This window comes from Bacillus sp. AMCV2 (assembly GCF_056033925.1).
Genome location: NZ_JBVYIB010000002.1, coordinates 2,897,772 through 2,955,442, shown reverse-complemented (window position 1 = coordinate 2,955,442; position 57,671 = coordinate 2,897,772). Strand labels below are relative to the sequence as shown.

Genomic DNA, 57,671 nt, shown 5'->3' with positions numbered 1-57,671 from the left:
CAGACGGCTCAGCATTATTGATGTAGAAAATGGCGGACAGCCTTTATCATATGAAGATGAAACATATTGGATTATCTTTAACGGAGAAATCTATAACTATATTGAACTGAGAGAAGAACTTGAAGCAAAGGGGTACACATTCAACACGGATTCGGACACAGAGGTTCTTCTTGCGACTTACCGTCACTATAAAGAAGAAGCGGCGTCCAAACTGCGCGGTATGTTTGCCTTTCTGATTTGGAATAAAAACGATCATGTGCTTTATGGGGCAAGAGATCCATTCGGCATTAAACCGTTGTACTACACAACGATCAATGATCAGGTTTATTTTGCCTCAGAGAGAAAAAGTTTAATGGTTGCTCAGAATGATATTGAAATAGATAAAGAGGCATTGCAGCAGTACATGTCTTTCCAATTTGTTCCTGAACCAAGCACGCTTGATGCCCATGTGAAAAAAGTAGAGCCGGGTTCACAGTTCACAATCCGCCCGGACGGCGATATCACATTCAAAACGTATTTCAAAGCGAACTTCAAGCCGGTTCAGACTGAAGAAGACAAGCTTGTGAAAGAAGTCCGAGACGCGATCTATGACTCTGTAAACGTTCATATGAGAAGTGACGTTCCTGTCGGTTCATTCCTGTCTGGCGGGATTGATTCTTCCTTTATTGTGTCTGTTGCGAAGGAATTTCATCCAAGCTTAAAAACATTCTCTGTCGGCTTTGAACAGCAGGGCTTCAGTGAGGTTGATGTAGCGAAAGAAACGGCAGCGGCGCTGGGCATTGAAAATATCAGCAAAGTCATTTCGCCTGATGAATACATGAATGAGCTTCCGAAGATCGTTTGGCATTTTGATGACCCGCTTGCTGATCCGGCAGCGATTCCGTTGTACTTTGTTGCAAAAGAAGCGAAAAAACATGTTACGGTTGCTTTATCAGGTGAAGGAGCGGATGAGCTCTTCGGCGGATATAACATTTACCGTGAGCCGCTTTCGCTTAAACCGTTTGAACGGATTCCGTCCGGCCTGAAAAAGATGCTTCTGCACGTTGCTGCCGTTATGCCTGAAGGTATGAGAGGAAAGAGCCTGCTTGAGCGCGGCTGTACTCCGCTTCAAGATCGTTATATCGGTAACGCGAAAATCTTTGAAGAGTCGGTCAAAAAGCAGCTGTTGAAGCATTATAATCCGAACCTTTCATATCGCGATGTGACGAAGACTTACTTTACAGAAAGCAGCTCGTACAGCGATATCAACAAAATGCAGTATGTCGATATCCACACTTGGATGCGCGGCGACATTTTGTTAAAGGCGGATAAAATGACGATGGCGAATTCTTTGGAACTGCGTGTGCCGTTCTTGGATAAAGTCGTATTCGACGTCGCTTCAAAAATTCCTGATGAGCTGAAAACGAAGAACGGCACGACGAAGTATCTTCTTCGCAAAGCCGCTGAAGGAATTGTGCCTGAGCACGTATTAAACCGCAAAAAGCTTGGTTTCCCTGTACCGATCCGTCATTGGCTGAAAAACGAAATGAACGAATGGGTGCGGAATATTATTCAGGAAAGCCAAACGGATGCTTATATCCATAAGGATTATGTCCTTCAGCTTCTTGAAGACCATTGTGCGGACAAGGCTGATAACAGCCGTAAAATCTGGACTGTACTGATCTTTATGATCTGGCACAGCATCAATATTGAAAAACGGTATATGCCTGAAGAGCTGAGCCATCAGCCTAAAGAAGTCATCTTTGTGTAACAGACAACAAGGCTTTCGAGTAGTCGAAAGCCTTGTTGTTATCCTTTTATTTCTCAATCATCATTGATTTACCCGATCTATACGGAATATTCAGAAAAATGATTTAATGATATTTTTTTTCTAGGGGAGAAGAAAGCATGCAAAAACAAAAACAAGAGCTGCACCGCGGACTCGAAGAAAGGCATATTTCTTTAATGTCTTTAGGAGCTGCTATAGGAGTAGGGTTGTTCCTCGGCTCCGCATCAGCTATTCAATTAGCAGGGCCTGGTATTTTGGTAGCGTATGCCGCAAGCGGCCTGGTCATGTTTTTTATTATGAGAGCGCTTGGGGAAATGGCCATTCAAAAACCGGTCGCAGGCTCCTTCAGCAGGTATGCGCGTGATTATTTGGGACCGCTTGCAGGCTATTTAACAGGGTGGAACTACTGGTTTTTATGGGTTGTCACCTGTATGGCCGAAATTACTGCTGTCGGCATCTATATGGGGTTCTGGTTTCCGGACGTGCCAAACTGGATTTGGGCATTATCGGCGCTGGTCATTATGACGGGTGTTAATTTCCTGGCTGTCAAAGCTTACGGTGAGCTGGAATTTTGGTTCGCATTGATTAAAATTGTTGCGATCTTATCCATGATTGCTGTCGGTTTATTGATGATTATTGCAGGAGTCGGCAATGGGGGCATTGCCACCGGAATCAGCAATTTGTGGAACAACGGAGGATTTTTCCCTCATGGTTTAAAAGGGGTTCTATTGTCTCTTCAAATGGTCATGTTCGCCTATTTAGGGATTGAAATGATCGGGGTGACGGCTGGCGAAGTAAAAAACCCGCAAAAATCGTTAGCCAAAGCAATCGATACAGTATTTTGGCGGATTTTGATTTTTTATGTAGGCGCTTTATTTGTCATTATGTCTATTTATCCGTGGCAGGAAATTGGCTCTCAAGGAAGTCCATTTGTTCTCACATTTCAAAAAGTGGGCATTCCATCGGCAGCAGGTATCATTAACTTTGTCGTGTTGACTGCCGCGCTGTCTTCATGCAACAGCGGTATTTTCAGCACAGGACGGATGCTGTTTAACTTGGCGGAACAGAAAGAGGCGCCACAAGCATATGGTCAGCTGACGAAAGGCGGCATCCCGGGTAAAGCTGTTCTGGCTTCTGCGGGCGCTTTATTAGTCGGAGTGCTGTTAAACTATGTTGTCCCTGCGAAGGTATTTACTTGGGTTACAAGTATTGCGACGTTCGGAGCGATTTGGACGTGGGCAATCATTTTGCTTTCTCAAATAAAATACAGGAAAAGTTTGAAGCCGGAAGAAAAGAAACAATTAAAGTACAAAATGCCTTTATTTCCGTTTACGTCTTATGTGTCATTGGCATTTCTAGTATTCGTCGTCATTCTTATGGCTTACAGCCCTGATACAAGAGTAGCCGTGATTATCGGGCCGATATGGTTTCTCATCTTGCTGGCTGTGTACTATGGAAAAGGGTTTCATAAAAAAAATGCAGCTTCTGCCAGCGAACGAAATATCAGCTGACAAAAAGAGCTCCCAGTGGGCTCTTTTTTTGTGTGCTCATAGAAAATAGAGAACAGGAAAGAATAGGTATGTGTTTTTGCAGAGGCTGTTTACAGTTTTGTGATAAGATAAAAGTCATACGTTTCATGCTATATGTGAACGTTTTATGGAAAAATCGAAACCCGAACTGTTATGATGTCCGGGTTAACGATGGTTATTGCTTTCAAATATAATTTGAAAAATGGTAAAGTAAGACGAAGCAGGTCTTATGTTTGTTGAAGAAATTTATAATATTGGCCCTTTTCTACATATTCTGACCGTATTCTTTGCATATCTTTTCGGTCTTCTTCCGTCAAAGGGCGGATAACTTTTGCAGGGCGGCCAAAGGCGAGATGGCCAGGCGGAATGATTTTTCCGGGCGGGACAAGACTGCCGGCACCAATAAAAGCGCCTTCGCCAATTTCGGCTCCGTCTAAAATGATTGAGCCCATGCCGATTAAGGCGTTCTTGCGGATAACAGCGCTATGAAGTGTAACCTGATGGCCTATCGTGGCGTCATCTTCAATGAGTAGCGTCTTGTTCGGGCTTTGATGGAGGCAGCTTAAATCTTGGATATTGACTCTGTTTCCGATTCTGGTCGGCGCAACATCTCCCCTTATGACAACAGAAAACCAAATGCTGGACTGTTCTCCGATAACGACATCACCGGTAATTGTTGCATTATCAGCTATAAAGGCTGTTGGGTGGATATCTGGCTTGTGTTCCTTATAAGGGTAGATCATAAGTTTCATCCTTCTTTCTCTATTTAAATTTCGTATGAGGTGAAGAGCATGTGGACCTGGAAAGCAGACAGACCTGTTGCAGTGATTGTCATCATTCACGGGGCAAGTGAATATCACGGACGATATAAATGGCTGATTGAAATGTGGCGGTCTTCGGGTTATCACGTAGTCATGGGCGATTTGCCTGGACAGGGAACAACGACAAGAGCGAGAGGGCATATTCGCTCGTTTCAAGAATACATTGATGAAGTAGATGCTTGGATAGATAAAGCGCGAACCTTTGATCTGCCGGTTTTTCTTCTAGGTCACAGCATGGGCGGTCTGGTCGCGATTGAATGGGTTAAACAGCAAAGAAATCCCCGGATTACGGGAATTATTTTATCATCACCGTGTCTCGGACTGCAAATTAAAGTCAATAAAGCGCTTGATCTTGCATCAAAAGGCCTGAATGTCATCGCTCCGTCACTTAAGGTTGATTCGGGATTATCAATTGATATGGCGACGCGCAATGAGGACGTCATCGAGGCTGACCAAAATGATTCGTTATACGTCAGGAAAGTTTCTGTCAGATGGTACAGAGAGCTTTTAAAGACAATTGAATCGGCAATGGTGCCGACAGAGGCATTTTTGAAAGTTCCGCTTCTTGTGATGCAAGCCGGTGATGACAAGCTTGTTGACAAAACGATGGTCATCAAGTGGTTTAATGGTGTTGCTTCTCATAATAAAGCATACAGAGAGTGGGAAGGGCTTTACCATGAGATCTTCAATGAACCCGAGAGAGAAGATGTCTTTAAAGCAGCAAGAGCGTTTACTGATCAATATATTTGAACTAGTAGGGGGTGCATGTGTTGACAGTACCGGAACATCCTTTTGGATTGATGGCAAAGGTATATCGAGATATTTTTCCGCTCGTTCATCAAGAGCTGGACATATGGAAACAAAAATCAGAATCGATTCATAACAGTGAATTGAAAGCACAGGCAACCGCAAGTATTCGGGACAAAACGTTTCACTGTGAAGGCGGCGGCATACTGGCCTTATTGTCAGGCAGCCAAAAGCAGAAATGTGTCGAGTTTATCATCGCGTATCAAACGATTAGTGATTATTTGGACAATCTGTGTGACCGCAGCACCTCGCTGGACCCGCAGGATTTTCGGATGCTCCATGCCTCAATGCAGGACGCACTGACAGTGGGGGCGGAACTGCAAAACTATTATCAATTCAGGGAAGAACAGGATGACAGCGGATATCTGCACGAACTGGTCAAAACGTGCCAGCGTGTCCTTGGTTCCATTGAGCACTATGACATGATTAAACCGTATCTGCTTGAACTGTGCGGCTATTATTGCGATTTGCAGGTGCATAAGCACGTTATTGAGCATGAGCGTGTTCCGCGGCTTGAAAAGTGGTTTACTCAATATGAATCAGAGCTGCCTGAGATGGAATGGTATGAATTTTCAGCCTGTGCAGGCTCAACGTTAGGCATTTTCTGTCTGGTTGCGTATTCGTTCCAGCCTGATTTCACAGAAAGCACCGCTAAAAAAATCCGCGACAGTTATTTTCCTTACATACAGGGTCTTCATATTCTTCTTGATTATTTGATTGATCAAGAGGAGGACTTGCTGGAAGGAGACTTGAATTTCTGCTCATATTATCAGTCTCATGAAGAGATGATGAATCGGCTTGAACACTTTATCCATAAAGCCGACGAGCATTTACAAGGCATTCCGCATGAAAACTTCCATCGTTTAATCAATCGCGGCTTGCTTGGTGTTTATTTGTCAGATGATAAAGTGGCAGGCCAAAAGGAAATGGGCCGGCTCGCAAAGAAGCTGATCAAAGCCAGCGGAAAAACCTCCCTTTTCTTTTATATCAACGGCAGAGCCTACCGGAAATTTCAAAAAATGTCCTGGATGAAAAACTCAAAGAAAAAAGCTCAAATCATTTGCTGATCTGAGCTTTTTTTTCGATGGCGACAATAAATGGCGGGTCATTTTGCTGATTGATAAATCCGTATGTTAATACACGGGCTGATTGCTGGTCCAAGTCCCGGCAAAACTCAAGCACGTCGTTTTTTTCAGCTTTGCCTTCCGGATGGCCATGATAGACGACGAGAACAATCAGACCTTCGTCTTTCAAGATGCTGAGAAGCTGTTCAATTGCTTTGATCGTGGAACTTCCGTTTGTCGTAATTGATTTGTCCCCGCCCGGCAAATAGCCGAGGTTAAATACCGCGGCCGCCACTTTTCCATGTGCTTCCAGCGGAAGGGATTCAGCGATTTTATCATGGCTTTTGTGAAATAACGTTGTTCGCGCTTGATACATGTCACCGAGCCGTTCCTTTGTATTGGCCACGGCTGATTCTTGGATGTCGAATGCGTACACATGACCGTTTTCACCAACAAGCTCCGCTAAAAACTGTGTATCATGTCCGTTGCCCATTGTCGCATCTACGACAATATCTCCTTCTCCCGCGGCCATTTTCAGCAGTTCTTTGCTGTAAGGAAGAATTTTCTTCAAAATCATAGCGCTGATTCCTCCTCAAGCCGCTGAAAGAACTTTCCTTGATAGCTGCCTCGATTTTCTAGCTCTTTATTAATAGCGCCAAGCACTTCCCATTTGTTGACGCTCCACATTGGCCCGATCATCAACTCAATCGGTCCGTCACCTGTAATGCGGTGGACGATCATTTCCGGCGGAATGATCTCAAGCTGATCGCAGACGAGCTGCACATAATCATCTTGAGAAAGAAATTCCAGCTTTCCCTTTTCATATTGCTTGACCATCGGCGTGCCTTTCAGTAGGTGAAGCAGATGGATTTTAATGCCCTGGACGTCCAAATCTGCGACGGCCTTTGCCGTTTCCATCATCATGTCCCGGTCTTCCAAAGGCAGCCCGTTGATAATATGCGAGCAGACACGTATGCCGTGTTTTCTTAATTTATTGACGCCTTCCACATAGCAGTTAAAATCATGTGCGCGGTTGATCAGAAGTGCAGTCCGTTCATGAACTGTTTGAAGCCCAAGCTCCACCCACAAATAGGTGCGTTCATTCAGCTCTGCCAGGTAATCAACGACATCATCAGGCAGACAGTCAGGGCGTGTGGCGATCGAAATGCCGACCACATCATCAAGCGCTAGCACTGATTCGAATTTTTCGCGAAGCACTTCAACCGGCGCATGCGTGTTGGTGAAAGCCTGAAAATAAGCGATGTATTTGCCGTCCTTCCATTTTTCGTGCATGCGGTTTTTGATGTCGTGGAATTGCGTAATTAAATCATCGGCCCGGTTTCCGGCAAAATCGCCGGAGCCTGCTGCGCTGCAAAACGTACAGCCTCCGTGGGCTACGGTGCCATCCCGATTTGGACAGTCAAAACCGCCGTCAAGCGCTACTTTAAACACCTTATGGCCGAAATGTTCTCTGAGATGATAATTCAATGTATGATAGCGTTTTTCCGTATTTGAATAAGGAAAAGGATTGTTCTGCATTACAATTCATGTGCCTCCTTGCGTACGATTGCATCCTAAAATTGTAGCACGCATTTCACAAGAGAACAAATGAATATCGACCATAAATTACTTTATTGAACAAAGTCAGATGAGGCTACAATATGAATGATGGATGAATTCCATTACCAAGAGGAGGGGTTACTGTGGCAACAAGACAATCAGTAGATGAACATCTCCAGCAATGTATGCAGGCCTATGATTATGCTGAAGAACAGCTGAAAATCGCTTCTAAACAAGAGCATTATAACGATCAAGAATATAGTGATGCACAAATGCAGCTAGAAGATGCGGTAAATGCCTTGAATAAACTATGGCTGTCGTCAAATGATCAGCAGAGAGAACAGCTGTACAGAATGAGACTTCAGCTTCAATCTTTGCAAAATAATATGATCCTGCAGCACCCTCTTGATGTGTAGGAAACGGACCCTTTTAAAAGGGTCCGTTTTTTTGTAAAAAAAGGATTGACTTTGTGAGTCAAAGTATTTATTGTATTAAGTGTACTAATTGAAGTAATACACTGTAGACACTAATATAAAATCATTTATATATTGACATTAAGGGAGGCAGTTATGAAACATAAAAAACGAAACAAACGTAACGTGCCAATGCTGATAGCGGCATCTGTGATCGCTTGTTCTTTTTTTCTTGTTCTTGTGATGATCGGTTTTGAATGGCAAAAAAGTCTAATTGATCATTTTTATCTATAAAAGGTTCAGATCGTATAGAAAGTAGGGAAGTAAATGATTCAAATCGATCCAAGAAGCTCAACACCCATTTACGAACAAATTATTCAGCAAATGAAAGAGCTTTGTTTGAAAGGGATCATGAAGCCTGGTGATAAGCTTCCTTCTGTCAGAGAATTGGCAACGATCATTATTGCGAATCCGAACACTGTCAGCAAAGCGTATAAAGAGCTTGAGCGAGAAGGGATTATTGAGACGCTGCGGGGCAGAGGGACCTATATATCGGAGAATGCAAAAACGACACTGGTTGAAGGGAAGATGACGATGATTAAAGAGCAACTCAAACAGCTCATCATCGATGCACACTATGCAGGGGTTGAGCTGGAAAAACTGCACGAATGGATAAAGGAAATCAGCGCTGATGTGAAGGGAGGCAAAAAAAATGATTGAACTACGGCAGCTGTCAAAAGCGATTGACGGCAATCAAGTATTAAAAGATGTTTCATTAACAATCGAAAAAGGAGAAATCTTTGGATTGCTTGGACGCAATGGATCAGGGAAAACAACGATGCTTCGCTTAATCCAGCAAATCATTTTCGCTGACAGCGGAACGATTTTATTTGACGGCGTAGAAATCAAAAAGCACCCGAAGGTCAAACAAAATATCATCTACATGCCTGTTCAAAATCCTTTTTACGACAAGTATACATACAAGCAGCTTGTCGATATCCTGAGAAGAATATATCCGAAATTTGATGTCACGTACGCGAATGAACTGATGAACAGATACGAAATTCCAGAAACGAAAAAATACCGTGAGCTGTCGACAGGCTTGAAAAAACAGCTGTCGCTCGTTCTGTCGTTTGCGGCGAGACCGGCGCTGATCCTCCTGGATGAACCGACGGACGGTATTGATGCGGTAACTAGACATGATGTGCTGCAGCTGATGGTCGATGAAGTGGCAGAGCGTGATACGAGCATCCTGATTACGTCCCACCGGCTTGAAGACATAGAGCGGATGTGCAACCGAATTGGTTTTCTTGAAGATAACAGCCTGACCAACGTCATGGATCTTGATGAGTTAAAAGAAGAATACATTAAAATTCAAATGGCTTTCGATACAGATGTCAATTTGGCCATCAGAGAGCAAAACATTCCGATGCTCGATCAGGCCGGCGTGTTTTACACAGTGCTGATTCCGAAAAGCGATGAGGAGAAAAAGAGCTTTTTGAGAGAGCTGAAGCCAAAAGTGTGGAATGAGCTTCCTGTCAACCTGGAAGAAGTGTTCATTGCGAAGTTTGGAGGGAAGCGGAGATGGTAGACCGAGGTCTCCTCTATCGAGAGTGGAAGCAGAATCAAGTGGTGATTTTGCTAAGTATTGCGTTTTTAGTGCTGGCAAATCCGCTTTCTATCGTTAATACGTATTTGTCTTATCAAGGATGTCTTGATCGCCAAGACCCGCAATATTGTGATTTTATTGTGAATTATTCCATAAGCAATCTGATAGATCTCAACTGGGTGCCGGGTGTCATTTTGGCGGTCTGCTTCCTAGGAATGGAACGTTCGAAAGGCACGATGGATTTTATATTAAGCCTTCCATATAACAGAAGCCAAATTTTTCAGACAAAATTTTGGTTAGGCGGTTTTGTGATTGTGCTGTCACAATTGATTGGCTTTTTACTTGCATGGCTGCTAATTCTTGTCTATAACCCTGAACACGTCTACTTTTTTGAGCACAGCAGCATTGGAGTAATCGTGATAAGTTTTATGGCTTTTTCACTGGTGATGGCCGCCGGAGCGTTAACTGGAAATGCTTTTGCCCAACTGTTAACCGCGTTTTCTGCAGCTATATTGCCGTATTTAATTATTGCATTGCCGGTTGGAAACCTAGAAGTTGTTTTTGGTGTGAATATATGGGAAATATTCCCTTACCCTGAGAGTTATTTCTCTCTGGCAAGCAATTTATCGAACCTAGTACCGATTAGTTACGTTGTAAATGAATGGCTGATTAACAGTAAATATCTTTTATTGATTCCAGCCGTAATGAGCATGCTATTTTACTTGATTGGCTTTATAAGCTTCAAAAAGCTTCCAAGTGAACGGAACGGACACTTTTTCTTATGGAACAAATTAGATCGTCCGGTGCAAATTCTGGTTATGGCTTTCGGCATCCTTGGATTTGGTTTATTTGGATACTATACCGGACATTCCATTATTGGTTATATTTTGGGTATGATCATTGGGGCAGTGGCTGGATTCTTTGTGAGCTACTTCTCTATTTATAAGAAAACAAAAGTGTAAGAAATGCCTTAGGTTTGGAGGGAAGTGAGTTGCCGGATTCCGGACTGCTTTACAAAGAGTGGCGGCAGAATAAAGTCGCCTTAGTTATCACTATTTTGGTTTTTATATTGGGTAATCCATTATCAATTTTAAATATGTATCTCATCTATCAAGGCTGTGTCACTGGAAAAGAAAATTGGGTCGGCCCCTGCGTATTCAGCGTTGATTATTTAAACAGCTCATTTATCTCATTGTTTTGGATTTGGGGAGTCGTTTTGGCGGTCAGCCAGCTAGGGATTGAACGAAGCAAGGGCTACTTTGACTTTACATTAAGCCTTCCTTATACACGAGGGCAGATATTTAACGCGAAGTTCTTTACTGGCGGAATGGTGATTGTGATCCCGCAGCTCATAGGTTATGTTTTATCTGTTTTACTGATTTTGTTTTTGAAGCCTGATCAGGCCGTTTATTTTCACAATTACAGCTTGGGAATGATTATTGTTAGCATGCTGGCTTATTCTTTGGTTATGGCCGGAGGAGCTTTGACAGGCAATAGTTTCGCACAGCTTCTAGTCTCATTTACCGTAGCCATTTCGCCATTTTTGCTCATCAGCCTGCCTGCGATCAACCTGGAGATCCTTTTTGGCGGATCAATAGATTTTATCCATGGTCCAGTACCTAAATGGGTGCAGTATTTCATTCCGATAATTTATGTAGACTCGAAATGGGCTGAGAATTCACCATATTATTTAGTCATTCCGGCTATCATGACTATCATTTTTTACATTATCGGCTATATTAGCTTTGTCAAACTGTCTAATGAAAGAAACGGATATTTCTTCTTATGGAAGCCGCTTAACCGCCCGGTGCAGATCATCGTTATTATCATAGGAATCATGGGCTTCGGCTATTTTGGATTTACGGCAAGCGAGAGCTTTGCAGGTTATCTCATTGGCATGGGTACAGGTGCGGTAATCGGGTTCTTGATCAGTTATTTTGCGATTTATAAAAAAATGAAACTTTTGTAAGGGAGAGAGAACATATGATTGATGTTCAGCATATCGACCATTCTTTCACGATCGGAAAAAAGGGCCGTGAGAATGAAGTTCCAGTATTGAAGGATGTTTCATTACGTGTGGCGAAAGGTGAGATCGCCTGTATTGTCGGGCGAAGCGGCTCAGGGAAATCAACGCTTTTGAATTTGATTTCCGGCTACATATCGCCGACAAAAGGGCGGATTGTCATTAATGGCACTGATGTTACGGGGTTTAATGAAAAGGAATGGGCGCAATTTCGGCTTGACCATTTCGGGTTTATTTTTCAAAGCTTTCAGCTCATTCCGGGCTTAACAACGTATGAGAATGTGGAAATGCCGCTGGCGTTAAAAGGGATCAAGCCCTCTGAGCGGAAGCAAAAGGTGCAGGACATGCTGAAACGCGTCGGTCTGGAAAACCATGCCGCTCATTATCCGAATGAACTGTCAGGCGGCCAGCAGCAGCGTGTCAGTATTGCTCGAGCGTTGATTTTAAATCCTTCGATTATCTTAGCGGATGAGCCGACGGGAAGCCTTGATTCAGAAACGGAACATGAAGTGCTGGAATTGATCCAGCAGCTGAATCGTGAGCGTGGCATTACATTTGTGATCATTACTCACGATGATGAAGTCGCTTCTATCGGACATTCAAAATTTCAGCTTCATGATGGTGTGCTAAAAGGAGGAATTACCGTTGAGGTTTAAGGATCAGGTTCATTTTATCAGAAGAAATATGAAGAAAAACAGACTTCGCGTCTTTATGACGATTCTTGCGACAACAATGGCGTGTGCGTTTTTGGTTGTGCTGTCGTCCGTTGGATTTGGGATTCAAAAGACAATTACAGATATGACAATGAGCCAGCAGATTGTAACGAAAGTCAGTGTAATGGGCAAGGAAGGAGACAAGCCTATTAAAAAAGCTGATTTAGAGAAGTATGATCACGTAAGGTCAGTTGTAGAAAGAACGCAAGTGTATGAACCAAACAAAGCTACTTTAGGCAATCGTACAAATGAAAGCTCAAATCTCATTTTTACTAATATGAATGATGAATTAAAGGCCAATATGGAATTGGAAAAGGGAAGAGTCGCAAAGTCGGAAAATGAAATCGTAGTAGGATACGACTTTGCAAAGAGATTATTAACGAAAAAAGAATCGGAAGAATATAACAAAAAAATCGAGGAAGCAAAAGGAAATCCAGAAGATATAAAAGAACCAAAGGGCTATACGAAAGATATTCTGAACAAAACAATTGAACTAAGTGTATCGAAGACAGATCCTAAAACAGGGGATGTTACAAAAACAAAAACATATGACTTTAAAATTGTCGGTATTACAAAAAAACCATCTCAAGACTGGATGGAGGACTCAAACATTTTTATCAGTGATCAATTCAAAAAAGATTTTTCGGAATTCTTAGATTTCAAAGGCGGAAATGTTGAAACGAACATTGGCGTTTTTGCTGATAAGTTTGAGAATGTGGAACAGCTGACAAATGATCTAACCGATGACGGGTACTATGTCACATCAGTGACTACCGAACTTGAGGGAGCCAATACCTTCTTCATGGTCTTCAAAATCGGACTGATCTTTGTCGGATGTATCGCAGTTATCATTTCAGCGATCGGCATTTTTAACACGATGACGATGGCGGTGACAGAGAGAACGCAAGAGATCGGCATTATGAAAGCGATTGGGGCGAGCCCGTCAATCATTCGCCGAATGTTCTTGATGGAAAGCGCGTATATCGGAATTTTAGGCTGTGTGATTGGGATTATCATTTCTTACGGCGTGAGCTACCTTGTCAACCTGGCCGTTCCGATGATTCTTGCGGCCACAAGCGGAAGCGATGCGGGCGACTTGAATTACACATTCTCCTACATCCCGGCGAGTCTTGTGATCATTGCCGTTGTGATTTGCGGAGGGGTCGCAGTCATTTCCGGAATGAACCCGGCGAGAAAAGCAACAAAAACCAACGTGCTGACAGCGTTGAGAAGAGAACTATAATGCGAACGAGCCGGCTGAGACAGCCGGCTTTTTCTATAGCGCATGCTGGCGTTTTGCTATACACTTGATAAAAAAGGAAAAAGTGCGGTGAGTCGATTGTTTAAACTTTTGCTGATTGAAGATGATGAATCGCTGTTTCATGAAATCAAGGATCGTTTAACGGGATGGTCCTATGATGTATACGGCATTCAGGATTTCAGTCAGGTGCTGCAGGAATTTGCGGCGGTTAATCCTGATTGTGTCATTATTGATGTACAGCTGCCTAAATTTGACGGCTTTCATTGGTGCCGGCTGATCCGCTCCCGGTCAAATGTTCCGATTCTCTTTTTATCCTCCCGGGATCATCCTGCTGATATGGTGATGTCCATGCAGCTCGGGGCAGATGACTTTATTCAAAAGCCATTTCATTTTGATGTGCTGATCGCGAAAATCCAAGCGATGTTCCGGCGTGTGCACCATTATAATACGGAGCCGAATACGATTAAAACGTGGTGCGGCGCTGCTGTAGACGCGGAGCAGAACCTCGTCAGCAATGACAAAGGATCTGTTGAACTGACCAAAAATGAAATGTTCATTCTAAAACAATTAATAGAGCAAAAAAACAAGATCGTCAGCCGGGAAGAGCTGATCAGAAGCTTGTGGAACGATGAGCGTTTTGTTAGTGATAATACGCTGACCGTCAATGTCAATCGCCTGCGAAAAAAACTGGACGTCCTGCAGCTTGGTGCATATATCGAGACAAAGGTGGGCCAGGGCTACATCGCGAAGGAAGAGGACAAGTTCTATGATTAAAGCATTCCTTATCGAAAGGCGGAGCTGGATTGCCGCGTTTTTGTTTCAGCAGGCTTTGATGCTGTTCATTGCTTTTGTCGATCCTTCCATATCGTTCGGGAATGTACTTTATATGGTGTATTTGTGCATCTTGTTTTTTATCATATTCCTTTGGTTCCGCTATCGGAAAGAAACAGCGTTTTATAAAAGCTTGAAAACATGGGAGAACAATCTCGATGTGACAGCCATAAATGAACCGGAAACGCCGTTTGAAGCAATGGTTGAAAGAAGCATTGCCGGGCAAACAGAACACTTGAAGCAGACCGCAGCACGGCATCGCTTAGCATTGGAAAATGAAAAAGATGAGCTAATGGCATGGATCCATGAGGTCAAAACCCCATTAACAGCGATGCATTTAATCATTGATAGAATGGAAGAAAAAGCACTGAAATCCCAGCTGTCATATGAATGGCTGCGTATTCACCTGCTTCTTGATCAGCAGCTTCATCAAAAACGCATTTCATTTATTGAAAACGATCTGTCAGTAGAATTCATTCAGCTTCAGCCTTTGATCTTTAAAGAAATCAAAGATTTACAATCGTGGTGTATCCAAAAAGGGATCGGTTTTGACATACAGCTCGATGCCAAAGAAGTGCTGAGCGATGCAAAATGGCTGGCGTTTATCATCAGGCAGCTGCTGACAAACGCGGTGAAATACAGCGAAGCCTCTGAAATCGAGATCAAAAGCTTTCAAAAAGGGGAACAGACGCAGCTCCAAGTGAAAGATTGTGGCAGGGGCATTGATCCAAAAGATGTACCGCGTATTTTTGATAAAGGGTTTACATCCACAACGGATCACCATGATCAAGCGTCAACTGGCATGGGGCTGTACTTGGCAAAAAAAGCAGCGGCGCCGTTATTGATCCTTATTGATGTTGAGTCGGAGTTTGGTGCGGGGACAGTTTTTACATTAACCTTTCCAATACGGAATCAATTTGAACATGTCATAAGCGTGTGACGAAAATGTCACATGCTTTTCTTTTTTGTTCGCCGTATCGAAGGAAAAGCCCGGCATTCCTTTTTATAATGAGATTATCCAATATAAAGGAGACTGCATAAATGGTGATTTTAGAAGCGAATAAAATTCGAAAAAGTTATGGAAACAAGCTGAATAAACAGGAAGTGCTGAAGGGCATCGATATTCACATTGAAAAGGGTGAATTCGTCAGTATTATGGGTGCTTCCGGGTCGGGAAAAACCACTTTGCTCAACGTTCTTTCCTCAATCGATCAGGTCAGTCACGGAACCATTCATATTAATGGAAATGACATGACGGCTATGAAGGAAAAGCAGCTGGCTGAATTTAGAAAACAGCATTTAGGCTTTATCTTTCAGGATTACAATTTGTTAGACACATTGACAGTGAAAGAGAATATCCTTCTGCCTTTATCGATCACGAAACTATCAAAAAAGGAAGCCAATCGCAAGTTTGAGGAAGTTGCAAAGGAACTGGGAATATATGAATTGCGGGATAAGTACCCGAATGAAATTTCCGGCGGCCAGAAGCAGAGAACATCCGCCGGAAGAGCGTTTATTCATGACCCGAGCATTATTTTCGCTGATGAACCGACCGGCGCGCTTGATTCGAAATCGGCCTCTGATCTATTAAATAAGCTGAGCCAGCTCAATCAAAAACGAAACGCCACGATTATTATGGTTACCCATGATCCCGTCGCTGCCAGCTACTGCGGCAGAGTCATTTTTATTAAGGACGGGCAAATGTATACACAGCTGAATAAAGGGGGCCAGGACAGGCAGACGTTTTTCCAGGATATTATGAAAACGCAAGGCGTGTTAGGCGGGGTGCAGCATGAACATTAATCAGCTCATCCTGCGAAATTTGAAAAAGAATCTTCGGAATTACTATCTGTATGTGTTTGCGCTCATCTTTAGCGTGGCGCTTTATTTCGCCTTTGTCACGCTGCAGTATGATCCAGCAATTAACGAAGTGAAGGCTTCGATCAAGGGAGCAGCGGCTATTAAAACCGCTTCGATTTTGCTTGTGGCTGTTGTGGCGATCTTCATTTTATATGCCAATACGATTTTTATTAAGAGACGGAGTAAAGAAATCGGGTTGTTTCAATTAATTGGAATGACGAAGCATAAAATTTTTCGCATCTTAAGTGCAGAAAATGTCATGCTGTATTTCGGTTCATTAGCGATCGGGGTAGCGGCCGGGTTTTCGATATCGAAGCTGGTCTTGATGATTCTGTTCAAAATTGTCGATGTCAAAGCGGATGCGAAACTGCATTTTTCTGAGCAGGCCTTGGTCCAAACGGTCATTGTGTTCTGCGGCATTTACCTTTTGATCATGATCATGAATTATACGTTTATCAAAAAACAGAGTATTTTATCTTTGTTTAAAGTAACGTCCTCCACTGAAGACAAAGTGAAGAAAATATCATTTTTCCAAATGCTGATCGGCGCTTTAGGCATCGTGTTGATTTTGACAGGATACTATGTGTCTTCTGAGCTGTTTGGCGGAAAATTTAAGACCATTAATGAACTGTTTGTTGCGATGAGCTTCATTCTGGGGAGCGTCATTATCGGGACGTTTTTGTTTTATAAAGGATCAGTTACGTTTATCTCGAATATCATTCGAAAAAGCAAGGGCGGCTACTTAAATATTTCTGAGGTCCTGTCACTGTCATCGATCATGTTCAGAATGAAATCGAATGCGCTGCTGCTGACGATTATTACAACCGTTTCAGCGCTCGCCATCGGGCTGTTATCTCTTGCTTACATCTCGTATTACTCATCGGAAAAGACCGCTGAACAAAATGTAGCGGCTGATTTTTCATTCATGAATGAGAAAGATGCCAAGTTATTTGAAAACAGATTGAGGGAAAGCAACATCTCGTTTGTAAAAAAGGCAACACCTGTCCTGCAAGCAAATGTTGACATTGCAAATATTATGGATGGAACTCCGAAAGAGATGCAGGGCGACCCCAGCAATATGCAGCTTGCTGTTGTTAGCGACAAAGATGTAAAAGGAGTCGATGTGGCGGCTGGAGAAGCCGTTTTCTCAGGATACACCGACTTGCTGCAAAAAATAATGGTTTTCAAGGACTCTGGTGTTATTAAAGTAAAAAGCAAACATGAGACGCAGCCATTAAAATATAAAGGATTAAGAGAAGAGTTTCTTGTATCCTACACGTTTACAAGCGGGGGCATGCCCGCTGTCATTGTGGATGACAGCCTGTTTAAACAGCTGAACAAGGATAAGGACCCCCGCATTCAGCTGGCGCAATCTACATTTATCGGCGTCAATGTGAAACATGACGATCAAATGGAAAAAGCAAATGAGCTTTTTCAACAGGTGAACAAGAAAAACGAGCATTTATCAAGACTGGATACAAGCGCTGCGCAAAAATCACTGTTTGGTATTGTGATGTTCATCGTCGGCTTCTTAGGGTTAACGTTCCTGATTACATCAGGTTGTATCCTTTATTTTAAACAAATGGGTGAAAGTGAAGATGAAAAACCGAGCTATACGATTTTAAGAAAACTCGGTTTTACGCAGGGCGACCTGATAAAGGGGATACGCATCAAACAAATGTACAACTTCGGCATTCCGCTTGTTGTCGGCCTCTTCCACAGTTACTTTGCCGTCCAATCCGGCTGGTTCTTATTCGGATCAGAGGTATGGGCGCCTATGATTATGGTGATGGTGTTATATACTGCGCTCTACTCCATTTTTGGTTTTCTGTCAGTTCTTTATTATAAGAAGGTCATTAAATCGTCGTTGTGAAACAGAAAAAGCTCCAGACATTCTGGAGCTTTTTGTTTATCGTTTAGGCGCCCGATAACCGGCGGCTTCAGCTTCTTCAACTGAGCAAAACATTTCAGCCGGATCGGTTGTCCTGTCATAGTATGTACTGCCTGGCGTGTGGTAGATGCCGTTTTTGCTTCCTTTGATATTACAGCCTTCTGCTTTGTCAGCTGTTTTGGTTTCATCACTTTTACTCGTATTGTTTGAAGAACTTCCAGTGTCTTCATGAGAACTGGCGGTTTGGCTTTCCGTCTCTTTTAATTGATTTTCAAGTTTTGTTTTATCTTGTCGGAGTGTTTCGTTTTCAGCCTTTGCCGTTTTTGCATCTTCTTTGAGCTGCTTTTGATTTTCTTGAAGCTCTTTAATTTCAGCTTTTAATGATTTCTGAGTCTTTTTTAGATCGCTATTTTCGTTTTTAAGCTTCTCAAGCTTGTCGTGATCTTCTTTGTTGTCTTTTAATTTCTTTGCTTCAGAGCTGACAGATTTATATTCTTTCTCAAGTTCTTCGTGCTCTTTTGTGAGGTTTTTATATTCGGCGTTTAGCGCTGAATATTTTTTCTCGGCATTTGCTGCGGCAGTGTCAGGTTCTGCCAATGCTGCCCCGGTAAAGAGCAGCACAAGGCCTCCAATGAAAAGCGGCCAAAAAAGTCTCTTGGAGAAACGTTTTTCCTTTTTCAGTACATATCTGACAAGGTGATATAATCCATAGCCCAGTGAAATGAGACATGCCAGAAAACCTAAGAATGCTAATACCATTTCCATAATATGACCCCTTTTTCTATTTATTTTACATTTTTCAAACAATATTTGTTAGATTTTTTCACGCTCATCAGTTGAAAAATGTGAGAGAGACAGATAGAATGAATGTGCTATGATAACTGGATTCGTACGGAGCCGTTTTAGGTTTCGTTTTTTTCATGAGCTTTTTTAGGTAAGAAAGGGGGATGAGTATGCCGCGTGCTCTTAAAATTTTAGTCATTGGAATGTTTATCAATGTGACGGGTGCTTCTTTTTTATGGCCGCTGAATACGATTTATATCCATAATCATTTAGGAAAGTCGTTAACAGTAGCCGGACTTGTCCTGATGCTGAATTCCGGCGCAAGTGTGGCTGGTAATTTATGCGGAGGTTTTTTGTTTGATAAAATCGGTGGTTTTAAATCGATTATGCTTGGGATAGCCATTACGTTAGCAAGCCTGATGGGTCTTGTCTTTTTTCATGATTGGCCAGCCTATATTGTGCTGCTGACGATTGTGGGCTTTGGCTCCGGTGTTGTTTTTCCGGCCAGCTACGCAATGGCGGGATCGGTATGGCCTGAAGGGGGAAGGAAGGCATTTAATGCGATATATGTCGCGCAAAACGCGGGTGTGGCCGTCGGTTCAGCGCTTGGCGGTGTCGTGGCATCTTTCTCGTTTTCATATGTATTTTTGGCGAATGCCGCGCTGTATCTGGTCTTTTTCTTTATTGTATATTTCGGATTTCGAAATATTCAGACGGGAGATGCGTCCCAAACGTCTGTGCTTGATTACGATGCTGTGAACAGCAAAGCAAAATTTGCCGCACTGATCATTTTAAGCGGAGGCTATGTACTCGGATGGCTGGCTTATTCTCAATGGTCAACCACAATTGCTTCGTACACACAAAGCATTGGAATATCTCTTTCCTTATACAGCGTGCTATGGACAGTTAACGGAATTCTCATTGTGCTCGGCCAGCCGCTCGTCAGTTTTGTGGTGAAAAAATGGGCCGAGTCGCTAAAAGCGCAAATGGTCATCGGCTTTATCATTTTTATTGTGTCTTTCAGCATGCTGCTGACTGCAAAGCAATTTCCGATGTTTCTCGCTGCGATGGTGATCCTGACGATCGGAGAAATGCTTGTTTGGCCTGCTGTGCCGACAATTGCCAATCAGCTTGCCCCTAAAGGGAAAGAAGGCTTTTATCAAGGCTTTGTCAACAGTGCGGCGACAGGCGGCAGAATGATTGGTCCCCTGTTCGGAGGAGTGCTTGTCGATCATTACGGCATTAAGGCCCTTGTTTTATCTCTGTTGGTATTGCTGCTGATCAGTATTGCCACAACGCTTCTATATGACAAACGGCTAAAATCAGCTAAAGAAACAAATAAGCAGGCATCAATTTCTTCATAATAAAAGATCCCGCCGAATGAGCGGGATCTTTTTACATAATCGGAAGCACTTTAACGGCATCCTTTACATTTGAATATGTTTTCAGCGACGAAAAATTGGCATCCAGTTTATTCATTTTCATAGCCAATTCAGGCTTAATGCCGGTAATGATTAACTCAGTTCCGGTCAATTTCAGCAAATGGCTCAGCTTGAAAATTTGGTCGGCCGTTTGTTCGTTCACTTGGGCCAATCCGGATAAATCAATGATCAAATAATCATCTTTGGATGTTGATAAGATATTCGTCAATGTGCAAACAATGGAATTAAATCGCTCCTCTGTCAGGTTTCCGACTAGCGGAAGAGCTGAAATGCCATTGCGAATCGGGACAATAGGAGTTGAAAGTGCAGTAATTTCCGTGAGGGAATCCTCGAGAAGCTTTTCATACTCTTTTTGCTTGGTGATGTCTTTCTGAATTCCGACAAAATACGTTTTATCCTCTATAACCATTGGATCAATATTTAATTCATTCCAGAACATCGTTCCGTCTTTTTTGTAGTTTTGAATCTGAACGGTGACCGGTTCTTTATTTTGTAAAGCGGTTCTGATGTTCTCCACTTCTGCAGGATCTGTGTGTTTCCCCTGTAAGAAGCGGCAGTTCTTTCCTAAAATTTCCTCGGTCTCGTAGCCGGTCATTTGAACAAAGCCTTGATTTACGTAGACAATAGGATTATCTTCAAGTGCGGGATCTGTAATTACCACACCGACTCGCACGTGATCAAGCGCTTTTTTGATGACTTCCAGCTGTCCTGGTATCCCAAATGATTGAAAACTAGCCATATAAATCCCCCTTAGGCCGTCAGCTTGCTATGCGAAAGCCTGATATTCCCCTTTTTAAAAATGAATTCTACAGTAACCGTAGCACAACACATGTTCTGATTCAAGCAAGTGCAGTTTGTTGTTTGTCATTAGGGCTTGTCCTCGTATACACTAAAAATAAGAACAGAATTTGAACATATGAACGGAAAGGTTTTCTACATGCTAAATAGGTGACTAGGTAAATGTCACTGGGTGAAAAATGAATCCAATGCATCAAGCTTACCGATCATGTGTTCACATATAATGGAAGAAACAAGCTTTTTACAGATTTGCCGGTATGTAGATATCGAAAATCATCGGAATCGTTTAAGGGGGCTGGATGGCCTGAAGTCGCTTTACGAAATAAGGGCTTTAGGAAGGTGATGATGAAGATGCTGCATCAGGTACTTATTGCTTGTGTAATTGGAGGAATCATGGGGATTCTCGGTCATGTGAAAAAGAGAGGCAGACTGGAGAAGCCCAGAATGACGAAGCGGTTTATCTACCTTGGATTTTTGGAAGATTGGTTTATCGGAATGACAGCTTCCATTTTACTTGTATTATCCGCTGACCCCGATTCAGGAATTCAACTTGTCATCTTATCCATTATCTCAGGCTACGGCGGTGAAGCTGTTCTCAGAAGTTTTGACTTTGTGAGAGAACTGAACAGCGGCGGCGAGCCGGCCGAGTCCAAACGTCAAACTAAAACTCCACCCGAATAATTGTCCTCAATCTTCGCCCGTTCAGGGTACATTCCCATTGTATACAAACCTGCTTGCACTTATGAACAGAATTCTATAAAATACAGTTAGATTACGGTTGCGATAAGAACAATGAAGAGGAGCAGTAAGAAACAGATATTGTTGCAGAGAGTTGACGGCTGGTGAAAGTCAATCAAGTTTGTTTCCGAACTCACCTCAGAGTTGCAGCGGTGAAAAGCCGCTGACGCATAACTGCGTTAAAAGTATCAAGTGAGTGCGGCGTATGCCGCGCTAACGAGGGTGGTACCGCGGGAAAACGAAAGTCTCTCGTCCCTTTTAGGGATGAGGGAGTTTTTTTTAGTTTGGGAATATTCTGAATAATCCTCTCCTTCCCGTCAATACTTGAACCATACACGCCGTATTCAATCAGAAGGAGGTTTTTACTTTGAGTTTTCAGCACAAAGAGATAGAAAAGAAATGGCAAACATATTGGCTTGAAAACAAGACATTTGCCACTCTTGATAATAATGAAAAACAAAAATTTTACGCGCTGGACATGTTTCCTTATCCGTCTGGAGCTGGGTTGCACGTCGGCCATCCTGAAGGATACACAGCTACGGATATTCTGTCCCGCATGAAGCGCATGCAGGGCTATGATGTCCTTCATCCAATGGGCTGGGACGCATTCGGCCTGCCAGCTGAACAATACGCGCTTGACACAGGGAACGACCCCGCTGTGTTTACGAAGCAGAATATTGATAACTTCCGCCGCCAAATTCAAGCGCTTGGCTTCTCATATGACTGGGATCGCGAAATCAATACGACTGACCCTGAATACTATAAATGGACGCAATGGATTTTCTTAAAGCTATACGAAAAAGGCCTTGCTTACGTTGACGAAGTGCCTGTAAACTGGTGCCCTGCGCTCGGTACGGTTCTTGCCAACGAAGAAGTCATTGACGGCAAGAGCGAACGCGGCGGCCATCCGGTAGAGAGACGCCCAATGAAGCAGTGGATGCTGAAAATCACCGCTTATGCGGACAGGCTCCTTGAGGACTTGGAAGAGCTTGATTGGCCGGAAAGCATTAAAGATATGCAGCGCAACTGGATCGGCCGTTCGGAAGGCGCTCACGTTCATTTTGCTATAGATGGACATGATGAATCCTTTACGGTGTTTACAACAAGACCAGATACGCTGTTTGGCGCTACATACACTGTCCTTGCCCCGGAACATGCATTGGTGGAAAACATCACAACGGCTGAGCAAAAAGAAGCTGTTGAAGCTTATATCAAAGAAATTCAATCAAAGAGTGACCTTGAACGCACAGATCTTGCGAAAACAAAGACAGGCGTATTCACAGGAGCGTATGCGATCAATCCTGTAAACGGAGAAAAACTGCCGATTTGGATTGCGGATTATGTTCTTGCATCATACGGAACAGGTGCTGTCATGGCAGTTCCTGGCCACGATGAGCGTGATTTTGAATTCGCCAAAACATTCGGCCTTCCGGTGAAGGAAGTCGTAAAAGGCGGGAACGTTGAGGAAGCAGCTTATACTGGCGACGGCGAGCACGTGAACTCTGATTTCCTGAACGGCCTTCACAAACAGGAAGCGATTGAGAAAGTGATTGCTTGGCTGGAAGAAACAAAAAACGGTGAGAAGAAAGTGACGTACCGTCTTCGTGACTGGCTCTTCAGCCGCCAGCGTTATTGGGGCGAGCCGATTCCGGTCATTCATTGGGAAGACGGAACGTCAACAGCTGTCCCTGAAGAGGAGCTGCCGCTGATTTTGCCGAAAACGGATGAAATCAAACCGAGCGGAACGGGCGAATCACCGCTTGCGAACATTAAAGAGTGGGTGGAAGTCACAGACCCTGAGACAGGGAAAAAAGGAAGAAGAGAAACGAATACAATGCCGCAATGGGCGGGAAGCTGCTGGTATTTCTTGCGCTATATTGATCCGCACAATCCGGATCAGCTAGCATCACCAGAAAAATTGGAAAAATGGCTTCCGATCGATATGTATATCGGCGGTGCAGAGCATGCCGTGCTTCACCTTCTGTATGCCCGCTTCTGGCATAAGTTCCTTTATGATATCGGCGTAGTGCCGACGAAAGAACCGTTCCAAAAGCTGTACAACCAAGGAATGATTCTCGGCGAAAATAACGAAAAAATGAGTAAATCTAAAGGGAACGTTGTCAACCCTGACGAAATCGTGTCCTCTCACGGTGCTGATACGCTGAGATTGTACGAAATGTTCATGGGACCTCTTGATGCTTCAATCGCCTGGTCTGAATCAGGATTAGACGGTGCGCGCCGTTTCCTTGACCGTGTATGGCGCCTATTTATTGAAGACAGCGGTGAGCTTAATGGCAAAATCGTTGAAGGCGCGGGTGAAACATTGGAGCGCGTCTATCATGAAACGGTTATGAAAGTCACAGACCATTATGAAGGCCTTCGTTTCAACACGGGTATTTCCCAGCTGATGGTCTTTATTAATGAAGCTTATAAAGCATCAGAACTGCCGAAAGAATATATGGAAGGCTTCGTGAAGCTTCTTTCTCCTATCGCGCCACACTTAGCGGAAGAGCTTTGGGAGAAGCTTGGCCATTCCGGCACAATTGCCTACGAAGCTTGGCCTGTATATGATGAAACAAAACTTGTGGATGATGAAGTTGAAATCGTTGTTCAGCTGAACGGAAAAGTAAAAGCGAAATTACAGGTTCCTGCCGATGCAACGAAAGAACAGCTGGAACAGCTTGCTCAAGCAGATGAAAAGGTCAAAGAGCAGCTTGAAGGCAAAACGATTCGGAAAATCATCGCGGTGCCTGGGAAGCTTGTCAATATTGTGGCAAACTAAGCCTAGAAAAAATCCCCTTTGCCAAAAGGGGATTTTTTTCATCAGTCTCAGAATAGCAATCGTTCAGCTGACTTTGATATACTGAACATGATCACTGTGAATAGGAGTGTTTTCTTTGGAAATAAAAGAAATCAGCACAGCCGCTTTGAAAGAAAAAATTGAGGCGGACGAAGAATTATATTTAATTGATGTCAGAGAAGATGAAGAGGTAGCGGAAGGCATGATCCCGCAAGCCGTTCATATTCGCATGGGGGATATTCCTGAAAAAATGGAAACCCTTGATAAAGACAAAGAGTACGTATTTATCTGCCGCTCAGGAATGCGCAGCATGAACGTCTGCAAGTACCTGGATGAGCAAGGCTTTAAAACAGTCAATGTTGAAGGCGGCATGATGGCCTGGGAAGGCGAAACAAAACCAAAAAACTAGGGGAGAGCGGTCCCCTAGTTTTTATTTGTATTCCGGAAGCCAATCGCCGTGTGCTGCAAATAAATCGTCACACATGGAGATGATGTCCTTCATGGAAAGCTCCGCGCTTGTATGCGGATCAAGCATTGCAGCTTGGTAAACCGCTTCTTTTTTTTGTGTGACAGCCGCTTCGATTGTCATCAGCTGTGTATTAATATTCGTCCGGTTTAAGGCTGCAAGCTGCTCAGGCAGTTCTCCGGCGAAGCACGGTGTAATTTTTTTTCTGTCGGCGACGCATGTCACTTCCACAACCGCTTTTGAAGGAAGGTTGGGAATCAGCCCTGTATTCAAGACGTTTCCTCCGAAGGTGAATGGTTCGTTTGTTTCCATTGCTTCTATAATTCTTGAACCATATTCCTTTGAGCGTTCGTGCGTAAGGTTTTTATTGTTGACGATATCATCCCGCATTTTCTCCCAATTTTCAATTTGCTTGACGCACCTTCTCGGATATTCGTCGAGCGGGATTTGCAGCTCGCTGATCAGTTCAGGGTAATTCCGTTTAATAAAGTATGGGTGATACTCTGCGTTATGTTCGGACGATTCCGTGACATAATAGCCGAACTTATCCATTAATTCAAACCGCACCATATCATGATGCTTTGTTTTTTGTTTTTCTTTCGCTCTCCTTTTGATTTCTGGATATAAATCTGTGCCGTCTTTTTTGACTTCCAAAAGCCAAGCCATATGATTAATGCCTGCGATGCGTTCCTCAATTCCGTCATGCTCCATTCCAAGAGCTTTAAATAAATCCTTCGTGCACACTTGAACACTGTGGCAGAGCCCGATTGTTTTGATATTGGTATAGCGGAGCATGGCGCCTGTAAGGGTGGCCATTGGATTTGTATAGTTTAAGAACCATGCGTCAGGGCACATTTCCTCCATATCTTTTGCGATATCAAATAAGACCGGGATTGTTCTGAGAGATCTGAATATCCCGCCGATGCCGACTGTATCGGCGATCGTCTGGCGCAGCCCATACCGTTTAGGAATCTCGAAATCGATGACTGTGCTCGGTTTGTATCTTCCAACCTGAATCGCATTGATGACATAGCCTGCGTTTTGCAAGGCGAGTTTTCTGTCATCATAGCTGTTGATGGCCACACTTGGGTTATAACGGTCTCTTAGATTTTCGAGCATGAGCTGGGATTCCTGCAGGCGTTTGGGATCAATGTCGTAAAGAGCGAACTCAAATCCATTCAGTGCCTCTGTTAACAGGCAGTCTCCCAAAACATTTTTGGCGAAAATCGTGCTCCCTGCACCGATAAATGTAATCTTTTTCATATTGCTTCCTCCTTTAATGTTAACCCTTTACCGCTCCGGAAGACAGGCCGGCAATAAAGTATTTTTGCAGCGCCAAAAACAGAACAACCATCGGCAGCATTGCCATCAGTGCCGCTGCGGCAACTAAATGAAGGTTGTTTGCGTTTTCTCCGAAAAAACCTGCCATGGCTACTGTTAATGTCTGAACCTTTTGATCTTGTAAAAAGAAAATGGCAAATTGATAGTCGTTCCAAATAAAGACACAAGAAATAATACAGATGGTCGCAGTGATCGGCTTCAGCAGAGGAAACACAATCGTAAAAAAGATTTTCAGCATGCCTGCGCCGTCAATTCTTGCGGCTTCTTCAAGCTCTTTTGGAATGGTCGATCGGATAAAGCCTGAATACAAGAATACGGTTAACGGCATGTAAGCCGCTGTATTAATGAAAATGGCGATTGCGTGTGTATTGACCATTCCGGCGTCCACAACCATTCGATACAAAGGAACCATGGACGTTAACGGAGGGATGATCATAATGGAAATCAGCAAGGCAAAAACGGCTTTATTCAGTTTCGTTTCCCGCCGGGCAAGCGGGTAGGCGGCAAGTGAGCCGAATATAATTAATAACAAGGCAGAAGAACCTGTGATGATCATGGTGTTTATAAAAGAGTTTCCTAGCGAAGCGCGCTCCCACGCCTCTGAAAAATTATGAAAGGAGATGTCGGCTGGAAATATCCATTTCGAACTGTAGTCTCCTTTTGCTTTCAATGAAGTGGTCAGCAGGATATAAAAAGGAATAAAATGCGCACAGGCCACAATGGCTGCAAGAAGCGTAATGATCCGCATGCTTTTTGTACGGGCGGCTCTCATGACATTTCCGTCTCCTTTCTTTTAAAGTACGCAAGCGCGCAAAAGCTGATGATCAAAATGACAAATGCCATAAATATGCCTTGCGTTGCGGCATAGCCGGCATCCTGCCGTTTGAAATACAAATCATACATAAATGTGGACATGGATTGTGACGCATTTCCGGGGCCGCCAGCGGTGAGTGCAATGATGACGTCAAACAGCTTTAAGCCTCCGATAATGTTGATGACCATATTAATGGTAATGGAGGGCATTAACAGCGGCAGCGTGATGGTGAAAAACTGCTGGCCTTGTTTCGCGCCATCCATTTGCGCCGCTTCATAGTAGTCTTTCGGAATGCTTTGCAGACCGGCTAAGTAGACAACCATAGCGATTCCGACATATTGATAGGTGTTAATCATGACAATGATCCATGGATTGAGCGAGGGACTGGCGAGCGCATTAATAGGGCTGATGCCGAAGACCCCGAGCAAATCGTTAAGTGCGCCTCCGTCATAGGAGAAGAAAAAGTACCAAATGTAGCCCATAATGAGCGGGCTGATCATCACCGGCAAATACACAATTGTTCTTGTTACCGCTTTCGTTTTAATGCTTTGATTTAAGAGCAGAGCGTACAGAAGCCCGACCACATTTTGAAAAAAGGTGCTGCCAAGCCCGTAAAGCAGAGTGTTTTTTAAGATATGCCAAGTATCAGGATCAGAAAACAGCCTTTCATATTGCGCGAATCCAACCCATTGGTAAACTTGTGAAAAGCCGTTCCAGTTTGTAAAGGTAATCAATGTGCCTTTCACAAACGGATAAATCATAAAGACCAGAACGGAGAGCAAAGCAGGAATGTACATCCACCAAAGTGAGGACTGTTTTTTTGGCTTAACCTGTTTCACATGAACGTCCCTTGCGATCTCACTCATTGTTTTCAGCTCCCTGTGTTTCCGATTGCTCCCTGAGTCGTTTATATTCTCTTCCCAGCTTCTGCGAAATGTCTTGAGGCGCCAAAATGTCAGCCGCCAGCTCCTGTCCGACCGTGCCCAGGACATCCCACATTCCGTTTGGCAAGTATAAACGGTCGAAGTAAGGCTCGACTTTGACATCTTGATAATGCTCATAATCGTTTGCGTAGAAAATATCAGCTTTCACATTGGTCAGCCCTGAAGGAAGCGATGTGGCTTCAGCCATTTGTTTGGCATTGGCCGGGCGGGCCATAAATGCGATAAATTCTTTTGCCTCTTTTAATTGAGGCGAATCTTTCCATGCTGCAAGGGTGTAGCGTTCACCGCCGATCCATATCGGGTTATCACCGGGATGTATGGCGGGTGTCGGGATAATGCCGACCTTGACGTTCGGATTGATCTGGGCAACGTCTTGGCCGAGTGTGCCGCCTTGCATTGTAAAGGCGATTTTGTTTTGGGCCATTAATTCAATGAGCTGTGATTTTTTTGCCGTGACGGCGTCGATGTTAATCAATTTTTCTTTCTGCATTTGTTTGAGGATTTTTGATAAGTAAGTGAATTTATTCCATTTAAAAGAACCGTTGATGAGCTGTTTTTTTTCATTATGGGCAGGGTCTGTGATGAGAAGAGGTGTAGCGAATTGGTCGTAATATTGAGCGAATGAGCTTTTGTCATAGCCGGCAAACCAGAAGGGAACAATGCTTCCCTTGCTCTTTTCTTTAATCGTTCTCAGTGCTTTGATAAAGTCATCCATGGTTTCCGGCGGAGCAATGCCGTAACGGTCTAAAATATTGCGGTTATACGCCAGACCGTCTTTTGCCTGATTGATCGGATAGGCATACACCTTTCCGCTTTTATTTTTGAGGATGCTGTTTAAATTGGGATCAAGATCTTGAGTCCATTCCATATCCCGGAGATCCGCTGTATATTCACCGTACCTGATTTTCCCCCAGCCATGTGTATCGAATAGATCTGGCAAATCATTGGCCGCCATTCTGACACGTATCATATTTTCATAGTCATTGCCTGGGAAATGAAGGCTGACATGAATGTCACTGTGTTCCTTTTCGAATGCTGCCGCTAGTTTTCTGAACGTATCTCTTTCACTGTCGGTTGACATTGTAGAATAAATGGTTAACGTCTTTTTTGCGGTATCTGCTGAGCTTTTCTCTGCTGAACACCCGGGCAGAACAAGCAGAATAAGAGAGAGAAATAAAACAAAAGTGTGTTTCATCTTTTCCTCCTTATCATCGTGATGAATCTTTGCTTATGTCACCTCCTTTGCTGTACATCCGCAGCTTTGTCTTACGATTAATGTTGTAGGCAGGGTGACATGTTGGGGAAGCGTTCGGCCATTGAGACGGTCAAGCAGCAGTTTTACGCCTGTCCGGCCCATTTCCTCTGTGTATACCTTCACCGTCGTTAAAGGCGTGCTGGCAAATTCAGCTTCCTCAATGCCGTTAAAGCTGACGATTGCGGTATCCCGCGGCACTTGCAGTCCGGCTTCCTGCAGCGCTTTTAATGCGCCGATCGCCATAGAATCGCTGGCAATAAAGAATGCTTCCGGCAGATGGCCTTGATCGATTGCTTTCTTCATCAGGCGATAGCCCTCACGCATGCTGTATTCTCCGATCAGCACATGCTCAGGCTGGGGGGCGGCTGACTCCAAAAAAGCGGTCAGGCGTTTGTCTTCAATCGTTCTGCGAATGCTTTGGCCGTCCTTCAGCGTATGCTCTTTTTCTTGTCCGCCAATGTAGCCTAACCGTTTGTAGCCTAAGTCGAAAAGGTGATCAATCGCCTGGCGTGAAGCCGATTCAAAATCGATTCCAATCGAATCGTATGCTTGCGGATCTGGTGAATGATTGATAAATACGGCATGCTCCAGCCTTCCGCTGATATGCTTAACCGCTTCATCATGAACACGGCCGATGACAATGACACCATCCAATTCCCGAAGAATATGTTCCTGAAAGGAGCCGAGATGAATCGAATTTGTAATAAAAATTTCCTGTTCAAAGCATTCCTTTTCAATGCCTTTCCGAATGGAAGAAAAATAAGGGTCCTGCCTTTCCTGATCAGGGGACAGACAGCTCAGCACACCGATCAGCGGCTGGGCCAGCTGTTTTTGCCCGCGGGATTTTCGGCGTTTGGCAACGGTTTGATAACCAAGCTCTTCAGCGATGTTGACGACTCTTTGTCTCGTTTCGCCCGCAACAGAAAGCGACTCATCTTCATTTAAAATTCTGGACACAGTTGCGCTGGAAACATTAGCTTTCAATGCGATATCTTTAATACGAACCATGGGTATCCCTCTCATCTATATTTAGTAAAATATTAACTCATCTGTTTTTGATAAATTGATACTATCATATAAAAGTAAGCGGTTACAACAATTGTTTTCGGAATATTTCGTTATATTTACTAAAAATTTAGTAAATGATGTGATTTATGTTGGAAAAATAAAGGGGAACCCAGATCTGTCTCGTAAATGTGAAGTAAGCGAATAAGGAAGGGTGATGGGATGAGAGCCGAAAGAAGAAAGCAACTGTTTCGATTGCTTGGTGATTTGCCTGATCGGAGGCCAATCAGTGTTGAGACATTACGTATTGAAGAAAGAGAAGAAAATATTGTTGAAACGCTCCTGCTCGATTTAAATGGACATGAAAAGGTGCCCGCTTATTTTGTGAAGCCGAAGAAAACAGAAGGACCGTGCCCAGCCGTATTGTTTCAGCATTCGCATGGGGGCCAGTATGATAGGGGGAAAAGTGAGCTGATTGAGGGAGCGGATTATTTGAAAATGCCTTCTTTTTCTGATGAGCTTACTTCACTCGGATACGGCGTTCTTGCGATTGATCATTGGGGATTTGGAGATCGGCGGGGAAAAGCGGAAAGCGAGATATTTAAAGAAATGCTTCTCACCGGAAAAGTGATGTGGGGGATGATGATTTATGACAGTTTAAGTGCGTTAGACTATATGCAGTCACGCTCTGATGTTCAGCCTGACAGGATCGGAACCATCGGCATGTCTATGGGAGGTTTGCTGGCGTGGTGGACAGCGGCGCTCGATGACCGGATTAAGGTGTGTGTGGATTTGTGCAGCCAGGTGGATCATCACGTGCTGATCAAAACACAGAATCTTGACAGGCACGGCTTTTATTATTACGTCCCATCGCTTGCAAAGCATTTTTCCGCATCGGAGATCCAAAGCCTGATCGCACCGCGCCCGCACCTTAGTCTTGTTGGTGTACACGATCGGTTAACGCCGGCCGAGGGCGTGGACAAAATCGAAAAAGAATTGACAGCTGTCTATGCTGGACAGGGAGCTGCTGATTGCTACCGAGTGGTCCGTTCTGCTTCGGGACATTTCGAAACAGCAGTCATGAGGCATGAAGCTGTCCAGTTTTTGCAAAAGTGGCTGTGACTGTTATAAGAAATCGAAAAAGACCGTTTGTGTGAAAACGGTCTTTTTGTTTCCTTTTAACCAACTGCCATAAATCGATGCTTTCTTCTATTGACAGAAACAGGAGAGAATAATATATTTTAATTGTTAACCTTTAAATACAATAGGTTAACAATTAAAATGAGAAGCACTGCACGTTCTTCAGTTATCAGTGAAAGGGCGAGAAATGATGCAAGAAGAAACTTTTTATAGTGTCAGAATGAGGGCTTCTATGAATGGATCTCATGAAGACGGCGGAAAGCATATATCCGGCGGAGAACGGCTTATTCCTTTCCATGAGATGAAGCATACAGTCAATGCTTTATTAGAAAAAGGGTTATCCCATTCAAGAGGAAAACCTGATTTTATGCAAATTCAATTTGAAGAGGTATATGAATCGATAAAAACCATTCAGCCATTGCCTGTGCATACGAATGAAGTGAGCTGCCCGGAAGAAGGACAAAAGCTGGCCCGATTGTTATTGGAAAAAGAAGGCGTTTCACGAGATGTGATTGAAAAAGCATATGAACAAATCCCTGAATGGTCAGATGTCAGGGGTGCGGTGTTGTTTGATATTCATACAGGAAAGCGAATGGATCAAACAAAAGAAAAAGGGGTGCGGGTCTCCAGAATGGATTGGCCGGACGCTAATTTTGAAAAATGGGCGCTTCACTGTCACGTGCCAGCTCATTCAAGAATAAAAGAGGCCCTTGCGCTCGCTTCAAAGGTAAGCCGGCACCCGGCAGCCATTGCAGAATTATGCTGGTCGGACGATCCGGATTACATAACAGGCTATGTTGCGGGTAAGAAAATGGGCTATCAGCGTATTACAGCAATGAAAGAATACGGGTCTGAAGAGGGCTGCCGAGTTTTTTTTATTGATGGATCCAATGATGTAAACACGTACATACATGATCTGGAGAAGCAGCCTATTTTAATAGAGTGGGAGGAAGATCATGACTCATGATTTGATAGAAAAAAGTAAAAAGCACCTTTGGCTGCCATTTACCCAAATGAAAGATTATGATGAAAACCCCTTAATCATCGAAAGCGGGACTGGAATCAAAGTCAAAGACATAAATGGCAAGGAATACTATGACGGTTTTTCATCAGTTTGGCTTAATGTCCACGGACACCGCAAAAAAGAACTAGATAATGCCATAAAAAAACAGCTCGGAAAAATTGCGCACTCCACGTTATTGGGCATGACCAACGTTCCAGCAACCCAGCTTGCCGAAACATTAATCGATATCAGCCCAAAAAAGCTCACGCGGGTCTTTTATTCAGACAGCGGTGCAGAAGCGATGGAAATAGCCCTAAAAATGGCGTTTCAGTATTGGAAGAACATCGGGAAGCCCGAGAAACAAAAATTTATCGCAATGAAAAACGGGTATCACGGTGATACGATTGGCGCCGTCAGTGTCGGTTCAATTGAACTTTTTCACCACGTATACGGCCCGTTGATGTTCGAGAGTTACAAGGCTCCTATTCCTTATGTGTATCGCTCTGAAAGCGGTGATCCTGATGAGTGCCGTGATGAGTGCCTCCGAGAGCTTGAACAGCTGCTTAAGGAACATCACGAGGAAATTGCCGCGCTTTCCATTGAATCAATGGTACAAGGCGCGTCCGGTATGATCGTGATGCCGGAAGGATATTTGGCAGGGGTGCGCGAGCTATGTACAACATACGATGTCTTAATGATCGTTGATGAAGTCGCTACAGGCTTTGGCCGTACAGGAAAAATGTTTGCGTGCGAGCACGAGAATGTCCAGCCTGATCTGATGGCTGCCGGTAAAGGCATTACAGGAGGTTATTTGCCAATTGCCGTTACGTTTGCCACTGAAGACATCTATAAGGCATTCTATGATGATTATGAAAACCTAAAAACCTTTTTCCATGGCCATTCCTATACAGGCAATCAGCTTGGCTGTGCGGTTGCGCTTGAAAATCTGGCATTATTTGAATCTGAAAACATTGTGGAACAAGTAGCGGAAAAAAGTAAAAAGCTCCATTTTCTTCTTCAAGATCTGCACGCTCTTCCTCATGTTGGGGATATTCGGCAGCTTGGCTTTATGTGCGGTGCAGAGCTTGTCCGGTCAAAGGAAACCAAAGAACCTTACCCGGCTGATCGGCGGATCGGATACAAAGTTTCCTTAAAAATGAGAGAGTTAGGAATGCTGACAAGACCGCTTGGGGACGTGGTTGCATTTCTTCCTCCTCTTGCCAGCACAGCTGAGGAGCTCGGGGAAATGGTTGCCATTATGAAACAAGCGATCCATGAGGTTACGAGCCTTGAAGATTGATTCCTGGTTGAACAAGCGGTTAGACAGAATGAAAGAAGACGGCGTACACCGTAACCTGCGGACAATGAATGGGGCACCGGTTCCAGAGAGGAACATTGATGGCGAAAATCAAACGGTCTGGTCCTCAAACAATTATTTAGGGCTCGCAAGCGATAGACGTTTGATCGATGCAGCCCAAACAGCATTGCAGCAACTTGGGACAGGAAGCAGCGGTTCACGTTTAACGACAGGCAATTCGGTCTGGCATGAAAAGCTAGAAAAGAAGATTGCCAGCTTTAAACGGTCAGAAGCGGCCCTGCTGTTTTCGAGCGGTTACTTGGCCAATGTCGGTGTCCTTTCATCCTTGCCAGAAAAGGAAGATGTCATTTTAAGTGACGAGCTCAATCATGCAAGTATTATCGACGGCTGCCGACTTTCTAAGGCTGATACAGTTGTTTATCGGCATATTGATATGAATGATCTTGAAAACAAGCTGAATGAAACACAGCGTTATCAGCGCCGTTTTATCGTAACAGACGGGGTATTCAGCATGGATGGCACAATCGCCCCTCTTGATCAGATCATCTCACTTGCGAAACGCTATCATGCCTTCGTGGTCGTTGATGATGCCCACGCAACAGGAGTTTTGGGCGATTCGGGACGAGGAACGAGTGAATACTTTGGTGTTTGTCCCGACATTGTGATCGGCACCTTAAGCAAAGCTGTTGGCGCGGAAGGAGGTTTTGCGGCAGGATCAGCGGTCTTCATCGACTTTTTGCTGAACCATGCCAGAACATTTATCTTTCAAACCGCTATTCCGCCAGCCAGCTGTGCGGCTGCTCATGAGGCTTTCAACATTATTGAAGCCAGCAGGGAAAAACGACAGCTTTTATTTTCTTATATCAGCATGATTAGAACCAGTCTGAAGAATATGGGTTATGTGGTAAAAGGAGATCACACACCGATTATTCCTGTAGTCATTGGCGATGCCCATAAAACGGTCATATTTGCTGAAAAACTGCAGGGCAAGGGAATTTATGCTCCTGCCATTCGGCCGCCGACCGTTGCGCCGGGTGAAAGCCGTATTCGAATTACAATCACGTCTGACCACAGTATGGGTGATATTGATGATTTGCTGAAAACATTTCATTCAATCGGAAAGGAGCTGTATATCATTTGAGGGGTTTTTTTGTGACGGGAACTGATACAGAAGTGGGGAAAACGGTTATATCCAGCGGTCTTGCTGCCTTATTGAAAGAACATAATAGAGATGTCGGGGTGTATAAACCATTTTTAAGCGGGATATCGCGTCATCATCCAGATAGTGATACTAGTCTGCTGAAAGACATGTCGCAGACCGGTCTTTCTCATGAAGACATTACGCCTTTTGCCTTCAAAGCGCCGCTTGCACCATACGTTGCAGGGAAACTTGAGGGAAAGACTGTCACCATGGAAGAGGTTTTAAGCCATTGGGGGCGGATTAGAGAAAAACATGAATGCTTCATCGTAGAAGGTGCGGGCGGTATTTCTGTGCCATTGGGAGAGGATTATTTGGTCAGTCATGTCATAAAAGCGTTGCAGCTTCCCATGATTATTGTGGCGCGCCCTCACCTTGGAACCATTAATCATACCTTTTTAACTGTCAAATATGCAGAAAGCATGGGGCTTCCAATCGCCGGAATTATCATCAATGGAATCAGTGACTCTCCTGATGAAGATGAAAAAACCAATCCTGAGATGATTGAGCGCTTATGCGGTGTGCCGGTTTTAGGGATTACGCCAAAGCTTGCCAACGTGACGAAAGAAACGGTTCTACATATGGTAAAAGACCATATCAATCTATCATTACTGATGAAACAAGTGGGGGTATGAGAATGAATCAATGGATGGAACTTGCAGACCGGGTGCTGGCTGGAGCAGAAGTGACTGACGAAGAAGCGCTTTCAATATTAAATTGTCCTGACGAAGATATTTTGCTATTAATGCATGGAGCTTTTCATATCAGAAAACACTTTTATGGAAAAAAAGTAAAGCTCAATATGATTATGAATGCGAAATCCGGGCTCTGCCCGGAAAACTGCGGCTATTGTTCACAGTCTGCGATTTCGAAAGCGCCGATTGAGTCTTACCGGATGGTGAATAAGGAAACGTTGCTTGAAGGCGCGAAGCGGGCGCACGATCTGAATATCGGCACATATTGTATCGTGGCAAGCGGCAGAGGGCCGTCTAACAGAGAAGTGGATCAGGTCGTAGATGCGGTTCAGGAAATTAAAGAGACGTATGGATTGAAGGTTTGTGCGTGTCTCGGACTGTTGAAGCCAGAGCAGGCGAAGCGGCTCAAAGATGCCGGAGTAGACCGCTATAATCATAATTTGAATACGTCACAGAGAAACCATTCAAACATCACGACCTCACATACATACGATGACAGAGTCAATACGGTTGAAATCGCAAAAGAATCGGGGCTGTCTCCGTGTTCAGGCGCCATTATCGGGATGAAGGAGACGAAACAGGATGTCATTGACATCGCCAAAAGCTTGAAGGCTCTTGACGCGGATTCCATTCCTGTGAATTTTTTGCATGCAATTGATGGTACGCCGTTAGAAGGCGTCAACGAATTAAACCCGCTGTATTGTTTAAAAGTGCTGGCGCTGTTCCGTTTTATCAATCCATCAAAAGAAATTCGCATATCCGGAGGAAGAGAGGTCAATCTCCGCTCATTGCAGCCATTAGGGCTTTACGCCGCAAACTCCATTTTTGTCGGAGACTACTTAACAACTGCCGGGCAAGAGGAGACGGAGGATCATAAAATGCTGAGTGATTTAGGCTTTGAAGTTGAATCAGTCGAAGAAATGAAGGCCAGTTTAAGTGCGAAAAGCTGAAAGCATCAATAAAAGCAATCGGTATGATGTCGATTGCTTTTATTTTTGAACAGAAAGGAGAAAATCACGTGACAATTGCATCGTCAACTGCATCTTCGGAGTTTTTGAAAAACCCATATTCTTTTTACGACACATTGCGAGCTGTTCATCCTATCTATAAAGGGAGTTTCTTAAAATACCCGGGCTGGTATGTCACAGGATATGAAGAAACGGCTGCTATTTTGAAAGATGCGAGATTCAAAGTCCGCACCCCGCTGCCTGAGAGCTCGACCAAATATCAGGACCTTTCACATGTGCAAAATCAAATGATGCTGTTTCAGAACCAGCCTGATCATAGACGATTGCGGACGCTTGCCAGCGGAGCGTTTACGCCGAGAGCGACAGAGAGTTATCAGCCGTATATCATTGAAACTGTCCATCATTTGCTTGATCAAGTGCAAGGTAAAAAAAAGATGGAGGTCATTTCGGACTTTGCTTTTCCTTTAGCAAGCTTTGTCATAGCTAACATTATAGGTGTACCGGAGGAAGATAGGGAGCAATTAAAGGAGTGGGCTGCGAGTCTCATTCAAACGATTGATTTTACCCGGTCAAGAAAGGCATTAACAGAGGGCAATCATATGGCTGTGCAGGCTATGGCATATTTCAAAGAGCTGATTCAAAAGCGAAAACGCCACCCTCAACAGGATATGATCAGCATGCTCTTGAAGGGGAAAGAAAAGGATAAGCTGACGGAAGAGGAGGCGGCATCTACGTGCATATTGCTGGCGATCGCCGGACATGAGACAACGGTCAATCTCATCAGCAATTCAGTCCTTTGTCTGCTGCAGCATCCAGAACAGATTTTGAAACTGAGAGAAAATCCAGATCTTATTGGTACCGCAGTCGAGGAATGTTTACGCTATGAAAGCCCCACGCAAATGACAGCCAGAGTTGCGTCAGAGGATATTGACATCAGCGGGGTGACGATCCGTCAAGGAGAGCAAGTCTATCTTTTGTTAGGGGCGGCTAATCGAGACCCAAGCATTTTCACGAACCCCGATGTCTTCGATATTACGAGAAGTCCTAATCCGCACCTTTCATTTGGTCATGGCCATCATGTTTGTTTAGGGTCCTCGCTGGCACGATTAGAAGCGCAAATTGCGATTAACACACTTCTGCAGCGGATGCCCAGCCTTACGCTCGCGGATTTTGAATGGCGGTATCGGCCGCTTTTTGGATTTCGGGCGCTTGAGGAGCTGCCGGTGACTTTTGAATAAGCCTAAGAATGTGAGTGCCAAAAAAGTGTCAGCCCCGCCGAAAATGGGCAATCTATAAAAAAGGGGAGTGAACATCGTGAAAAAAGTGCTGATCGCCGGCGGAAATGGTGTGATTGGGAGACTGCTTGCTGAAGGGCTTACTTCAGACTATGAAGTGACAGTGCTTGATAAAGATCATTTCGATGGCAAAGCCTCTTCCATTCAGGCTGACGCGGCAAATTATGAGGAGCTGTTGAAGAAGATTCCAAAAGATACCGATGCCATCTTGAATTTACTCGCTGTTAAAATCAAATACGATATTATGGACATCGCTGAGTTTGAAAAAATGACGGATGTTTTCTATAGGGCAAGCTATTATCTGTGCCGTGCGGCAGCGGAGCTCGGCATTCAAAAGCTCGTGTTCGCCAGCAGCAATCATGTCACAGATGTATACGAAAAAGACGGGCGCTCGCTCTTAGGACGGGAAATCACAACAAGCGATTATCCGCTGTCAAAAAACTTGTACGGTGTATTAAAGCTGACCTCTGAACAGATCGGCCATTTGTTTTATTTGGAAAATAAGCTATCAGTAATCAACCTTCGAATCGGAACAGTCGTCACAGATGAAATGGATACGCTGCATGAAAAAGAACGAACGAAAAAGACACTGCTTTCTCACCCCGATCTGCTGTCGATTTTCAAAGCCGCCATTGAAACCAATATGCGGTACGGCACTTATTACGCCGTCTCTGATAATCCGGGCCGGCCATGGTCCATTGAATCTGCCGTGAATGAACTTGGGTTTTCGCCACAAATCAATACGGCCGAACTTCTGAACGAGGAGGAGAACGGAGCATAATCATTTTCTAAGATTATGCTCTTTTTCTTTTGTTATCGGTCTCAATTCGCGGCAGCCCCCGCCCGGCCGGGGACTCTGTTCAAATGATTATAGACATGGCAATCACAGATTTGCTACATTTTAGACACGATATCGTCACATGCTGAGCTCGGTTTTCAAAAATATGATAACGCTTACAAAGAGAGGTGGGAGCTATCGCACATTCACTGAAAAACCGTCTGTTTGATATGTTGATTTATGGTTTCTTGCTGGTGTTCGCTTTAATATGCGTACTTCCGTTCATTCATGTCATCGCAGCATCTTTCGCCACAGTAGAAGAAGTCGTGTCGAAAACATTTATTTTAATACCGACCACTTTTTCGCTAGATGCTTATCGCTACATTTTTTCAACAGATATTATTTATAAGAGTTTGCTTGTTTCTGTGTTTGTGACAGTGATAGGCACTGCGGTCAGCATGTTTCTTTCTTCACTGATGGCTTACGGGTTATCCCGCCGTGATTTAATCGGCCGGCAGCCGCTCATGTTTCTCGTCGTATTTACGATGCTGTTTAGCGGCGGCATGATTCCGACTTTCCTTGTGGTCAAATCGCTTGGATTGCTCGATTCTTACTGGGCGCTTATTTTGCCGACAGCCATTAATGCCTTTAACCTGATCATTCTGAAAAACTTTTTTCAAAATATCCCGTCAAGCCTGGAAGAGTCCGCGAAAATTGACGGGTGCAATGATCTGGGCATATTCTTTAAAATTGTGCTGCCGCTGTCTCTTCCTGCGATCGCAACGATCTCACTATTTTATGCGGTCACGTATTGGAACACGTATATGACAGCGATCTTGTACTTAAATGATTCAGCAAAATGGCCGATTCAGGTGCTTCTGCGCCAAATCGTCATTGTATCAAGCGGTATGCAGGGGGATATGTCTGAAATGGGGTCGGGCAGCCCGCCGCCTGAGCAAACCATTAAAATGGCGGTCATAGTGGTGGCGACCATCCCGGTTCTGCTTGTCTATCCGTTTATACAAAAGCATTTCGCAAAAGGAGCTTTGCTGGGATCTGTCAAAGGATAAAAGAAATATGAAACGGAGGGGTACGATGGGAAACAAATGGAGGGTGCTTTTGATTGTGCTTGTACTGGCACTCGGCGGAGTGCTGGCGGGCTGTAAAGGGGCTGATCAGTCTTCGGCTGAAGGCAAAGCTGGCCCGGATTCAAAGGTAAAGCTGTCTTGGATGGCGATTTTGTATCACCAGCAGCCGCCGAAAGACAGGGCGATTAAAGAAATTGAAAAGCTGACAAATACAGAACTCGACATCACCTGGGTTCCAGACGCGGTGAAAGAAGACAGGCTGAATGCAGCGCTTGCAGCCGGCAATCTTCCGCAAATCGTGACCATCCAGGATATTAAAAATTCGTCAGTCATGAATGCCTTCCGGTCAGGAATGTTTTGGGAAATTGGTGATTATATCAAGGATTATCCCAACTTAAACAAAATGAACAAACTCATTAATAAAAATGTGACAATTGACGGCAAGCTCTACGGGATATACAGAGAGCGCCCGCTTTCCAGACAGGGGATCGTCATTCGGAAGGACTGGCTGGACAATTTAAATTTGAAAACCCCGAAAACGTTGGATGAGCTTTATGAAGTGGCCAAAGCATTTACGGAGGACGACCCGGACAAGGATGGGAAAGATGATACGATCGGGCTGACAGACCGTAATGACTTGATTTACGGCGCGTTTAAAACGATTGGCTCGTATGAAGGCATGCCGACAGATTGGAAGGAATCGGGCGGCAAATTCACGCCTGATTTCATGACACAGGAATACAAAGACACGATGAACTATATGAAAAAGCTGCGTGATAATGGGTATATGAATAAGGATTTTCCCGTCACAAGCAAAACCCAGCAGCAGGAGCTGTTTTCTCAAGGAAAAGCCGGAATTTATATTGGCAATATGGTAGATGCGGTCAATCTGCGCGACCATGCCTCTGATAAATCGATGAAGCTCGAGATCATCAACCGCATAAAAGGCCCGGATGGGAAAGAGCGGGTATGGGCATCAGGAGGCCATAACGGCGTGTTTGCTTTCCCGAGAACGAGTGTGAAAACGGAAGCAGAGCTTAAACGGATCTTAGCGTTTTTTGACCGAATGGCCGAAGAAGATGTCTATAGCCTGATGACTTATGGCATTGACGGCGTTCATTACAACAAAGGTGAGGACAAAACGTTTACACGCAAAGAAAGCCAGGTAAAAGACTGGCAGACTGATATTCAGCCGCTGTCCGCTTTAATTGCCATTGATAAAGCCTACTTAAAAAACACTGGAGATCCGCTTCGGACGGCGTACGAGGAGCTGACCGAGGACAATGAAAAGATTATCGTCTCAAACCCGGCTGAAAGCCTGTATTCCGCATCGGAGTCGGAACGGGGTGATGAACTGAAGAAAATCATTGATGACGCGACCTACAAATATATGATTGGAGACATCACAGAAAGCCAGTTCGATAAAGAAGTGGAAAAATGGGAGTCAAGCGGAGGAAAACAAATTATTCAGGAATACGAAGAAGCGTTTAAACAAGCAAAATAACATTGGAAAAACCCAAAACGCGCAAGCGGTTTTGGGTTTTTTACATGCTTCTTTTTTGCTGGCGGTAGTTTCCCGGTGTAATCCCTTCCAGCTTCTTAAATGATCTGATGAAATTTTGCGAGTTTTTATATTTCAGCTTTTCGGCAATGTCCTTGACCGCCATGTCTGTTTCGGCAAGCCAGCTTTTTGCCATATGGTGTCGGTAGCTTGAGACATACTCGCTGAATGAAATACCCATTTCTTTTTTGAAAATGCTGCTTAAATAATTTGGATTGTAATGGAGCCTGCGCGCGATTTCGTCCAGTGTCAATTCGGATTCAAACTCATGATGGATGATATGAATGATGTTGTCGGAAATATTTTTGTACTGGGCATCCGCGCGGGCGTTCACTTTGTCTGTCATCGGATCAATAAACTCATTCTTTAGCCAGTTTTCGGTATCCTCGAACGTTTTCAGCTCAAAAATTTGGTCATACAGCATTTTGTTTTCTTCAAGCTCAAACAATTCGATTCCGAGCACATGCATCAGCTCAATCACATGGTTCAAAAAACGGGCGATGGCGATTTGAAATTGATACGGGTTGGTGTTCTGGGTGAAAATGGCTTGCAAAATCGCGTGCAGGCATTTATCCGCTTTCTCCTTGTCTCCTGCTTTAACAGCATCGAACAGCTCATGCTGAAGCTGCTTTGGAAAATGGGTTTTGAAGGTTTTTTTCTGGTCAAGGTCTTCGTAAAAGATAATCGATTTGTTTTCCGCTTTGAGCCGGTATTTCAACGCTTCTGAGCCTTCCGCATAGGCTGTTTTCGCTTTTGTCAGCACATCAAACGGCTGGCTGATGCCGATGCTGACAGACAGCTGCAGCTCAGCTTCCGCTTTTTCCTGAATCATCCTTGCAGTCTTATTCAGCTCAGCCATGAATTCTTCCTTTGTCCCGCTTTGATTGATCAAAATCGTCGCCTGCTGTTTGTCAACTACGGCGGGGGCAAGATGTTTGTCCGTCGGGATGTTGCGCTCAATCAGGCTGTTGACGGCAAACAAAAGCAGATCCATATCTTTTTTCTCATAAGGCGTATGATTCAGTGTGTCAATTTGGAGCACAAGCAGGGCAAGGTGCCGCCAATTTTGCTTTAAACCGAGGCTTTTAAAGCGGTTATCAACCTCCTCATCCGTCAGTTTTCCGAGCATAAGCCTGACCATAAAATATTGCTGCAGATGAGTGGCCTGCTGCTTCATCGTTTCCTCAAGGTCGTCATTTCTGTCCTTCAGCTGCTTAAAGCTCTGTTCAATTAACTCAAATTCATTTTGAGGAGGCTGTTGTTTCTCTTGTATGGCTCCATGTCTTGCGAATGATTCGTATAGCACCCTGATCGGCTTGTAAAAATGGCGGGAGCCCAGCCAAGAGAACAATAATGAAAGCGTTAACAAAATAAGGCATACTGTAAAAGTGATCCAGCCGATTGATTTGGCTTCTTTTTTTAACTCAGGCAGGGAAACGAGAGAAAAATAAGTCCATGTATTATAGTCAGATTTTTGATAGGTGACTTTATAATGAATCCGGTCAATCACTGTTTCAAACTGTCCGCTATTGGCGGTTTGCGCCAGCACTTTTTGGACAAAGCCATCGTTATGAAGAGATTCACCGACGTCAGACATGTTGTTATGAAGGATGATGCGGCCTTTTTCATCGATGATAAACAGGTTGTTGGCGTTTGAATAGTCAGGCATATTTTTGACAAGCGAACAGCTCGGGATGCTTGCGGCGGCCAATCCCTTTGTATTTGTGCTGTTCAAAGGAAGCTGCTTAATTAAATTGATATTGTAGCGGCAGTTTTCTGCTGTGCCTTCTTTGGTTGAAATCAAATGATTGTTTTCCTCAAGCGTCCAATATGAGCGGCTCGCTTTGTGTTTCGTGTACGCTGAAGCTGCTTCATGAAGAGTGTCTGTATTCAAACGGTACAAACCGGAATTGTTCATGTACCATTTTTTCGTATAACTGACTAATGTCATGTTGGACAGGTCGGTATCAAAGCTTTGCAGATAATTGAGCTCTTGGTTCACTTGGTTATAGATTTGAAATTGGTCTGAGTGCAAAGGCTCGGACAATGTGCGAAGGAGAGGCGGCGAACTCACATAGTGGGTTAAAGAGTGATCGACGGTTTTCAATATATGTTCGATGCTTTGCTGGGTCTGCTGGAGTGTGTCGAATTTTTCCTCCGAAACGTTGGAAATAGCCGTTTTCTGGGAGTGCTCGTACGAAAACAATCCGACCAAAATAACCGGAATGGTGCTGAGCAGGCAGAAAAACGTGATCAGTTTGTAGTAAAACTTGTATTGGCTTCTTTTCATAAAACCCCCCATTTCATAACATCCACTTCACCTTAATACAATTAATCCAAAGATTGATAGATATTGTCAATAATCATTTTCTAATATCGGTGTCTTTTTTTCAGGTGGACCGTCTGAACCCTTGATTATAAAGGGATAAAACAGGATGTGATCATATGATTGTAGACGGACTTTTGCCTGCTGGGCTACAGTGAATGCAAGAACCCGTGAAAGGAGGCTAGGAAAAAATGAAAACAGCAGAAGCGCAAGCGCCGGCTGTTGATACAGTCATTTTTAAAAAAGAAAAAAGAAAGCGCTTACTAAGTAAGCTGATTCAGCAAAAATATTTGTACTTGATGATTTTGCCGGGGTGTATTTATTTTTTGCTTTTTAAGTATGTCCCGATGTGGGGAATTGTGATTGCGTTTCAGGATTATCAGCCGTTCCTCGGCATTTTGGGCAGTGAGTGGGTGGGGCTGAAGCATTTTATCAGGCTGTTTACTGAGCCTACATTTTTTCTCTTGTTAAAAAACACGCTCGTGTTATTTGCGTTGAACCTGGCCATATTTTTCCCGGTGCCGATACTGCTGGCACTTCTATTGAACGAAGTGCGGATTGCTCTCTTTAAAAAATTTGTTCAGACGCTGATTTATATCCCGCATTTTATGTCTTGGGTCATTGTTGTATCGCTTTCGTTTGTGCTTTTAACGGTAGACGGAGGCTTGATTAATGAACTGATTGTGTTTTTTGGCGGTGAAAAAATCAATTTTCTGCTGAACGAAGAATGGTTCCGGCCCCTGTATATTCTGCAGGTTATCTGGAGGGAAGCGGGATGGTCGACGATCATTTATCTGGCGGCCATTACAGCGGTTGACCCCCAGTTGTATGAAGCGGCGAAAATGGACGGAGCGGGACGGCTGCGGCAAATGTGGCATATTACGCTGCCCGCCATTAAAAGCGTTATCGTCGTTTTGCTGATTTTGAAAATCGGAGACACGCTGGAGCTTGGCTTCGAGCATGTGTATTTGCTGTTAAATGCGACTAACAGGGAAGTGGCGGAAATTTTTGATACGTATGTTTATACTGCAGGGCTGAAACAGGGCCAATTCAGCTACAGTACAGCAGTCGGCGTATTTAAAGCGGCGGTCGGGCTGATTTTGGTCATGCTTGCGAATCGTTTGGCGAAGAAATTTGGCGAGGAAGGTATTTATTAAGAAAGGGATGGGATCAATGGATCAATCAATCGCTGTAAAATCGCCTCTTACGTACGCGGAGGCATTGGCAAAAACCATTATGAACACGTACACAGTCGAGGAGCTGCCTCCTGCAAACCGCTGGCACTACCATCAGGGTGTTTTCTTATGCGGTGTATTGCGGCTGTGGGAAGCAACCGGGGAAAAGCGGTATTTTGAGTATGCGAAGGCTTATGCAGATCTCTTAATCGATGATTATGGCAATCTATTATTTAGAAGAGATGAACTGGACGCCATTCAAGCGGGTCTCATTCTTTTTCCATTATACGAGCAGACGAAGGATGAGCGGTATGTCAAAGCGGCAAAAAGGCTGCGCGGCTTATATGAAACACTGAACCGGACGTCTGAGGGCGGTTTTTGGCACAAAGACGGTTATCCTTACCAAATGTGGCTTGACGGCTTATACATGGGGGGGCCGTTCGCACTGAAATATGCCAATCTGAAGCAGGAGCCGGAGCTGTTTGATCAGGTTGTGCTGCAGGAGTCATTAATGAGAAAGCATACGAAGGATGCAAAAACCGGACTCTTTTATCACGCCTGGGATGAAGCGAAAAAAATGCCTTGGGCCAATGAAGAGACAGGCTGTTCACCGGAATTTTGGGCACGTTCCATCGGCTGGTACGTCATTTCTCTTGCTGACATGATTGAAGAGCTGCCGAAGAAGCATCCAAACCGTCACGTGTGGAAAAACACGCTGCAGGACATGATTAAAAGCATCTGCCGCTATCAAGACAAGGAGACGGGGTTATGGTATCAGATCGTTGATAAGGGAGACAGGTCTGATAACTGGCTGGAAAGCTCAGGATCCTGTCTGTACATGTACGCAATCGCAAAAGGAATCAATACAGGCTATCTAGACAGAGCTTACGAAACAACACTACTAAAAGCGTATCAAGGCTTGATTCAGCATAAAACCGAAACATCAGAAGACGGCGCGTTTCTCGTCAATGACATATGTGTCGGAACGTCAGCCGGTTTCTATGACTATTATGTCAGCCGCGAAAGAAGCACAAACGATCTGCACGGAGCCGGCGCGTTTATTTTGGCTATGACAGAGCTGGAGCCTCTTTTTAGGTCAGCGGGGAAATGACAAAAAGGATACGGACGGCTTTGTGTGTGATCGTCTCAGTGCTCTTTTTGGCATCATGCTCAAGCAGGCCGGACGGAATGCATGTCATTCTCTTTTCTGATATGCAGGCTGGCGTACAGGAAAAAATAAAAAAGGCCGCCGAGCAGAATGCCGGGAAGGTCGATATCTTTCCAGCTTTTCAGGAAAAACTGCTGACTGAAATTACCGCCCATGAAGGAGATGTTTTCATCGTGCCTGAAGACATGTTTCAAGCTTACGATGATCCGGAAAATTTTCAGCCGTTAAACGGATTGCCTCCTGAAAAAACATCTCCTTATACAACTGTTAATAAAAAATCAGGAGAAAAAACGATCTATGCCGTTCAGATCGAAAAAGGGAAAAAGCAGCTGAACGGCTATTCTTTTCGATTGAATCGCGATATGGCGGCGTTTATCCCTGTGTATGCTGAAAAAACAGAGGAAGCGCTGCAGCTGATTTCTCAACTAACTGAAGCCCGATAGAGGTGAGGATATTGAAGAACATCGTCTTTTGCGGATTGAGCAGCAGAGCATTCAGTATGTTTATCAAACCGCTGTTGGAGCGGTTTTCAACTCATTATGAGATTACGGGATTGCTGGATGCCGATCCGAAACGTTTTGCCGTTTGCAAGAAGAAATTTCCCGAGCTGGCCCACGTGCCCGAGTTTAGCGAAGATGCTTTTGACGAGATGATGCGCGTGTCAAAGCCTGATATCGTCATTGTGGCAGGCAGGGACGATACGCATGTCACATATATTGTAAAAAGCCTTCAGTGGGATACAGATGTAATTACTGAAAAACCAATGGTGACAACAGTGCAGGATGCGAATCGGGTGCTTGAAGCGGAGGCCAAAAGCGAAGGAAAAGTCACCGTCGCGTTTAACTATCGCTACAGCCCGTTTCATCGGAAAATAAAAGAAATGATTCTGGACGGAAAAATAGGCAGGGTCACCTCCGTTGATTTAAATTGGTATATTGATACGTATCATGGCGCCAGCTATTTTAAACGCTGGAACAGGTCTAGACAGTTTTCCGGGGGCCTTTCTGTCCATAAATCAACACATCACTTTGATCTCGTCAATTGGTGGCTCGGGCAAAATCCGGAAGAGGTATTTGCTTATGGCGCCTTGAATTACTATGGGCCGGACAGTGAGTGGAACCCCTTGCCGGAAGAAGACGGGCGTTTTTGCGGGACGTGCCGTGTTAAAGAAAAATGCCACTACTATTCAAGGTGGCATCCCCGTTCCTCTAAAGCTTCTATAAAAGATGATCATCTCGAAGCAGGAGACCAGTCCAGCTTATATACTGCATACAGACCTGACGCGTGTATTTTTGACGAGGAAATTGACATCGAGGATACGTACGTGGCGGCAGTCAAATATGATGGCGGCGCACTGTTAAGCTACTCGATTGTTTTTTCGGCCCCGTATGAAGGCTACCGGCTGACGATCAACGGCACAAAAGGGCGTATTGAATCAAATGAATTTCACGAACCTTCCAGAATTCCGTTTGCTTTTCCTGAGCAGACAATCGAATACTATCCGCTTTTTGAATCAAAGCAGACGATACAAGTAGTCAAAAATGAAGGGGGGCATGGCGGAGGTGATCCGCTTTTGCTTGAGGATCTTTTTTTAGGAAAAGACCCGCTGCGCCGCTATGATATTTTAGCCGGGGCTGAAGCTGGAGCCTACTCCATCGCGGTTGGTGAGGGAATGTGGCGCTCGGTTGCCGAAAAGAAGCCGATCGGCATGAAAGAGCTTTTTCAGATGCAGAATGTATAATGCAAAAAAGGAGGGGGCGCCATGGAACATGATGGTTCACTGGGGCGGATGCTGCGCTTTTGCGAATGGATCATGAGATTTGCGTATACAAACTTGCTGTGGCTGTTTTTTACGTTGCTCGGTCTCGGTGTGTTTGGCATCATGCCCGCGACCGCGGCTTTATTCGCTATCATGCGGAAGTGGATCCAGGGGCAGGACAACGTTCCGGTGCTCAAAACGTTTTGGCAGGAATACAAGGGTGAATTTTTTCGTTCAAATCTGCTCGGCGCTGTACTGGCGCTCATCGGAGTGATCATTTATATTGATTTGGCCTTCATTTATCCAAGTCATTTCCTTCTGCACATCCTGCGCTTCGCCATTATGATATTTGGCTTTTTGTTCGTATCCATGCTTTTTTATGTGTTTCCGCTGCTTGTCCATTTTGACTGGAAAAAACGTCTGTATGTGAAATTTTCGCTCTTGCTCAGTGTGGCGTATTTGCAATATACGCTTGCTATGCTTGCGCTGACTGTTGCTCTCTTTTTCTTGCTTGCGTACCTGCCCGGCATTGTCCCTTTTTTCAGCGTCAGCCTGATCAGCTACTGTCATATGCGAATTGTTTATGCCGTGCTGCTGAAAGTGGAGCAGCACGGCGGCGAGCCACAGAGGGAATCCCATATACGGAAAGCTTTTTATCCGGAAACGAGATAATCATCATTTCTCTATCATAACGCTGTTCCAAACGGAATAGATTGATAGAGAAAGGAGAGCGGATAAAATGCTGAAGGTAGCGGTATTTGATGAAGAGCATGAAAAAGACTTACAGACGGAAATCAATTCATTTTTAAAAGGGATATCGGAGGAGCAGCTGATTGATATCAAATATACGGTTTCGGCAGCGTGCGACCCAGACGGCGAGCAGCTTTACTGTTTTTCCGCCCTTATCTTATATCGCAAATAAAAAGATCTTTCCGCAGGCGCGGAAAGATCTTTTTTGTTAATATGCTTTTTTCACTCTTGGACTTCTCGGTTTATCGAGTTTCTCCGCTTTTTTGATCTCTCTTCTTTCTTTTGAGAGCGATTGATAGAGAGAGGCAATCATCAGCAGGATAACGATAGAAAACGGCAGCGCTGCCAGAATCGCTGTGTTCTGCAAAGCGGCAAGCCCTCCGGAATATAGGAGCACAGCCGCCATGGCGGACTGAATGATACCCCAGCTGAGTTTCACAGAATTCGCCGGATTTAAAGAACCGTACGACGTCTGCATGCCCAGCACGAATGTAGCTGAATCTGCAGACGTGATAAAGAATACTGCGATCAGAATCAATGCAAGGATCGATGTTACCATTGTCAGCGGATAGTGATCAAGTGTTCCGAACAGCATCGTTTCAGTGGACAGCTTGGCTACATTGAACGTGCCTTTTTGCTGGAGATCCATGGCTGATACGCCGAAAATGGAGAACCATAGAAATGTCAAAATACAAGGTGTCACCAAGACACCGATTAAAAATTCGCGGATCGTCCGGCCTCTGGATACACGGGCGATGAAAATGCCGACAAATGGAGACCAGGAAATCCACCATGCCCAATAGAAAATCGTCCAGCTGTTAATCCATTCGCGTTTTTCAGGATCGTTCGGTGTCAGTCTGAAGCTCATTTGAACGATATTTTGAATGTATTGTCCGATAGAATCTGTAAATGAGTTCATGATCAGCACTGTAGGCCCGACAACGAGCATAAACAACATTAACAATCCGGCCAATACCATGTTTGTGTTGCTTAAATACTTAATTCCTTTTCCGAGTCCGCTCCACGCAGAAAGTAAAAAGAGCACTGTCACAATAATGATTAAAACCAATTGGACGATAAACGCATTCGGAATGCCGAACAGGTAATTCAAACCGCCGTTAATTTGGGTTGCGCCAAGACCAAGACTTGTTGACACCCCGACAACAGTGGCGAAAACTGCAATACAGTCAATGGCCTTTCCGATCGGTCCGTTTACTTTATCGCCGAGAATCGGTGACAGTGTGCTGCTGATTAACCCGGGCGCGCCTTTGCGGAATTGGAAATAGGCAATGCATAATGCCACAATGGCATAAATGGCCCAAGCGTGCAAACCCCAGTGGAAAAACGTATAGCGGAGTGCATCTCTGAAGGCTTGGGGGGTTTCTGTTTCACCTGATGGAGAGCTAATTGCGTAATGGCTGATCGGTTCAGCCGCACCGTAGAATACTAAGCCGATTCCCATGCCTGCGCTGAACAGCATGGCAAACCATGATAGTAACCCGAATTCCGGTTTTTCATCAGGCTTTCCGAGTTTGATTTTTCCGATCGGGCTGAAAATCAAAAAGAGACAAAACCCGACAAACAAAGAGACAACTAAAAGATAATACCAACCAAATGAATCGGTAATAAATGCTTGTGCCGATTGAGACACATTTTGCAGGCTGTCAGGAGAAATAACACCCCATAATACAGCTGCAGCTGTGATTGCAATCACAATCCAAAATACACTAGATATATGTTTCAACATTTCTCACCCTCTAATTTTTTGTGTACGCCTATATCTTGCTCGCAGGCTTAGTATGGTCGTACGATGGCAGCTCATTCCTCTCTTAAAATTACCCCGCAATCAGGTGAAACAAAACAAGTCTCACCCTAACATGAATGCGGGGAATGTTCAAATGTGAGTTTGGCGGCAAGAGATTTAAAGAGTAATGATTAAGAACGGGCGTATTGCCCGGCATTTAGCCCTGCAAGCCTGCCTGTGACAAGGGCGGAGGTAATATTGTATCCGCCTGTGTAGCCGTGGATATCCAGAATTTCACCGCAAAAATAAAGCCCCTCCATTTTTTTAGAAGCCATCTTTTTCGGGTCAATTTCTTTTACAGATACCCCGCCTCCCGTGACAAATGCCTTATCAAGCGACAGTGTGCCATTTGCGAGGACAGTAAACTGCTTGCAGTCCCTTACAAATTGTCTGAAAGGATCCTTCGGCAGCTCAGAAAACGATACGTTCGGAGAGATGCCGTTTTTTTCGAGCAGGAATAGGAGATAGCGCTCCTGCATCCAAGGCTTCAGCACGTTTTTAATGGTTTTTTTCGGTGCTTCCTTCAGTTCTTTATACATCTTTTGGAAAAGCGTTTCTTCATTGATATCCGGATACAAGTCGATCCTGATCGGCACTTGAGGCTGTTTTTTCAGCTCTTTTACGACAAATTGGCTGCATCTGAGAATGGCAGGTCCTGAGAGGCCGAAATGGGTAAACAGCATGTCCATTTTATGTGTGATAATCGGTTTGCCTTTTTTATTTAACACACTGACGGCTACATCTCTTAGTGATAAGCCCTGAAGTGTTTTTTGCTTAATGAACGGTTCGGCAGAAGTGACGGGAACCTCTGTCGGAAACAGCTCTGTTATGGTATGGCCCGCGGCTTCAGCCCATTCATAGCCGTCTCCCGTGCTTCCGGTATGAGGCACGCTTTTACCGCCTACAGCGATAATGACTGCCTGGCTATGGATCATTTCGCCATTATTCGTCACAATCCCTGCTGCCTGTCCATCTTCATATAAAACAGATTTAATTTTCTCGTTCGTTCTGATTGTTACGCGGAGCTGCTTCAGCCTGTTTAACAGCGCGTCAACGACACTTTGGGCTTTGTCGGTAACAGGAAACATCCGGCCGTGATCCTCTTCCTTCAATTGAATGCCGAGGTTTTCAAAAAACTTGATAATGTCTTCATTATTAAATTCAGAAAACGCGCTGTATAAAAAACGCCCGTTGCCGGGGATGTGCTTGATAATTTCTTCCACAGGAAGGCGGTTCGTCACATTACAGCGGCCGCCCCCGGAAATCGCGAGTTTCCGTCCTAATTTATTTCCTTTATCTATCAGCAACACGCCAGCGCCCTGTTCTCCTGCTGCAATCGCAGCCATCAAGCCTGAAGGGCCTCCGCCGATTACGATTACGTCATATTGTTTCATCTTTATCATCAACTTTCTTTTCATTTCGTGTGCGGACACCCCGTCCGCAGTACTATTATAGCGAAAGAAAGCCGCTCCTTAAACGTCTTTTGCCGCGGACATGAATGTTCACAGGATTGCTTTTGTATTTATTACCGTCTAAATGCCCAGTTGTGGTAAAATAGAAAAGTTGAATCTTCGTAGAAAATGGTGATGAAGAAACATGTCAAGCAAACTGTTAAGAGGCACGTTTGTATTAACGCTCGGTACATATATATCGCGGATTCTGGGGATGGTCTATTTAATTCCCTTCAGCATTATGGTCGGGGCGACAGGCGGTGCATTATTTCAATACGGATACAACCAATACACTTTATTTTTGAATATTGCTACGATGGGCTTTCCGGCCGCTGTTTCTAAATTTGTTTCCAAATATAATTCAAAAGGGGATTATGAGACAAGCAGGAAAATGCTCAAGGCGGGCATGTCGGTTATGCTCGTCACAGGAATGATAGCCTTTTTCATTCTGTATCTATCGGCTCCGATGTTTGCGGAAATATCGCTGGGAGGCAAGGATAATAACGGCCTGACAATTGATCATGTCGTTTATGTCATCCGCATGGTCAGCTTAGCGCTTTTGGTCGTACCGATTATGAGCCTTGTCCGCGGATTCTTTCAAGGGCACCAAATGATGGGTCCGACAGCTGTTTCCCAAGTCGTTGAACAGATTGTCCGCATCATCTTTCTATTGAGTGCGACATTCTTGATTTTGAAGGTTTTCAACGGCGGCCTTGTCATCGCTGTGGGCTATGCAACCTTCGCAGCGCTGATCGGTGCCTTCGGAGGGCTGGTCGTGCTTTATATTTATTGGAACAAACGGAAGGGCAGCCTGCTGGCGATGATGCCGAATACGGGTCCGACAGCAAACCTAAGCTACAAGAAAATGTTTTTCGAGCTGTTCAGCTATGCTGCTCCGTACGTTTTTGTCGGACTAGCCATCCCTTTGTATAACTATATTGATACAAATACGTTTAACAAAGCGATGATTGAAGCCGGTCATCAAGCCATCAGCCAGGACATGCTTGCGATTCTAACCCTGTATGTTCAGAAGCTCGTGATGATCCCGGTTTCCCTAGCAACTGCTTTCGGACTGACATTAATTCCAACGATTACTGAATCGTTTACAAGCGGAAACTATAAGCTATTAAATCAGCAGATTAATCAAACGATGCAGACGATCCTGTTTTTAATTATTCCGGCTGTTGTCGGGATCTCTCTATTGTCAGGACCGACGTATACGTTCTTTTACGGGTCAGAGAGCCTTCACCCTGAACTGGGGGCAAACATTTTGCTATGGTATTCGCCAGTCGCAATTCTGTTCTCTTTGTTTACAGTCAACGCAGCCATTTTGCAGGGCATCAATAAGCAAAAATTTGCGGTTGTCAGCCTTGTGATTGGCGTCGTGATCAAGCTTGTGCTGAATGTTCCGCTGATCAAGCTGATGCAGGCTGACGGAGCGATTTTAGCGACGGCGCTTGGATATATCGCTTCCCTTTTATATGGGTTTATCATGATTAAGCGCCATGCAGGCTATTCGTATAAGATACTAGTTAAACGAACTGTTTTGATGCTGGTCTTATCAGCCATTATGGGTATTGCCGTGAAAATCGTGCAGTGGGTATTAGGCTTCTTTATTTCCTATCAGGATGGCCAGCTGCAAGCTGCGATTGTTGTGGTGATCGCGGCCGCTGTTGGCGGAGCTGTCTACCTGTATTGCGGCTACCGATTAGGATTTTTGCAGAAAATTTTAGGCCGCCGTTTGCCAGGTTTCTTAAGGAAAGGCAGACATGCAGGCTGATGAACTAGATATGATGAAACTGAGGGCTCGCATGCTGCGGGCTTTCTTTTATAAAGGAGAGATTGGGAATGAGACTTGATAAGCTGCTTGCCAACAGCGGGTATGGTTCGAGAAAAGAAGTCAAAGCCGTTGTGAAGGCTGGAGCCGTGATGATCGACGGCAAACCTGCCAAAGATGTAAAGGCGCACGTTGATCCTGATGCGCAGGAGGTGACCTTATACGGGGAACGGGTTGATTATCGAGAGTTCATTTATCTTATGATGAATAAACCGCAGGGCGTGCTGTCGGCGACTGAGGACAGCCGGCAGCAAACAGTGGTCGATCTGCTGACGCCGGAGGAGATGAGATTTGAGCCATTTCCAGCCGGCAGGCTTGATAAAGATACAGAGGGCTTTTTGCTGCTCACAAATGACGGGCAGCTCGCACATCGGCTCCTTTCTCCTAAAAAGCATGTTCCAAAAACGTATGAAGTCCATTTAAAATCACAGATTTCTCGGGAAGACATCTCCGATTTGGAAACGGGTGTCTACATAGAGGGCGGCTATAAAACAAAGCCGGCGAAAGCGGAAATTAAAACAAACGACAGTGGCAATACCGTGATATACCTGACAATAACAGAAGGAAAATATCATCAGGTCAAGCAAATGGCAAAGGCTGTCGGCAATGAAGTGATTTATCTGAAGCGGCTTTCGATGGGACGCGTTTCCCTAGATCCCGCTCTGGAACCGGAGAATACCGTGAGCTGACAGAGGAAGAGCTTCATTTGCTCAATGAGCCGCAAGCATGACAAAAACCCCGCATACCGAATGCGGGGTTTTATTTATAAGCACACAAAAACAAGGCTCAGTAGTTTCTTCGCCCTGTTATCTATCGGGCCGCTCTCAGGCGGCCCTATGTAATTTTTCAATTTATGAGGTAATCTTTACTTTCTTTCTCGTTGTCTCCCACTTGCCACGGCTTGGACTATGAACAAGATCATTATATGCCAACACATTTAAGTCTCTTTGAATCGTTCTAGGTGTAATGCCGAATTCGTCAACCAGTTCCTGTGTTGTCACAAGACCTTTTTCTTGGATAAACATGTAAACTGATTTGATTCGAGTTAGCATACGGTTTGTTGAAGGTTTCAAAAAACCACTCCCTATCATAAGATCGGATGGACTTGACTAACCACAACTCACGACTATCAACTGCGTACGAAATAGCAACAAAGGCAGACATCTGTAATTGTTATAATAATTCGCCCTCATTATACACGATATTGCAGTGATGAATCTAGGGATAACTCCTATTAATTTTTTCCAATTCGCGTTGGGCAGCCATCCTTGTTGGATTACTATGTATTTCGGCTCAATATTATTATGGTTAAAGAAACTTTTTTTATTCTGTTTCGTAGTAAATTTTGGAGGTGGGTGAGTTTTGACAAGTTTGCTTGAAGCTTCAATAGAACAGGCCGGGTATACAAGCCGAAAAAAAGTGCTCACCGATGTTTTTTTGGAAGTCAGAAAAGGGGAACTAGTTGGACTGATCGGAGCTAACGGCGCCGGAAAAAGCACCGCAATCAAGGCGATACTCGGCCTTTCAGAAGATTTTAAAGGGCATATTGCCTGGAACGACTGTTCATTTGCATATATTCCGGAGCATCCGTCCTTCTACGAAGAACTGACGCTGTGGGAGCATTTGGATCTGATCAGCACACTCCACGGCATCGAAGAGAGGGAATTTGCGCATCGGGCCGAAAGCCTGCTGCAGACGTTTTCGCTTGATCATGTCAAACATGAGCTGCCTGTCACCTTTTCGAAGGGCATGCAGCAAAAACTAATGCTTATCCAGGCCTTTCTCTCTAAGCCGGATATGTATGTGATTGATGAACCGTTTATCGGCCTTGATCCGATATCGACGAAACGCTTTGTGGACATGCTTAAGGCTGAAAAAGAACGTGGAGCCGGAATTCTGATGTGCACGCATGTACTCGATACCGCGGAAAAAATCTGTGACCGGTTTTATATGATTGAGAAAGGTTCATTATTTCTCCAAGGCACGTTAAAAGATATTCAGGACAAGACCGGATTAGAGGGGCAGTCATTGCTTGACTGTTTTTATAAGGCAGTTCAAGGTGATCGGCCATGAACGGGCGTACGCTCTTTTTTCGAAGGCTGTTTGACTATTACAAGTATCAGTTTAAAGTGTTGCATGCGGTCATTGACTGGACAGTCGCTCTCTATATCGTTTTGCCGGCGATTGCTTTTGTCATCTATCAGTCTATTGATTTGATGAATGGAAGAGGCCTTCTTTATGAGTGGTCTGAAGTGGCGGAGTGGAGATGGCTGTACGCTGTGTGTGGGCTGATCATGTTTACAGGATCGATTCGTACATTTTTAATGGAAGCGGACAAAGTGTTTTTGCTGCAAAAGAAAGAAATCATCTATCAGCTCAAACGGTACGCGCTTTTGTATTCTTTTCTGGTCACGATGGCTAAATGGCTGCTTCTCTTTTTTATTGTCCTTCCCCTTATCAGTCATTTTGTTCACATCACATTCGCAGAAAGCGCTGCTCTATTGTGTTATTTGTTTGGCCTTCATATAGTCTTTTTATCCTTAAAGCAAGACAGGATCAGAAAGCCGCGCTCTATTTCGAGATGGATTGGCGATATCCTTGTCAGAGCTATTCTTTTTGCTGGTTCTGCGATCCTGATTGTTTTTACTGAGCGGCACTTGCTTGCGCTTTTTGGCATTTTATTTTTGCTTTTCTCAGTTATCCGCAGTTTGAAAAAGACAGCTTCGTTCACGGCTTTTGAAGCTGAGGTGACTGAAGAGAAAAAAAGCAGGCTTGCCCTTGCAGGACTTGTGATGATGATGAGTCAGGAGGCGGGAATGCCAAAAGTAAAAGACAGGATGAGAAGAAAACCGTTATTATACCGTAATTCAAAAAGGATATTTAAAAGACGAACGATCTGCACAGGCTATAAGGAATTGTTTTTTAAAGTCATGCTGAGGAATGGCGAGTATGCGAGGCAGATGTACATGCTATTGTCAGCTTTCACCGTTCTCATATTTGTTTCCCCAATTTGGCTGAAGGTGATTGCGCTGCTGGTATATACAGGGGTTTGCCGTTATATCCTGACGCTTATTTTTGACAAGGTCATGGATGCCCCTTTTTTAATTGGCACCGATAAGGAAAGTGATGATTATTATCGGGCCAGAAAAAGCTGTATCAACATCCTGCACTATGCGTTTGCCGCCTGTTGTTTTTTAGCGGCCGCTGTCTCTTTATTGTTTACATAAAAAACCCAAACGGCTGCCGTCTGGGTTTTTTGGTCTATGTTATAAAATAAACAGCTGGATGAAAAACAGAATGGCGAAAACGATGACGAGCGGATGAATCTCTCTCCATTTTCCCCGCGCCGCTTTTACTATTGGGTACGAAATAAAGCCAAGCGCGATTCCTGTAGAAATGCTAGAGGTCAAAGGCATGGCCAGAATGACGAGAAACGCAGGAAATGCCTCGTCCATCTCTTTCCAGTTCATATTGGAAACTGAGCCCATCATCAGGCTACCGACGATAATCAAAGCAGGCGAGGTGATGGCGGCTATACCTGACAAGGCGCTGACAAGCGGACTGAAAAACATTGAAGCCGCAAACATCACCGCGACAGTCAAAGCCGTAAGCCCCGTTCTTCCCCCGGCTGCGACACCCGCCGAAGATTCGATAAATGCAGTCGTCGGACTTGTGCCGAAAACAGCTCCTACTGTCGTCGCGGTTGAATCAGCAAGCAGCGCTTTTCGCACGTTCGGCAGCTTGTTGTTCTTCATCAGCCCGGCTTGCTCGGCAACTCCGATCATCGTGCCTGTCGTATCAAAAATTGTGACTAATAGAAA

54 protein-coding genes, 1 pseudogene and 1 other annotated feature (2 of these 56 cut by a window edge) are annotated in these 57,671 nt (G+C 44.4%); of the genes and pseudogenes, 40 read left to right on the top strand and 15 right to left on the bottom strand.

All coding sequences use genetic code 11. From position 1 onward, the window contains the following. Both asnB and alaP read left to right on the top strand, forming a co-directional pair. Positions 1–1,750 carry the 3' portion of an asparagine synthase (glutamine-hydrolyzing) gene (asnB, locus tag AC0OMA_RS15315; RefSeq protein ID WP_046340259.1) on the top strand. 149 nt of this gene lie to the left of the window's left edge, so the window shows 1,750 of its 1,899 coding nt (coding positions 150–1,899); its start codon lies beyond the left edge, outside the window; it ends in the stop codon at positions 1,748–1,750. Positions 1,751–1,887: 137 nt separating this feature from the next. Beyond that, complete coding sequence (alaP, locus tag AC0OMA_RS15310; protein ID WP_474222234.1) at positions 1,888–3,279, top strand: alanine permease AlaP; 1,392 nt, start codon at positions 1,888–1,890, stop codon at positions 3,277–3,279. A 245-nt stretch (positions 3,280–3,524) separates the two neighbouring features. Here the strand turns inward: alaP and AC0OMA_RS15305 are convergent, their stop codons facing one another. Next, a complete protein-coding gene (locus AC0OMA_RS15305) occupies positions 3,525–4,040 on the bottom strand; it encodes a gamma carbonic anhydrase (protein ID WP_004399093.1) in 516 nt (171 codons plus the stop codon). Between the two features lie 48 nt (positions 4,041–4,088). Here AC0OMA_RS15305 and ytpA point away from each other — a divergent pair, with 48 nt between their 5' ends. Next, on the top strand, positions 4,089–4,868 hold the full coding sequence (gene ytpA / locus AC0OMA_RS15300) for a phospholipase YtpA (RefSeq protein WP_004398545.1): 780 nt from the start codon (positions 4,089–4,091) through the stop codon (positions 4,866–4,868). Between the two features lie 20 nt (positions 4,869–4,888). Then, the gene (gene tbcS / locus AC0OMA_RS15295) at positions 4,889–5,992 is read left to right on the top strand and encodes a tetraprenyl-beta-curcumene synthase (protein WP_033882168.1); all 1,104 of its coding nucleotides are present in this window, start codon (positions 4,889–4,891) and stop codon (positions 5,990–5,992) included. On the opposite strand, the gene mnmM is transcribed toward tbcS, so the two are convergent. Both mnmM and mnmL read right to left on the bottom strand, forming a co-directional pair. Continuing rightward, positions 5,982–6,566 (bottom strand): tRNA 5-(aminomethyl)-2-thiouridylate-methyltransferase MnmM, encoded by a 585-nt coding sequence (mnmM, locus tag AC0OMA_RS15290; protein ID WP_251218092.1) that lies wholly within the window; start codon positions 6,564–6,566, stop codon positions 5,982–5,984. The genes tbcS and mnmM overlap by 11 nt on opposite strands. Then, complete coding sequence (mnmL, locus tag AC0OMA_RS15285; protein WP_015251396.1) at positions 6,563–7,528, bottom strand: tRNA modification radical SAM protein MnmL/YtqA; 966 nt, start codon at positions 7,526–7,528, stop codon at positions 6,563–6,565. Before mnmL ends, mnmM begins: the two co-directional genes overlap by 4 nt. A gap of 164 nt (positions 7,529–7,692) precedes the next feature. Between mnmL and AC0OMA_RS15280 the strand changes: the two genes are divergently transcribed. The 12 genes from AC0OMA_RS15280 (at position 7,693) to bceB (ending at position 18,132) form a co-directional block, all read left to right on the top strand. Next, positions 7,693–7,965, top strand: a complete 273-nt coding sequence (locus AC0OMA_RS15280) for a YtzC family protein (protein WP_003229117.1) — start codon at positions 7,693–7,695, stop codon at positions 7,963–7,965. 153 nt (positions 7,966–8,118) lie between these two features. After that, positions 8,119–8,256 carry a hypothetical protein gene (locus AC0OMA_RS15275; protein ID WP_047183067.1) on the top strand — a complete coding sequence of 46 codons (138 nt, stop codon included), beginning with the start codon at positions 8,119–8,121 and terminating at the stop codon, positions 8,254–8,256. A gap of 33 nt (positions 8,257–8,289) precedes the next feature. Then, a complete protein-coding gene (gene ytrA, locus AC0OMA_RS15270; protein ID WP_003229121.1) occupies positions 8,290–8,682 on the top strand; it encodes a GntR family transcriptional regulator YtrA in 393 nt (130 codons plus the stop codon). Continuing rightward, on the top strand, positions 8,675–9,553 hold the full coding sequence (gene ytrB, locus AC0OMA_RS15265) for an ABC transporter ATP-binding protein YtrB (RefSeq protein WP_004398506.1): 879 nt from the start codon (positions 8,675–8,677) through the stop codon (positions 9,551–9,553). The genes ytrA and ytrB overlap by 8 nt, the downstream gene beginning before the upstream one ends. Beyond that, positions 9,547–10,533 (top strand): ABC transporter permease YtrC, encoded by a 987-nt coding sequence (ytrC, locus tag AC0OMA_RS15260; RefSeq protein ID WP_474222233.1) that lies wholly within the window; start codon positions 9,547–9,549, stop codon positions 10,531–10,533. Before ytrB ends, ytrC begins: the two co-directional genes overlap by 7 nt. A gap of 29 nt (positions 10,534–10,562) precedes the next feature. Beyond that, positions 10,563–11,540, top strand: coding sequence for an ABC transporter permease YtrD (ytrD, locus tag AC0OMA_RS15255; protein WP_063335759.1), 978 nt, complete (start codon positions 10,563–10,565; stop codon positions 11,538–11,540). 14 nt (positions 11,541–11,554) lie between these two features. Further along, entirely contained in the window at positions 11,555–12,250 is a 696-nt protein-coding gene (ytrE, locus tag AC0OMA_RS15250; protein WP_014477726.1) for an ABC transporter ATP-binding protein YtrE, read from the top strand. Then, on the top strand, positions 12,240–13,550 hold the full coding sequence (ytrF, locus tag AC0OMA_RS15245) for an ABC transporter permease YtrF (protein ID WP_015251399.1): 1,311 nt from the start codon (positions 12,240–12,242) through the stop codon (positions 13,548–13,550). The genes ytrE and ytrF overlap by 11 nt, the downstream gene beginning before the upstream one ends. Positions 13,551–13,646: 96 nt before the next feature. Further along, the gene (bceR, locus tag AC0OMA_RS15240; protein WP_015483587.1) at positions 13,647–14,342 is read left to right on the top strand and encodes a two-component response regulator BceR; all 696 of its coding nucleotides are present in this window, start codon (positions 13,647–13,649) and stop codon (positions 14,340–14,342) included. Next, a complete protein-coding gene (gene bceS, locus AC0OMA_RS15235; protein WP_015384427.1) occupies positions 14,335–15,339 on the top strand; it encodes a two-component sensor histidine kinase BceS in 1,005 nt (334 codons plus the stop codon). The genes bceR and bceS overlap by 8 nt, the downstream gene beginning before the upstream one ends. A 101-nt stretch (positions 15,340–15,440) precedes the next feature. Then, entirely contained in the window at positions 15,441–16,202 is a 762-nt protein-coding gene (gene bceA, locus AC0OMA_RS15230; RefSeq protein WP_003229137.1) for a bacitracin ABC transporter ATP-binding protein BceA, read from the top strand. Then, positions 16,192–18,132 carry a bacitracin ABC transporter permease BceB gene (gene bceB, locus AC0OMA_RS15225; RefSeq protein WP_047183061.1) on the top strand — a complete coding sequence of 647 codons (1,941 nt, stop codon included), beginning with the start codon at positions 16,192–16,194 and terminating at the stop codon, positions 18,130–18,132. The genes bceA and bceB overlap by 11 nt, the downstream gene beginning before the upstream one ends. A gap of 36 nt (positions 18,133–18,168) precedes the next feature. On the opposite strand, the gene AC0OMA_RS15220 is transcribed toward bceB, so the two are convergent. Beyond that, the gene (locus AC0OMA_RS15220; protein WP_047183060.1) at positions 18,169–18,915 is read right to left on the bottom strand and encodes an LMBR1 domain-containing protein; all 747 of its coding nucleotides are present in this window, start codon (positions 18,913–18,915) and stop codon (positions 18,169–18,171) included. Positions 18,916–19,103: 188 nt separating this feature from the next. On the opposite strand from AC0OMA_RS15220, the gene AC0OMA_RS15215 reads away from it, so the two are divergent. Next, complete coding sequence (locus AC0OMA_RS15215; protein ID WP_042977570.1) at positions 19,104–20,297, top strand: MDR family MFS transporter; 1,194 nt, start codon at positions 19,104–19,106, stop codon at positions 20,295–20,297. 31 nt (positions 20,298–20,328) lie between these two features. On the opposite strand, the gene ytvA is transcribed toward AC0OMA_RS15215, so the two are convergent. After that, entirely contained in the window at positions 20,329–21,114 is a 786-nt protein-coding gene (gene ytvA / locus AC0OMA_RS15210; protein ID WP_047183059.1) for a YtvA family blue-light photoreceptor, read from the bottom strand. A 404-nt stretch (positions 21,115–21,518) separates the two neighbouring features. Here ytvA and AC0OMA_RS15205 point away from each other — a divergent pair, with 404 nt between their 5' ends. From AC0OMA_RS15205 to AC0OMA_RS15195, 3 genes are all read left to right on the top strand, one after another. After that, the gene (locus AC0OMA_RS15205; RefSeq protein ID WP_003246114.1) at positions 21,519–21,854 is read left to right on the top strand and encodes a DUF4257 domain-containing protein; all 336 of its coding nucleotides are present in this window, start codon (positions 21,519–21,521) and stop codon (positions 21,852–21,854) included. A gap of 102 nt (positions 21,855–21,956) precedes the next feature. Continuing rightward, positions 21,957–22,171, top strand: a binding site (T-box leader). A 107-nt stretch (positions 22,172–22,278) separates the two neighbouring features. Further along, on the top strand, positions 22,279–24,693 hold the full coding sequence (leuS, locus tag AC0OMA_RS15200) for a leucine--tRNA ligase (protein WP_309530151.1): 2,415 nt from the start codon (positions 22,279–22,281) through the stop codon (positions 24,691–24,693). Positions 24,694–24,808: 115 nt separating this feature from the next. Continuing rightward, positions 24,809–25,120, top strand: a complete 312-nt coding sequence (locus tag AC0OMA_RS15195) for a rhodanese-like domain-containing protein (RefSeq protein ID WP_004398993.1) — start codon at positions 24,809–24,811, stop codon at positions 25,118–25,120. Positions 25,121–25,141: 21 nt separating this feature from the next. On the opposite strand, the gene melA is transcribed toward AC0OMA_RS15195, so the two are convergent. The 5 genes from melA to AC0OMA_RS15170 are packed head-to-tail and all read right to left on the bottom strand — an operon-like array spanning position 25,142 to position 30,539. Then, positions 25,142–26,440, bottom strand: a complete 1,299-nt coding sequence (gene melA / locus AC0OMA_RS15190; protein ID WP_309530152.1) for an alpha-galactosidase MelA — start codon at positions 26,438–26,440, stop codon at positions 25,142–25,144. A 19-nt stretch (positions 26,441–26,459) separates the two neighbouring features. Beyond that, on the bottom strand, positions 26,460–27,290 hold the full coding sequence (locus AC0OMA_RS15185; RefSeq protein WP_100506427.1) for a carbohydrate ABC transporter permease: 831 nt from the start codon (positions 27,288–27,290) through the stop codon (positions 26,460–26,462). Continuing rightward, a complete protein-coding gene (locus tag AC0OMA_RS15180; protein ID WP_015251409.1) occupies positions 27,287–28,198 on the bottom strand; it encodes a carbohydrate ABC transporter permease in 912 nt (303 codons plus the stop codon). Before AC0OMA_RS15180 ends, AC0OMA_RS15185 begins: the two co-directional genes overlap by 4 nt. Continuing rightward, positions 28,191–29,471, bottom strand: coding sequence for an ABC transporter substrate-binding protein (locus AC0OMA_RS15175; RefSeq protein ID WP_474222230.1), 1,281 nt, complete (start codon positions 29,469–29,471; stop codon positions 28,191–28,193). The genes AC0OMA_RS15180 and AC0OMA_RS15175 overlap by 8 nt, the downstream gene beginning before the upstream one ends. 33 nt (positions 29,472–29,504) lie before the next feature. Beyond that, positions 29,505–30,539, bottom strand: a complete 1,035-nt coding sequence (locus tag AC0OMA_RS15170; RefSeq protein ID WP_474222228.1) for a LacI family DNA-binding transcriptional regulator — start codon at positions 30,537–30,539, stop codon at positions 29,505–29,507. A 219-nt stretch (positions 30,540–30,758) separates the two neighbouring features. Here AC0OMA_RS15170 and AC0OMA_RS15165 point away from each other — a divergent pair, with 219 nt between their 5' ends. The 10 genes from AC0OMA_RS15165 (at position 30,759) to AC0OMA_RS15120 (ending at position 41,523) form a co-directional block, all read left to right on the top strand. Next, positions 30,759–31,658, top strand: a complete 900-nt coding sequence (locus AC0OMA_RS15165; protein ID WP_474222227.1) for a dienelactone hydrolase family protein — start codon at positions 30,759–30,761, stop codon at positions 31,656–31,658. 208 nt (positions 31,659–31,866) lie between these two features. Beyond that, on the top strand, positions 31,867–32,643 hold the full coding sequence (gene bioW, locus AC0OMA_RS15160; RefSeq protein ID WP_474222442.1) for a 6-carboxyhexanoate--CoA ligase: 777 nt from the start codon (positions 31,867–31,869) through the stop codon (positions 32,641–32,643). Continuing rightward, on the top strand, positions 32,633–33,979 hold the full coding sequence (gene bioA, locus AC0OMA_RS15155; protein WP_047183053.1) for an adenosylmethionine--8-amino-7-oxononanoate transaminase: 1,347 nt from the start codon (positions 32,633–32,635) through the stop codon (positions 33,977–33,979). Before bioW ends, bioA begins: the two co-directional genes overlap by 11 nt. Continuing rightward, complete coding sequence (bioF, locus tag AC0OMA_RS15150) at positions 33,969–35,138, top strand: 8-amino-7-oxononanoate synthase (RefSeq protein ID WP_474222226.1); 1,170 nt, start codon at positions 33,969–33,971, stop codon at positions 35,136–35,138. The genes bioA and bioF overlap by 11 nt, the downstream gene beginning before the upstream one ends. Next, positions 35,135–35,830, top strand: a complete 696-nt coding sequence (bioD, locus tag AC0OMA_RS15145; protein ID WP_474222225.1) for a dethiobiotin synthase — start codon at positions 35,135–35,137, stop codon at positions 35,828–35,830. Before bioF ends, bioD begins: the two co-directional genes overlap by 4 nt. Positions 35,831–35,832: 2 nt before the next feature. Then, positions 35,833–36,840 carry a biotin synthase BioB gene (gene bioB / locus AC0OMA_RS15140; protein WP_069840155.1) on the top strand — a complete coding sequence of 336 codons (1,008 nt, stop codon included), beginning with the start codon at positions 35,833–35,835 and terminating at the stop codon, positions 36,838–36,840. Positions 36,841–36,908: 68 nt separating this feature from the next. Continuing rightward, entirely contained in the window at positions 36,909–38,096 is a 1,188-nt protein-coding gene (bioI, locus tag AC0OMA_RS15135; protein WP_474222224.1) for a biotin biosynthesis cytochrome P450, read from the top strand. Between the two features lie 76 nt (positions 38,097–38,172). Continuing rightward, positions 38,173–38,934 carry an NAD-dependent epimerase/dehydratase family protein gene (locus AC0OMA_RS15130; RefSeq protein ID WP_474222223.1) on the top strand — a complete coding sequence of 254 codons (762 nt, stop codon included), beginning with the start codon at positions 38,173–38,175 and terminating at the stop codon, positions 38,932–38,934. Positions 38,935–39,140: 206 nt separating this feature from the next. Further along, positions 39,141–40,001 (top strand): carbohydrate ABC transporter permease, encoded by an 861-nt coding sequence (locus AC0OMA_RS15125; protein ID WP_309530310.1) that lies wholly within the window; start codon positions 39,141–39,143, stop codon positions 39,999–40,001. A gap of 25 nt (positions 40,002–40,026) precedes the next feature. Then, a complete protein-coding gene (locus AC0OMA_RS15120) occupies positions 40,027–41,523 on the top strand; it encodes an extracellular solute-binding protein (RefSeq protein WP_474222222.1) in 1,497 nt (498 codons plus the stop codon). 40 nt (positions 41,524–41,563) lie between these two features. On the opposite strand, the gene AC0OMA_RS15115 is transcribed toward AC0OMA_RS15120, so the two are convergent. Continuing rightward, a complete protein-coding gene (locus AC0OMA_RS15115) occupies positions 41,564–43,882 on the bottom strand; it encodes a helix-turn-helix domain-containing protein (RefSeq protein WP_181220047.1) in 2,319 nt (772 codons plus the stop codon). A 215-nt stretch (positions 43,883–44,097) separates the two neighbouring features. Between AC0OMA_RS15115 and rmgP the strand changes: the two genes are divergently transcribed. From rmgP to AC0OMA_RS15085, 6 genes are all read left to right on the top strand, one after another. After that, on the top strand, positions 44,098–45,063 hold the full coding sequence (gene rmgP, locus AC0OMA_RS15110) for a polygalacturonan/rhamnogalacturonan ABC transporter permease (protein ID WP_015251423.1): 966 nt from the start codon (positions 44,098–44,100) through the stop codon (positions 45,061–45,063). Positions 45,064–45,070: 7 nt separating this feature from the next. Next, the gene (gene rmgQ / locus AC0OMA_RS15105; protein WP_474222441.1) at positions 45,071–46,192 is read left to right on the top strand and encodes an unsaturated rhamnogalacturonyl hydrolase; all 1,122 of its coding nucleotides are present in this window, start codon (positions 45,071–45,073) and stop codon (positions 46,190–46,192) included. Continuing rightward, complete coding sequence (gene rmgS / locus AC0OMA_RS15100; RefSeq protein ID WP_327845032.1) at positions 46,189–46,692, top strand: rhamnogalaturonan transport/degradation protein RmgS; 504 nt, start codon at positions 46,189–46,191, stop codon at positions 46,690–46,692. Before rmgQ ends, rmgS begins: the two co-directional genes overlap by 4 nt. Before the next feature lie 11 nt (positions 46,693–46,703). Continuing rightward, on the top strand, positions 46,704–47,990 hold the full coding sequence (locus AC0OMA_RS15095) for a Gfo/Idh/MocA family protein (protein WP_021480330.1): 1,287 nt from the start codon (positions 46,704–46,706) through the stop codon (positions 47,988–47,990). 21 nt (positions 47,991–48,011) lie between these two features. After that, the gene (locus tag AC0OMA_RS15090) at positions 48,012–48,680 is read left to right on the top strand and encodes a YesL family protein (RefSeq protein ID WP_474222221.1); all 669 of its coding nucleotides are present in this window, start codon (positions 48,012–48,014) and stop codon (positions 48,678–48,680) included. Positions 48,681–48,747: 67 nt separating this feature from the next. Further along, on the top strand, positions 48,748–48,930 hold the full coding sequence (locus tag AC0OMA_RS15085) for a sporulation protein Cse60 (protein WP_003223398.1): 183 nt from the start codon (positions 48,748–48,750) through the stop codon (positions 48,928–48,930). A 36-nt stretch (positions 48,931–48,966) separates the two neighbouring features. Here AC0OMA_RS15085 and opuD read toward each other — a convergent pair whose 3' ends face one another. Both opuD and AC0OMA_RS15075 read right to left on the bottom strand, forming a co-directional pair. Continuing rightward, the gene (gene opuD / locus AC0OMA_RS15080; RefSeq protein ID WP_015384403.1) at positions 48,967–50,505 is read right to left on the bottom strand and encodes a glycine betaine transporter OpuD; all 1,539 of its coding nucleotides are present in this window, start codon (positions 50,503–50,505) and stop codon (positions 48,967–48,969) included. A gap of 188 nt (positions 50,506–50,693) precedes the next feature. After that, positions 50,694–51,956 carry a BaiN/RdsA family NAD(P)/FAD-dependent oxidoreductase gene (locus AC0OMA_RS15075; protein WP_015483573.1) on the bottom strand — a complete coding sequence of 421 codons (1,263 nt, stop codon included), beginning with the start codon at positions 51,954–51,956 and terminating at the stop codon, positions 50,694–50,696. A 202-nt stretch (positions 51,957–52,158) separates the two neighbouring features. Here AC0OMA_RS15075 and murJ point away from each other — a divergent pair, with 202 nt between their 5' ends. Further along, positions 52,159–53,793, top strand: coding sequence for a lipid II flippase MurJ (gene murJ, locus AC0OMA_RS15070; protein ID WP_014480588.1), 1,635 nt, complete (start codon positions 52,159–52,161; stop codon positions 53,791–53,793). 68 nt (positions 53,794–53,861) lie between these two features. Beyond that, positions 53,862–54,580, top strand: a pseudogene (locus AC0OMA_RS15065) (pseudouridine synthase). A 121-nt stretch (positions 54,581–54,701) separates the two neighbouring features. Here AC0OMA_RS15065 and AC0OMA_RS15060 read toward each other — a convergent pair. Further along, positions 54,702–54,923, bottom strand: coding sequence for a DeoR family transcriptional regulator (locus AC0OMA_RS15060; protein ID WP_003152337.1), 222 nt, complete (start codon positions 54,921–54,923; stop codon positions 54,702–54,704). A gap of 289 nt (positions 54,924–55,212) precedes the next feature. Here AC0OMA_RS15060 and AC0OMA_RS15055 point away from each other — a divergent pair, with 289 nt between their 5' ends. Together AC0OMA_RS15055 and AC0OMA_RS15050 are read left to right on the top strand one after the other, a co-directional pair. Beyond that, a complete protein-coding gene (locus AC0OMA_RS15055; protein WP_474222220.1) occupies positions 55,213–55,923 on the top strand; it encodes an ABC transporter ATP-binding protein in 711 nt (236 codons plus the stop codon). After that, positions 55,920–57,077 carry an ABC transporter permease gene (locus AC0OMA_RS15050; protein WP_474222219.1) on the top strand — a complete coding sequence of 386 codons (1,158 nt, stop codon included), beginning with the start codon at positions 55,920–55,922 and terminating at the stop codon, positions 57,075–57,077. Before AC0OMA_RS15055 ends, AC0OMA_RS15050 begins: the two co-directional genes overlap by 4 nt. A 39-nt stretch (positions 57,078–57,116) precedes the next feature. Here the strand turns inward: AC0OMA_RS15050 and pbuO are convergent, their stop codons facing one another. Further along, a protein-coding gene (pbuO, locus tag AC0OMA_RS15045) for a hypoxanthine/guanine permease PbuO (protein WP_003229234.1) crosses the window boundary here: on the bottom strand, positions 57,117–57,671 show its end. Its footprint extends 744 nt past the window's final position; the window shows 555 of its 1,299 coding nt (coding positions 745–1,299); the start codon falls outside the window, past its right edge; the stop codon is at positions 57,117–57,119.

What these genes read in the sequence shown, in the direction of transcription:
- alaP (WP_474222234.1), top strand. Translation starts at nt 1,888, where the DNA reads ATGCAAAAACAAAAACAAGAGCTGCACCGCGGACTCGAAGAAAGGCAT.
- AC0OMA_RS15305 (WP_004399093.1), bottom strand. Translation starts at nt 4,040, where the DNA reads ATGATCTACCCTTATAAGGAACACAAGCCAGATATCCACCCAACAGCC.
- ytpA (WP_004398545.1), top strand. Translation starts at nt 4,089, where the DNA reads ATGTGGACCTGGAAAGCAGACAGACCTGTTGCAGTGATTGTCATCATT.
- mnmM (WP_251218092.1), bottom strand. Translation starts at nt 6,566, where the DNA reads ATGATTTTGAAGAAAATTCTTCCTTACAGCAAAGAACTGCTGAAAATG.
- mnmL (WP_015251396.1), bottom strand. Translation starts at nt 7,528, where the DNA reads ATGCAGAACAATCCTTTTCCTTATTCAAATACGGAAAAACGCTATCAT.
- AC0OMA_RS15275 (WP_047183067.1), top strand. Translation starts at nt 8,119, where the DNA reads ATGAAACATAAAAAACGAAACAAACGTAACGTGCCAATGCTGATAGCG.
- ytrA (WP_003229121.1), top strand. Translation starts at nt 8,290, where the DNA reads ATGATTCAAATCGATCCAAGAAGCTCAACACCCATTTACGAACAAATT.
- ytrB (WP_004398506.1), top strand. Translation starts at nt 8,675, where the DNA reads ATGATTGAACTACGGCAGCTGTCAAAAGCGATTGACGGCAATCAAGTA.
- ytrC (WP_474222233.1), top strand. Translation starts at nt 9,547, where the DNA reads ATGGTAGACCGAGGTCTCCTCTATCGAGAGTGGAAGCAGAATCAAGTG.
- ytrE (WP_014477726.1), top strand. Translation starts at nt 11,555, where the DNA reads ATGATTGATGTTCAGCATATCGACCATTCTTTCACGATCGGAAAAAAG.
- bceS (WP_015384427.1), top strand. Translation starts at nt 14,335, where the DNA reads ATGATTAAAGCATTCCTTATCGAAAGGCGGAGCTGGATTGCCGCGTTT.
- bceA (WP_003229137.1), top strand. Translation starts at nt 15,441, where the DNA reads ATGGTGATTTTAGAAGCGAATAAAATTCGAAAAAGTTATGGAAACAAG.
- bceB (WP_047183061.1), top strand. Translation starts at nt 16,192, where the DNA reads ATGAACATTAATCAGCTCATCCTGCGAAATTTGAAAAAGAATCTTCGG.
- AC0OMA_RS15220 (WP_047183060.1), bottom strand. Translation starts at nt 18,915, where the DNA reads ATGGAAATGGTATTAGCATTCTTAGGTTTTCTGGCATGTCTCATTTCA.
- AC0OMA_RS15215 (WP_042977570.1), top strand. Translation starts at nt 19,104, where the DNA reads ATGCCGCGTGCTCTTAAAATTTTAGTCATTGGAATGTTTATCAATGTG.
- ytvA (WP_047183059.1), bottom strand. Translation starts at nt 21,114, where the DNA reads ATGGCTAGTTTTCAATCATTTGGGATACCAGGACAGCTGGAAGTCATC.
- AC0OMA_RS15205 (WP_003246114.1), top strand. Translation starts at nt 21,519, where the DNA reads ATGAAGATGCTGCATCAGGTACTTATTGCTTGTGTAATTGGAGGAATC.
- melA (WP_309530152.1), bottom strand. Translation starts at nt 26,440, where the DNA reads ATGAAAAAGATTACATTTATCGGTGCAGGGAGCACGATTTTCGCCAAA.
- AC0OMA_RS15185 (WP_100506427.1), bottom strand. Translation starts at nt 27,290, where the DNA reads ATGAGAGCCGCCCGTACAAAAAGCATGCGGATCATTACGCTTCTTGCA.
- AC0OMA_RS15180 (WP_015251409.1), bottom strand. Translation starts at nt 28,198, where the DNA reads ATGAGTGAGATCGCAAGGGACGTTCATGTGAAACAGGTTAAGCCAAAA.
- AC0OMA_RS15175 (WP_474222230.1), bottom strand. Translation starts at nt 29,471, where the DNA reads ATGAAACACACTTTTGTTTTATTTCTCTCTCTTATTCTGCTTGTTCTG.
- AC0OMA_RS15170 (WP_474222228.1), bottom strand. Translation starts at nt 30,539, where the DNA reads ATGGTTCGTATTAAAGATATCGCATTGAAAGCTAATGTTTCCAGCGCA.
- AC0OMA_RS15165 (WP_474222227.1), top strand. Translation starts at nt 30,759, where the DNA reads ATGAGAGCCGAAAGAAGAAAGCAACTGTTTCGATTGCTTGGTGATTTG.
- bioW (WP_474222442.1), top strand. Translation starts at nt 31,867, where the DNA reads ATGCAAGAAGAAACTTTTTATAGTGTCAGAATGAGGGCTTCTATGAAT.
- bioA (WP_047183053.1), top strand. Translation starts at nt 32,633, where the DNA reads ATGACTCATGATTTGATAGAAAAAAGTAAAAAGCACCTTTGGCTGCCA.
- bioB (WP_069840155.1), top strand. Translation starts at nt 35,833, where the DNA reads ATGAATCAATGGATGGAACTTGCAGACCGGGTGCTGGCTGGAGCAGAA.
- AC0OMA_RS15120 (WP_474222222.1), top strand. Translation starts at nt 40,027, where the DNA reads ATGGGAAACAAATGGAGGGTGCTTTTGATTGTGCTTGTACTGGCACTC.
- AC0OMA_RS15115 (WP_181220047.1), bottom strand. Translation starts at nt 43,882, where the DNA reads ATGGGGGGTTTTATGAAAAGAAGCCAATACAAGTTTTACTACAAACTG.
- rmgP (WP_015251423.1), top strand. Translation starts at nt 44,098, where the DNA reads ATGAAAACAGCAGAAGCGCAAGCGCCGGCTGTTGATACAGTCATTTTT.
- rmgQ (WP_474222441.1), top strand. Translation starts at nt 45,071, where the DNA reads ATGGGATCAATGGATCAATCAATCGCTGTAAAATCGCCTCTTACGTAC.
- rmgS (WP_327845032.1), top strand. Translation starts at nt 46,189, where the DNA reads ATGACAAAAAGGATACGGACGGCTTTGTGTGTGATCGTCTCAGTGCTC.
- AC0OMA_RS15090 (WP_474222221.1), top strand. Translation starts at nt 48,012, where the DNA reads ATGGAACATGATGGTTCACTGGGGCGGATGCTGCGCTTTTGCGAATGG.
- AC0OMA_RS15085 (WP_003223398.1), top strand. Translation starts at nt 48,748, where the DNA reads ATGCTGAAGGTAGCGGTATTTGATGAAGAGCATGAAAAAGACTTACAG.
- opuD (WP_015384403.1), bottom strand. Translation starts at nt 50,505, where the DNA reads ATGTTGAAACATATATCTAGTGTATTTTGGATTGTGATTGCAATCACA.
- AC0OMA_RS15075 (WP_015483573.1), bottom strand. Translation starts at nt 51,956, where the DNA reads ATGAAACAATATGACGTAATCGTAATCGGCGGAGGCCCTTCAGGCTTG.
- murJ (WP_014480588.1), top strand. Translation starts at nt 52,159, where the DNA reads ATGTCAAGCAAACTGTTAAGAGGCACGTTTGTATTAACGCTCGGTACA.
- AC0OMA_RS15050 (WP_474222219.1), top strand. Translation starts at nt 55,920, where the DNA reads ATGAACGGGCGTACGCTCTTTTTTCGAAGGCTGTTTGACTATTACAAG.